The organism is Mycobacteriales bacterium, from assembly GCA_035995165.1.
In the GTDB taxonomy this organism is placed as follows: domain Bacteria; phylum Actinomycetota; class Actinomycetes; order Mycobacteriales; family CADCTP01; genus CADCTP01.
In genome coordinates, this window is sequence record DASYKU010000013.1 from 1 (window position 1) to 46,600 (window position 46,600).

Sequence of the window (46,600 nt, forward strand, 5' to 3'; positions counted from 1 at the left end):
GTGGCGGCGACGGCGGTGTCGTCGTCGTTGCCGGGGAGCGAGCTGGAGGCGGCGGGGGAGTTCGCGCGGGGGCTCGGGGTGCGGTGGGAGACGCCGCGCACGGACGAGATGAGTCGCGACGGGTATCGGGCCAACGCGGGCGACCGGTGCTTCTTCTGCAAGGCCGAGTTGATCGACGTGCTGATGCCGCTGGCCTTGTCATCGGGCCTTGCGTACGTGGCCACCGGGACGAATGCCGACGACCTCAAGGCCGGGTTCCGGCCCGGGATCAGGGCCGCGGCCGAGCGGGGCGCGGTCACGCCGCTGGCCGGTCTGACCAAGGCCGAGATCCGGGCCGCGTCCCGGGCCATGGGCCTGGTGACCTGGGACAAGCCGGCCGCGGCCTGCCTGTCCAGCCGGATCGCGTACGGGGTGCAGGTCACGCCGGCGCGGCTGGCCCGGGTCGAGCGGGCCGAGGCGGCGCTGCGGGCGGCGCTGGCCGACGCCGGGCTGCCGGTGCGGGACCTGCGCGTACGCGACCTCGGCGCCGACGGTGCCCGGGTCGAGGTCGACCGGGCGCTGGTCCCGGCGCTGGCCGACCGGCCCGACCTGCTGGCCGCGGTCGACGGGTTCGGCGCGGTCACGCTCGACCCGCTGGGTTTTCGGTCCGGCTCGATGAACTCGGCTCTCGACGAACGATTCCGCTGAGCCACCGGCGCGTCGTCGGCGAGCCGGTGCGCACCGTCGTCGTCCGGTCACCAGGAGCCAAACCGGCTGGGGGACGCCCCGACCGGGCGACTAGCCTGGAGCCACGATGCGCCGACGGCGGCGCGCTGCGACGGAGGACTGAGAGCTCGTGCCGATCGGCAAGGTGAAGTGGTTCAGCTCGGAGAAGGGCTTCGGCTTCCTCGCCCGGGACGACGGCGACGACGTGTTCGTGCACCGCGACGCGCTGCCGGACGGCGTGACCGAGCTGAAGCCGGGTTCCCGCGTCGAGTTCGGCGTGGCCCAGGGTCGGCGCGGCGAGCAGGCCCTGTCCGTCCGGGTCCTGGACCCGATCCCGTCGCTGGTCAAGGCCCAGCGCAAGACGCCGGACGAGCTGGCGACCATCGTCGAGGACCTGATCAAGCTGCTGGACGGGATGTCGGACGCGCTGCACCGCGGGCGGCATCCGGACCGGGCCGCGTCCCGCAAGGTCGGCACCGTGCTCCGCGCCGTCGCCGACGACCTCGAAGCCTGAGGCTCAACGGCCTCCGGCCGGCCCGGCCGGAGGATCCGGCTGGGACGGGACGACCGGGCGGGGGCCGGGAAGCGGGTCGGACCGGGCGGCCGGGGCCGGGGCGGAAGCCGGTCAGGCCAGGGCGGCCGGGATCCGGGTCAGGGCGGCGAGGGCGGCCGGGAGGTCCCAGGCCGAGCGGTCCCGCCGGCCGACCAGGTTGCTGATCCCGCGCAGCTCCAGGAACGGCAGCCCGTGCGCCCGGGCGGCGGCGAGCACGCCGGCCCCCTCCATCCCCTCGGCCGCCGGGTCGTACGCGGCGACGAGCTCCTTGGCCCGCTCGGCCGTCCCGGTCACGGTCGAGACCGTGACGATCGGCCCGGCCGCCACCGGGGTCCGGGCCGCGACCCGCGCGACCAGCGCCTCGTCCAGCCAGGTGGTGGCGGCACCGAGGCCGAGCGCGTCGATCGGCAGGAAGCCCTCGGGGGAGTCCGCGCCGAGGTCGGCGTGCACCACCCGGTCGGCCAGCACCAGGTCGCCGACCGCGGCCCGGCGGCCGTACGCGGCCCCGATGCCGGCGCTCACGACCAGGTCGTAGCGGTGCAGGGCCAGCAGCGTGCCGGCGCAGGCGGCGGCCTGGGCCGGTCCCACCCCGCCCGGCACCGCGGTGATCCCGTTCTTGCGCAGCCCCTCGTACGGCCCGAGCCGGACGGCCCGGCCTCCGGTCGCGACGGCGGCGGCCTCGGTAGCGACCGCGGTGACGACCAGCGTGGTCATGTCGCGGGGCGGGCGCGGCGCAGCAGCGGCCGGCGCCGGCCGAGCAGGGTGAGCGTGAAGGCGAGGACGAGCACGCCTGCTGCCACGGCGAAACCGAGTGTTCCGTTCGATGGCAGCGCGATCCCGAGACCGCCGCCGATCACCCAGGCCAGCTGCAACAGCGTCTCGGACCGGGCGAACGCCGAAGCCCGCAGCTGCCCCGGTACCTCGCGCTGGATGATCGCGTCCAGGCAGAGCTTGCCCAGCGCGTTCGCGATGCCGGCCGCGGCGACGACGAGCAGCGCGGTGCCGAGCCCGAACGACAGCGCCGATATCACCGCGATCCCCGCCACCCCGCCGATCGAGCCGAGCAGCACCGGGTCGGGGTGCTTCAGCGGCATCCGGGCGCCGAGCGCGGTGCCGATCACGGCACCGCCGGAGGCCGCCGCGACCAGGCCGCCGAGCGCGAGCGCCGCCTCCGTACCCGTCTCGGTGGACTGGATCCAGAAGGCCAGGAACAGCGTGAGGAACCCGGACAGGCCGCGCAGCGCCGCCCCGGACCGCAGCGCGGTCACCACGTGCGGGCCGAGCGAGAGGCCGGACTTGGTGACGATCGGGCCGGTCGCGGTCAGCGCGGCCGGCGACACCGGCTCCTCGCCCTCGGCCGAGTCGACCGCGGGCGGCAGCCGCAGCGAGAGCACGGCGGCGCCGAGGCAGAACACCGCGGTGATCCGCAGCGCCAGCGGGTAGCTGCCGGAGAGGTTGATGATGCCGGCCAGCAGGCCGGCGCCGATCGCGGCCGCGGCCAGCCCGAACATCGACATCCGCGCGTTGGCGGAGACGAGCGTCAGGCCCTTCGGCAGCACCCGCGGCAGGCAGGCCCCCTTGAGCACCGCATACGCCTTGGACAGCACGAGCGCGCCGAACGCGGCCGGGTAGAGCGCGAAGCCGTTGGTGAACTGGGCCGCCATCACCCAGGCCAGTACGCCCCGGCCGAGCGCGGTCGCGGCCAGCGCCCAGCGCCGGCCCCGCTGCAGCCGGTCCAGGGCCGGGCCGATGAACGGCGCGACCACCGCGAACGGCGCCATCGTCACCAGCAGGTAGAGCGCGACCTGGGTGCGCTGCTCGCTGCGGGCGGCGGAGAAGAAGATCGTGCCGGCCAGGCAGACCGTGATCATCGCGTCCGCGGTGTAGTGGGCCGCGTGCGCCCAGATCAGCCGGGTCAGCCCGGACTCGTCGGCGCCGCCGGCCCGGCTGGCCTCGTTGATCCGGCGGGTACCGGCGCCGATCAGGTACCGGGTACGGGCGGCCGCCACCCGGGTCACCGTCAGCTTCTTCGGCACGTGCTGTCGCGGGGCGCCGTCCTCAGGGCCGTCCGGGGTGCCCCCGGTCGGCGTGGTCGGGTCGGCGCTCACCCCCTCATCCTGCCTCACCACCCCGACCGGATTCGCTGTTCGGGGTGGGTGTTTGGCACGATGGTGTGGTGCCGACCACCACTGCAGCCCGGCCCGACGCGACCCTGACCGCCGCCGTCGACATCGCCGCGGCCGCGGCGCGGGCCGAGGGTGGCGACGGCGTCGGCGAGCACCTCGGCAGCCGCCCCGAGGTCGACCGGGTGATGACGCACTTCTTCGCCGCCTCGGTCCCCGGCTACACCGGCTGGCGCTGGGCCGTGACCGTGGCCCGGGCGTCCCGGTCCAAGACCGTCACCGTGGACGAGGTCGTGCTGCTGCCCGGCGAGGGCTCCCTGCTGCCGCCGGAGTGGGTGCCGTGGTCGCAGCGGCTGCGTCCGGGCGACCTCGGCGTCGGCGACCTGCTGCCGACGACCGCGGACGACGACCGGCTGGCCCCGGCGTACCTGCTCTCCGACGATCCGGCGGTCGAGTCGGTCGCCTTCGAGCTCGGCCTCGGCCGGGTCCGGGTGATGTCGGCGCTGGGGCGCGACGACGCCGCCGAGCGCTGGTACGCGGGGGAGGGCGGCCCGGACACCCCGATGGCCGCGAACGCCCCGGGCCGCTGTGGCACCTGCGGTTTCTACCTGCAGATCGAGGGCTCGATGCGGGCCGTGTTCGGGGTCTGCGGCAACGCGATGTCGCCCCGGGACGCCTCGGTCGTCTCCGCCGACGCCGGCTGCGGCGCGCACTCCGAGGCCGCGGTCGAGCCGCCCGCGTCCACCCCGTTCCCGGCCCCCGCGTACGACGACGGTGTCGACATCGAACGTGTCTGACCCGTTCGGCACCGGTCCCATCCGGGACCGGGTACTGGCGGCCTGGACGGCGTCCCCGGCCCGGTTCCGGGAGGACGCGAACGCCGAGCAGGACCTGACCCACGGGGCGTACCGGGACCGGTTGCTGGTCGAGCTGGCCCAGAACGCGGCCGACGCCGCGACCCGGTCGCATGTGGACGGACGGTTGCGACTGTCGCTCGTGGACGGTGCGCTGGCCGCGGCCAACACCGGCACGCCGCTGGACCCGGCCGGGGTGGAGGCGCTGGCGACGCTGCGGGCCTCGGCCAAGCGGGACGGCGGCAGCGTCGGGCGGTTCGGGGTCGGGTTCGCGGCCGTGCTCACCGTGACCGACGCACCGTCGGTGCGCTCGACCACCGGCGGGGTGCGGTTCTCGGCCGACGAGACCCGGGCCGTGGTCGCCGCGGTGCCGGCGCTGGCGGCCGAGCTGGACCGGCGCGGCGGGCAGGTGCCGGTGCTGCGGCTGCCCTGGCCGGACGCGGCGTTGCCGCCGGGGGACTGGGACACCGAGGTCCGGCTGCCGCTGCGGGCGGACGCGGTCGAGGCCGTCCGGGCCGCGCTGTCCGAACTGGACCCGGTGCTGCTGCTCGCGCTGCCGGCGCTGCGCTCGATCGACGCCGGCGGCCGCCTCCTCACCCGCGCTGACGTCGGCGGTCGCACCGGGTCCGTGCTGCGGGAGGTGGCGCTCTCCGACGGGGACCGTACCGCTCGGTGGATGGTGCGGGCGGTGGACGGGGTGCTGGCCGCGGACCTGCTGGCCGGTCGCCCGGCCGAGGAGCGGGACCGTCCGGAGTGGACGGTCAGCTGGGCCGTCCCGGTCGACGCGGACGGGCGACCGGTGCCGCCGGCGACCCGGCGCGTCGTGCACGCGCCGACGCCGACGGACGAGCCGCTGTCGGTGCCGGCCGTGCTGCTCGGCACGTTCCCGCTCGGCTCCGACCGGCGGCACGTCACCCCGGGGCCGGTCACCGACGTGCTCGTCCGCGCGGCCGCGGTGGCCTATGCCGAGCTGGTCGCGGCGCTGCCGGCGGACCCGGCGCTGCTCGCGCTGGTGCCGCGGCCCCAACTGGCCGCGGCCGAGCTGGACGCCGCCGTCTCCGCCGCCGTTCTCGACGCCCTGCGCACCACTGCCTGGCTCCCCCCGGTCGCCGCGGCGCCGTCCGACCCACTCGGGCCGGCCGACACGGTCGGGCGTCCCGGGCGGGACGGGGACGCCGCCCCGCTCGGGCCGGGCGACACGGCCGGGGATCCCGGGTGGGAGGCCGACCCGCTCGGGCCGGAGGCCGAGGTTCGGGGCCGCGACGGGGACTTCGGCTCGGACGGCGACCGCCGCCGCCCCGCGGACGCGCGGCGGGTGGTGCCGGGGGACGCGGCGGTCATCGACGCGGCATCGGCGGAGTTGGTCGACGCGCTGGCCGACCTGGTGCCGGGGCTGCTGCCGGCCGAGTGGTCCGGGCGTGGCCAGGCGGCCGCGCTGTCGGCCCTGGGCGTACGGCGGCTGAGCACCGCCGACGTGGTCGAGCTGGTGGCCGGGATCGAGCGCCCGCCGGCCTGGTGGCGGGCGCTCTACGCCGCGCTCGCCGACCGTCCGGACCGCGAGTCGCTGGCCGCGCTGCCCGTCCCGCTCGCCGACGGCCGCACCGTCACCGGCGGCCGGGGCGTACTGCTCCCGGACGCCGACCTGCCGGCCGAGGCGGCCGCCACGCTGGGGCTGCGGATCGTGCATCCGGAGGCCGCGCACCCGCTGCTGGAACGCCTCGGCGCGACCCCGGCCACCGCCCGCGGCCTGCTCGCCGACGAGCGGGTCCTCGCCGCCGTGGCCGAGTCGTACGACGAGGAGGACCCGGCCCCGGTCGCCGCGGCCGTGCTGGCCCTGGTCCGCGGCGCCGGTCTGGAGCCGGGGGACGTCCCGGAACTGGCCGAGCTGGCCCTGGAGGCCGAGGACGGCGAGTGGTACCCGGCCGGCGAGCTGCTGCTGCCCGGCTCCCCGCTGGCCCGGGTCGTCGCCGCGGACGCCCCGTTCGAGACGGTCGGCGCGGCCATGGTCGCGGAGTGGGGTCCGGGCGTGCTGGCCGCGACCGGGGTCCTGCGGACGTTCGCGGTGCTGTCCAGCGGTGAGCTCGACGTCGACCCGGATGCCGCCGACCACGACCTCGACGGCGAGGCCGAGTGGATGGAGGCGCTGCTGGACCGGCTGCCGCCGCAGCGGGTGCCACCCCGGCTGACCGCGTTCGCCGCCGTCCGCGACCTCGACCTCGTCGAGGACTGGGACGGTGCCCGGGCCCTGCTGGCCGGCACCGGTCCCACGGCGGACGTCCAGCTCGGCGACGGTACGCACGTCCGGACACCGTCGTACACCACCTGGTGGCTCAGTACCCACCGGACGCTCCGCGGGCGCCGTCCGGACCAGCTCCGGGCCCCGTCCGCGACCGACCTCGAGGGCCTGTACGAGCCGGCCGACGCGGACCCGGACACGCTGGAGCTCTACGGCGTCCCGCGGTCGATCGAGGACGTGCTGGCCGACCCCGACCGCGCGCTCGACCTGCTCCACCGGCTCGGCGACCCGGCCCTGACCGTCCCCGCCGCCACCCTCCGCACCGTGTACGCCCGCCTCGCGCTGGTGCTGGAGGACAACGCCGAGCCGCCGGACCGGGTCCGGGTCGCGCCGGACCGGACCGTGCCGCGGGAGGAGGCGGTGGTCCTGGACCTGCCGTACCTGCTGCCGCTGCTCGGGCGGAACCGGGTCCCGGTGCCGGCCGGCGAGGCGACCGGGCCGGTGGCCGACCTGCTGGACCTGCCGCTGGCCGGCGAGCTGCTCGGCCCGCGTACGCCGGCCGGCCGTCCGGTCCGGACCACGACCTGGGCCGAGGTCCCGGGGGCGGAGCTGGCCGCCGCCCGCTGCGGCGCCCCGGTCCCGGCCGCCACCGTCGTGGTCCATGACGGCCTGACCGTCGACGGCACGCCGGTCGCCTGGTGGCCCGACGGGGACACCGACCACACCGATGGCAGTCCCGCCGCGCTGGGCCGGGCGCTGGCCTGGCGGCTCGGCGCCTGGCCGGCCCGCGCCGCCGCCGCCGAGGCCCTGACCGACCCCGGCGACGCCGCCCTCGCCCTCGAGGACGCCGTCAGCTAGAGCTAGCCTGGCCCGGTGCCCGAGCCGCTGCGTCCCGCGCCGCCTCCGCTGGAGGTGGACACGTTCACGGTCGTGCTGATCGGCATGGGCCTGTGGGTGCTGGCCTTCCTGGCCCTGCTGCCGTTCCGGGACGGGCACGGGGTCTGGCTGCAGAGCTGCGCGGTCGGCTTCGGGCTCGGTTTCCTCGGGCTGCTGATGACCCGCAACCGGCGGCACCGCCGTACCGGGACGCAGGTCAGGTGGGGACCGGCGGAATCGTAAGGTATGCTAACGATGTGGTGAGGTCAGCGACGATCGACACCGCGCTGGCCAGCTCTCTGAGGTTGTCCGTGGTCCGGCTGAACCGCCGGCTCCGCGGCCAGCGCGCCGACACGTCGGTGACCCTCACCCAGCTGGCGGCGCTGTCGACGCTGAAGGGATACGGGGCGCTCACCCCGGGCGAACTGGCGGCGCACGAGAAGGTGACGCCGCCCTCGATGACGCGCGTGCTCGCGGTGCTGGAGGAACGCGGGCTGGTCCTGCGTCGCCCGCACCCGACCGACGGCCGGCAGGCGCTGGTCGAGCTGACCGACACCGGGCGCGAGCTGCTGCACGGGGAGGTCCGGGCCCGCGAGGCCTGGCTCGCCCGCCGGCTGGCCGAGCTGTCCGACGGGGACCGCGAGGTGCTCCGGGCAGCCACCGCCGTGATCGAGAAACTGGTGGCCTCCGAGTAGGGGCCGGGCAACACCGCGCGAGGCGCGGGGGAAGCAGAGGGTGCACGTGACCGCCGCGTCCGCGGGGATGTTCCGGAGCCTCCGGGTTCGCAACTACCGGCTCTACGCCAGCGGGCAGGTGATCTCCCTCACCGGCACCTGGATGCAGCGGGTCGCCCAGGACTGGTTGATCCTCGAGCTCTCCGGCAACTCCGGCACCGCGATCGGCATCGTGCTGGCCCTGCAGTTCGGCCCGACCCTGCTGTTCTCGCTCTGGGGCGGCGTCCTCGCCGACCGGTACGACAAGCGCAAGATCCTCTTCTTCACCCAGAGCGTGATGATCGCTCAGGCCGCGGTGCTGGGCGTGCTCGACGTCAGCGGCCACGTCCAGCTCTGGCACGTCTACCTGCTCGCTCTCGTGCTCGGCATCACCAGCTCGCTGGACGTCCCGGTGCGGCAGTCGTTCGTGGTCGAGATGGTCGGCGGCACCGACCTGCCCAACGCGGTCAGCCTGAACTCGGTCACGTTCAACACGGCCCGGATCGTCGGGCCCGCGCTGGCCGGCGTGCTCATCGCCGTGGTCGGCACCGGCTGGGTGTTCCTCGGCAACTCGATCTTCACGATCGCGGTGATCGTCGTGCTGGCCGCGATGCGGCCCTCGGAGCTGTTCCGCTCGCCACCGACCGGCCGGTCACCGGGCCAGCTGGTCGAGGGCCTGCGGTACGTCAAGGGCCGCTCCGACCTGATCCTGCCGATGGTGCTGGTCTTCGTGGTCGGCACCTTCGGGCTGAACTTCCCGGTCACGATGGCGCTGATGGCCAAGGAGGTCTTCGGCCGCGGGGCCGCCGGCTACGGCCTGTTCACCACCGCGATCGCGGTCGGCTCGCTCGGCGGCGCGCTCGTCTCGACCCGGCGTACGACCACGCCGCGCGCCCGGCTGCTGCTGGCCTCCTGCTTCGCGTTCGGGGCGATCGAGGCCGTGGTCGGGCTGGCCCCGACGTACTGGTCGGCGGTCGTGCTGCTGCTGCCGATGGGCGCGGCCACGCTGACGTTCACGATCGCGGCCAACTCGGCCGTGCAGCTGGGCAGCGACCCGGCGTTCCGGGGCCGGGTGATGGCGCTCTACCTGATGTGCTTCATGGGCGGTACGCCGATCGGGGCCCCGCTGGTCGGCCTGATCTCCGACGCCTTCGGCCCCCGGGCCGGCGTGGTCAACTCCGGGGTGATCTGCGCCGTCGCCGCCGCGGTCGCCGCCGTGGTGACCGCCCGGCGGCGCGGAACGACGCTGACCGCGCAGGTCGGCGCGCTGCCGCACCCGCACCTGCGGCACCACCGCCCGGCCCTGGTCCCGGTCGGCGGCCGGCCCGAGGCGGTCACTCCGATGGCCGAGCCGGCGGTCGCGATCGAGGTCGCCGCGCCGGCCGGGACGATCGAGGACGCGGCCCTGCTGGAGGCCGCCACCGCAGATCATCGACGAGCCAGCTGAATCGAGGAACTGGCGACCTTGAAGGCAGACGTTTACCTTCGGAAGATGGGGTCACCGACCTCCCTCACAGCAGGCATCCTCGAGCTGAGCGCGGCCGCGGTCTTCCCGGTGGTGCTCATCTGGATTGCGCTGCGCCTCGGCGCCATCTTCCGGTTCACGGTCCGGGTGCTCCGCTTCCTGCGGATCGTGCCCAAGCCGAAGCCCGAGCCGCCCGCGCCGCGGGTGCCGCTGGAGAAGCTCACCGCCGACCTCTGCCGGCTCTCGACCGCGATCCGGGACGTGCCGCCCGAGGCGTCGCGGGCGCGCAAGCACGGCCTGCTCCTGGCGTACGACGACGTGCTGGGGAAGGCCGCGCTGGCGCTGGAGGTGCCGCACGTGCTGACCGAGCTGTCGCTCGGCATGGACCGGGACCTGGAGCGGATGCGGGTCGAGGGCACGCTGCGGGACGGCGGTCTGCGGTTCGGTCCTGTCCGCAGGCGCCAGGACATGCCCTGAACCAACGGCTGTTCGCGGCGGTCGTGCCGCCGCCGTCCGCGCTGGACCATCTCGGCGGGGCGCTGCGCCGGCTCCGGGACCGGCCCGGCGGGCCGCGCTGGGCCGGTCGCGAGACCCAGCACGTGACGCTCGCCTTCTTCGGTGAGGTGCCGGACGACCACGTCCCGGTGCTGACGGACGCGTTGTCCGACGCGCTGGGGGTGGTCGACGTGCATCTGCGGCTGGCCGGGGCCGGCACGTTCCCGGAGAAGGGCGACCCGCGGGTGCTCTGGGTCGGGGTCGACGGCGACGTCGAGAAGCTGGCCGCGCTCGCCGCCGCCGCGGCCGGGGCCGGGCGGGCGGCGGGGATCCCGATCGAGCGGCGGCCGTACCGGCCGCACGTGACCGTGGGCCGCTGGGCCGGCTCGGCCCGCGGCGACCGGAGGATCGCCGGGGCGCTGGGCAACTACGCCGGGCCGCACTTCACCGCGGGCGAGATCGTGCTGATGCGCAGCCACCACGGCTCGTCCCCCCACTACGAGACCGTCTCCAGCTGGCGCTGAGCGACATGAGCAAGGCGGGGCGCCGGGCGACGCGGTGGGGACGTACCACCCGACGCCCCGCTGACCACCCTGTCTACCAGGCGTGGTGAACCCGCGCAGGCGGTCGTTCCTACTACCAGGCGTAGTGCTCGGGCGCGGTCCTGTAGCCCGGGAAGATCTCGTCCAGCCGGTCCAGGACCTTGTCCTCCAGGTGCACCTCGAGCGCGTGCTGGGTGCCGTCGAGCTGCTCCATGGTGCGCGGGCCGATGATCGGGCCGGTGACCGCGGGCCGGGTCAGCAGCCAGGCCAGCGCCACGTCGGCCGGCTCCTCGCCGAGCTCCTCACACAGGTCCTCGTACGCGCCGATGGCCTCCTTGTGCGCCTCCAGCGTCTCCTTGGCCCGGCCGGTCGTACGCCGGCTGCCCTCCCGCTCCTTGCGCAGCACGCCGCCGAGCAGGCCGCCGTGCAGCGGGCTCCACGGGATGACGCCCAGCCCGTACGCCTGGGCCGCCGGCAGGACCTCCAGCTCCACCTCGCGGGTGAGCAGGTTGTAGATGGACTGCTCGGAGACCAGCCCGTAGGAGTGGCGGCGGAGGGCGGCCTCGTTGGCCTGGGCGATGTTCCAGCCGGCGAAGTTGGACGAGCCGACGTAGAGGATCTTGCCCTGCTGGACCAGGGTGTCCATGGCCTGCCAGATCTCGTCCCAGGGCGTTTCCCGGTCGACGTGGTGCATCTGGTAGAGGTCGATGTGGTCGGTCTGCAGGCGGGCGAGCGAGGCGTCGCAGGCGCGGCGGATGTTCAGCGCCGAGAGCTTGTCGTTGTTGGGCCACTTCTCGCCCATGTTGCCGTTCATCTTGGTGGCCAGGACGGTCTTGTCCCGGCGGTCGCCACCGAGGGCGAACCAGTTGCCGATGATCTCCTCGGTCCGGCCGCGGTTCTCGCCCCAGCCGTACACGTTGGCGGTGTCGAAGAAGTTGATGCCGTACTCGTGGGCCTTGTCCATGATCGCGTGCGATGTCGGCTCGTCAGTCTCCGGCCCGAAGTTCATCGTGCCGAGCACGAGCCGCGACACGCGCAGCCCCGTCCGTCCGAGATAGGTGTACTCCATACCTTCACCTTTCCCCCCGTTAGCAAAGCTAACAACGTGACGAGGTCGTCGTTCGCAGCGCGGTGCCGCCGCCCGGGGTTGGTGTCCTGAGGAACCCGTACCACCGGGCGCGGTAGCTACCACTCCCAGTGGTACCGGTTCCGGCGGACTGCCACGCCGGCGGGTGCTGGCTCCCCAGCAGGTGCGCCCCGATGGGCTCGGCGTGCCGACGACCGCTGTGGTGTCACTGGCCCGAGAAGCCCGCGTACAGCCTCGTCGGCGGGAACCGACCGGTCCTGACCCGGAGCGATTCGCCGGGTCGCTAGTGGACGGGGTCGGGGGCGCCTTCGGTGAGGTGGCCGTCGTGCATCGAGAGGACGCGATCGGCGTAGCCCCACGTCTCGGGGTTGTGGGTGGCGATCAGGCAGGACCCGCCGTGCCGGAGCAGGTCGCGGAACTCGGCGAAGATCGCGTCGGTCCAGCCGGCGTCCTGGTGCGCGGTCGGCTCGTCGGCCAGCAGCAGCGTCGGCCCCAGCAGCAGCGCCCGGGACGCCGCGCAGCGCTGCTGCTCGCCGAGCGAGGTCTGCTTCGGGTACCGCGCGGCCAGGTGTGCGATGCCGAGGCCGGTCATCAGCTCGGTCGCCCGCGGCCGCAGCTCGGCCAGCCGGCCGGTGAGCCGGGCCGGCAGCAGGATGTTCTCCTCCACGGTCAGGTCGTCGAGCAGCCCGAGCGCCTGCGGCACGATCGCCAGCCGCCGCCAGGGCAGCCGGTCCGGCGAGCTCACGGCCAGCTCCGACGTCCAGTCCAGGGTGCCGTCGTCCGGCTGCTCCCACCCGCAGAGCACGTTGAGCAGGGTCGACTTGCCCGAGCCGGACGGCCCGACCAGCGCGATCAGCTCACCCGGGTGCAGCGTCAGCGACACCCCGCGCAGGGCGTGCACCTGCTCGTCCCCACGCCTGTACGACTTCTCCAGGCCGTGCGCGTCGACCACCGCGGTGCCTACCACGCCGCCCTCCGTTCGCCTCGTCGGTCGCTCCATTCCGCGGGCAACCGTGGGGCGATCAACCGCCCGGGGGCCCTGCGATGCTCACTCCCTCGTCGGCTCACCACGACTCGACCACCTCTCCGTGTTCCAGCCGCAGCAGGTGGTCCGTCGAGCGCACCACCCGCGGGTCGTGCGAGGACAGCAGGAACGCCACGCCCTCGGCGCGCAGGTCGTGCACGGCCTCCAGCACCCGGTCCGCGGACGCCGAGTCCAGCTCCGCGGTGGGCTCGTCGGCGACCACGATCGCGGGCCGGCCGATCACGGCGCAGGCGAAGGACAGCCGCTGCTGCTCGCCGCCGGACAGCTGCACCGGCAGGTGCTCGGCCCGGTCGGTCAGCCCGAGCACGGCCAGCAGCCGGTCGATCTCGCCCTCGTCCGGCCGCAGCCCGCGCAGCCTCGCGGCCAGCCGGACCTGCTCGGCGCCGCGGAGGTACTCGACCAGGTTGTCGACCGGGTTCTGGAAGACGTAGCCGACCGCGGTCCGGCGCAGCGCCCGCCGCTTGCGCACGCTCAGCTCGGCGATCTCCCGGCCGCCGACCCGGACCGAGCCCGAGGTCGGCCGGTCCACGCAGGCCAGGATCCGCAGCAGCGAGGACTTCCCCGACCCGGACGGCCCGACGATCGTGCTGACCCGACCGGCCGGGAACTCCTTGTCGATCCCCTTCAGCGCCTGGACCTCTTCGTCCTCGATCACGTACGTCTTGCGTACGTCCCGGACGGCGGCCGCCGGTTCCGCGGCCGTGGCGAGCGGGCCACCCCAGTCGGAGTCGCCCCAGTCGTCGATCCCGTAGGACTCAGGAGCCAAGGCGGAGCACCTCCGAGACGTCGGCGCGGTCGGCCGACCGCTGCGCGTACAGCGCGGCCAGCACGACGACCACCGCGACGGCCAGCGCCGAACCGGCGATGGCCGGCACCGGGACGGTGAGCAACGGGCCCGGTGGCCGGCTGGGGTCGATGTCGAGCCGGCGGAAGACCATGAGCACGGCGGCCCAGGCCAGCCCGGCCCCGATCACCCAGGCCAGCCCGAGCAGGACGCCGAGCTCGGCCAGCAGCGAGCGCAGGTGGGTGGCCCGGGTCAGGCCCATCCGCTTGCCCAGCGCGTACGAGGCCGAGCGGGAGCGTTGCCGGGTCTCCAGGTAGAGCAGCAGCCCGCCGATCGCGACCAGGCCGACGAGCGCGGCCAGCGCGGACAGGTAGTCGAAGGTCCAGGAGATGCCGAGGAAGTTGGCCACCTCGAAGACCGTGTCCTGCGAGGTGACCAGGTAGATCCGGGCGTTCTGGGCGGAGACCGCGGCCCGGGCCGCGTCCGGCGAGCCGTCCCGGCTCCAGACCTCGTTGAGCTGACCGGCGAACTTGTCCACGGGGCCGAGCCGGGACCGGTCCACGACGAGCATCGGGCCGGGGATGCGCCGGCCGGGGAAGAGGTGCGCGTGCGCGGTGGTGACCGCGTCGATCTTCGTCGTACCCAACCCGAGCTGGAACGTGGCCGGGAAGTCCGGGCCGTCCTCGACGATCGCGACCGCCGGGACCCGGCCGTCCGCGGCCGGCGCCCGCAGCTTCGCCATCAGCGTGCCCAGCGAGTCCTCGGCGAACCGCCGGTCCCAGTACGCGGTGGCCGGGAACGAGTCCGGGTCGATCGCCAGCACGGTCACGTCGGTGGGCTGGCCGTCGACCTTGCCGTACAGATAGCGGAAGACGACCGTGCCGACGGCGTCGGTGGCGGGGGTGCGTTCGATCGGGTCGACGGTCTGCACCGCGACCGTGCTGCCGTTGATCAGCCCGGCCTTGGAGTCCAGCGTGTACTGGGAGGTGCCGGTGAGGGTGGCGGCGTAGACGAGCACCGCGATCGGCGTGCTCGCCGCGGCCAGCAGCACCACGCTGACCACCCGGGAGGCGGTGACCCGGCGGGTGGCCAGGTACCAGCCCGGGCTCAGCCGGGTCGCGGTCCGGCCCAGCCGCGGCAGCAGCGCCGCCAGCAGCCGGACCAGCAGCACCGCCGAGCCGACCAGGAACAACAGCGGGAACGCGACCACGAGCAGGTTGATCTGGGCGATGCCGCCGTCGACGGTGACCGCGTCCTCGCGGCGCAGCTGCAGCCAGCAGCCGAGCGCGGCCCCGAGCAGCAGCAGCTCCCAGGGCACCAGCGCGACCCAGCCCCGGCGGGCCCCGACCGGCCGCTCGGTCGCGGCCCGGCTGCGCAGCCCGGCCACCAGGGCCAGCAGCGCCAGCCCGCCGGCGAGCGCGACCAGCGCGGTCAGCCCGGCCTGCCAGGGTGCGGCCGCGTCCAGCAGCGGGCTCGGCCCGAGCAGCGCGACCAGCCACCGGGCCAGCACCCAGCCCAGCACGGTGCCGACGATCGCCGGCAGCGCCAGCTCCAGCACGGCCTTGAGCGCCAGCGCGGACGGCCCGACCCCGCGCGAGGACAGCAGCCGCACCTCCCGCGCCCGCCGATCCGCCCAGTACGACCCGGCGGCGCCGACCAGCAGCAGCGCCAGCAGCGAGCCGCCGAGCGCGATCGGCAGCACCGGTCCGCGCAGACCCTGCCGGGTGAGCTCGGTCCGGTCCACGAACTGCGGCATCTGCCCGGACCCGGACGTGCGCTGGGCCAGCGCGGCCGGCTCGGGCAGGCTCAGCGCCCGGTACGCCGCCTGCTGCTGGGCCGCGATCGCCTTGCCCTGGGTGAGCGTGATGTCGGTGGTGTCGGCCGGGGCGATCCAGCTGTCCGTGCTGGAGCCGCGGTAGCTGTCCCGGATCGAGGTGAAGGTGGCCGCGTCGGTGGTGATGACCATCGGCGGCGGCGTGGAGTCGCCGCCGTAGCTGGGATTGAGGAACAGGCTCGTGTACGAGCACCAGTACGGCCGGACGGCCTCCTGGTCCAGGTTGCGGTAGATGCCGACCACCCGGATCGAGGTCTGCCCGCCCGCGCCGGCGCCGCCGGCCGAGACCGTGATCCGGGAGCCGACCTTCGCGCTCAGCTGGGTCGCCATCCCGGCCTGCAGCCAGACCCCGGAGCCGCTCAGCGTCCGCCCGACCGGCGTGATCTGCGCCGTGGCGCCGTCCCGGTAGAACAGCCGGCCGCCGGCGCTCTCCACCCCGATCCCGAACTGCGGGCTCTGGTCGGACACCCGCAGCCGCGACGGCGAGGCCAGCCCGGCCCCGGCCATCGCCGTGCGGACGTCGGCGTCGGCGAGCTTCCGCGCGCCCTCGCGCTGGTCGGTCGTGTCGGACACGACCCGGCTCGACTGCACGGTCGGGTAGCCGGCGTCCGCGCACTGCGCGACCAGCAGCCGGCGCAGCGACTCCGAGGACGCCGAGGACAGGAACAACGCGGCCGAGGAGCTGGCGCAGGCCAGGATCGCCGCCGCCCCCAGCACGGCCAGGATCACCGCGGGCTGCCGGAACGGCAGGAACGGTGCCCGGGTCCACGGCGGCAGCAGGATGACGCCGCCCCCGGTACGCCGGCCGGGCGCGCGGGTCAGCGGCGGTGCGGTCCCGCCGGGGCGCGGCGGGTCGGCGATCGTGTCCGCCGGACCGGTCCTCGGCGCCTCCAACGTCGTCCGCACGGATCTCACGGTAGGGGGTGGGAGCGGCCGTACAGGGGGTTCCGTGACGGAATCGTGAGGCGGGGCGGCCGTTCGGAGTGGGCTGGATAGCCTCACCGGGTGCAGGACGCGAGTCGACGGGGGAGTGAGCATCGCAGGACTGCCCGCGGTGGCATCCCGGGACCACCGCCCGAGGAGCGGGTCCGGAGACGACCCATGCATACGGTGACCGACCCGGGTGATCCACGGATCGCCGACTTCCGCGATCTCACCTCCGCCGACCGCCGGCCCGACCTCCCGGGCGGCCGCGGGCTGGTGATCGCCGAGGGCGTGCCGGTGGTCCGGCGGCTGCTCGACTCGCCGTACCGGCCGCGGGCCGTGCTGGGCGTCGCGGCCCGGCTGGCCGACCTGGACCCGGACCTCCGTGGGCTGCCGGTGCCGGTCTACGCCACCACCGCGGACGTGCTGGCGCGCACGGTCGGCTTCAACCTCAACCGGGGCGTGCTCGCCTCGGCCGACCGCGCGCCCGAGCCGGCGCTGGCGCCGCTGCTGGCCGCCGCCCGCCGGCTGCTCGTCCTGGAGGGCGTCAACGACCACGAGAACCTCGGCTCGCTGTTCCGCAACGCGGCCGGCCTCGGGGTCGACGCGGTGCTGCTCGGGCCGCGCTGCGCCGACCCGCTCTACCGCCGGTCGGTACGGGTCTCGATGGGGCACGTGCTGCGGGTGCCGTTCGTGCACGTGCCGACCTGGGCCGCGCTGCGCTCGGCGCTCGCGGGGTTCACGGTGCTCGCGCTGGCGCCGCACCCGCCGTCCGTACCGCTGTCCACTGTGGACCCCTCGACGCCCCGGCTGGCGTTGCTGCTCGGGGCCGAGGGGCCGGGCCTGAGCGAGGAGGCGCTGGCCGCGGCGGACGGGCGGGTGCGGATCCCGATGGCGGACGGCGTCGACTCCCTGAACGTGGCCACCGCCGCCGCCATCGCGATCCACCAGCTGCGGCTCCCGCAAGCCAACCGGCGAAACGACCAAGAAACCAGTTTAGACGAGTGAGTCCCGCCAGGCCCGGTGCAGGCCGGCGAACCGGCCCTCGCCGCCGACCAGTTCGTCCGGCGAGCCGTCCTCGACGATCCGGCCGGCCTCCATCACCAGCACCCGGTCCGCGATCTCCACCGTGGACAGCCGGTGCGCGATGATCAGCGAGGTCCGCTCGGTCAGGATCGTGCGCAGCGCCCGCTGCACGGCCCGCTCGCTCGGCACGTCCAGCGACGAGGTCGCCTCGTCCAGGATCAGCACGGCCGGGTCGGCCAGGAACGCCCGGGCGAACGCGACCAGCTGCCGCTGCCCGGCCGAGAGCCGGCCACCGCGCTTGCGGACGTCCGTGTCGTACCCCTCCGGCAGCGCGCTGATGAACTCGTCCGCGCCGATGGCCCGGGCGGCCGCGACGATCTGCTCCCGGGTCGCCTCGGGCCGCCCGAAGGCGATGTTGTCGGCGACCGAGCCGGAGAACAGGAAGTTCTCCTGCGTCACCAGCACCACCGAGCGGCGCAGGTCCGACTCGGACAGCTGCCGCAGGTCGATCCCGTCCAGCAGCACCTGGCCGGCGAGCGGGTCGTAGAAGCGGGACAGCAGCCGGGCCACCGTGGTCTTGCCGGCCCCGGTCGCGCCGACCAGCGCGACCGTCTGGCCGGCCGGGATCGTCACGTCCAGGTTCGGCAGCACGACCGTGTCCCGGTAGCCGAAGCGCAGGGCCCGGAACGCGACCTCGCCGTGGGCGTCCGGCAGCGGCGTCGGGTCGGCCGGCTCGGGCACCGACGGCTGCTCCTCCAGCACCCCGGACAGCTTCTCCAGCGCCGCGCTGGCCGACTGGAAGGAGTTGAAGAACACCGCGATGTCCTGCATCGGGTCGAAGAACCGGCGCAGGTAGAGCAGGAACGCGGTGAGCACGCCGACCTGCATGTCGCCGTCGAGGACCCGGTGGCCGCCGTAGAACAGGACGGTCACGGTGGCGATCGTGGCCAGGATCGCCACTCCCGGCACGAACAGTGCCATCAGCCGGAACGAGGTCGCGTTCGAGGCCCGGACGTCGTCGTTCAGCTGCTCGAAGATCTGCCCATTGCGGGGCTCCCGGCGGAACGCCTGCACCGCCCGGATCCCGGCCAGGGACTCCACGAACTGCACGATCAGGGCCGAGTTCGTTTCCCGCGTCCGCCGGTACGCGGCGAAGGAGCGGCTCCGGAACCAGCGCGAGAGCACGTACAGCGGCAGGAACGTGGCCAGCGTGACCAGCGCCAGCGGCAGGTCCAGCACCATCAGGATGATGCCGATCGAGACCACCGAGAGCAGCGCGGTGACCAGCCCGTCCAGGCCCTCGTCGAGCAGCTCGTTGAGCGCGTCCACGTCCGAGGTGAGCCGGGCGATCACCCGGCCCGAGGTGTAGCGCTCGTGGAAGGCCGGCGAGAGCCGCTGCACGTGGTCGAACAGCCGCCGGCGCAGGTCCAGCAGCACGGCCTGCCCGATCCGGCCCGCGCGCAGCAGGAACAGGGCGCGCAGCAAGGCGTCCGCGACGGCCGCGAGCAGCAGCACGCCGCCGACGGTGAGCAGCGGGCGCCAGTCGCCGTTCCTCAGCGCCGGGATGCCCCGGTCGATGCCGACGCCCACCAACCACGGGCCCACCATCGCGGCGCCGTTCTGCAGCAGCACCAGCACGAGCACGACCCACAGCGCCTTGCGGTGCGGGCGCAGCAGGCTGCCCAGCAGCCGCCGGCTGCGGGCCCGCAGCACGATGCTGATCTTCTCCGGCAGCTCGTCGACGTCCTCGGCGGCGACGCCCCGCCAGTCCTTGTCCTCGATCGCTCCCGTCGCGTTCTCCACCGCGGTCACGTCCCCACCTCCTCCAGGTCGGACTCCTGAGCCAGCAGGTCCCGGTACGCGGGGACCTCCGCGAGCAGCTCCGAGTGGGTGCCGACCGCGGCCAGGGTGCCGTCGATCAGCAGCGCCACCCGGTCGGCGAGCAGCACGGTCGAGGCCCGGTGGGCCACGACCAGCGCCGTGGTGCCGCTCAGCACGCGGCGCAGCGCCTGCTCGACCAGCGCCTCGGTGTGCACGTCCAGCGCCGACAGCGGGTCGTCCAGCACCAGCACCCGCGGCCGCCCGAGCACCGCCCGGGCCAGCGCCAGCCGCTGCCGCTGGCCGCCGGAGAGGGTCAGCCCCTGCTCGCCGAGGCGGGTGTCCAGGCCCCAGGGCAGGTCGTACACGAACTCGGCCTGGGCGACCCGCAGCGCCTCCTCGACCTCCGCGTCGGTCGCGTCGGGGCGGCCGAAGGTGAGGTTCTCCCGGGCGCTGACCGAGAACAGCGTCGGCTCCTCGAACGCGACCGCGACAGCCTGGCGCAGCTGCGCCAGCGGGATGTCCCGGACGTCGGTGTCGTCGAGCAGCACCCGGCCCGCGGTCACGTCGTACAGGCGGGGGATGAGGGCGGTGAGCGTGGTCTTGCCCGAGCCGGTGGCGCCGACCAGCGCGACCGTCTCGCCCGGGGCGATGTCCAGCGTCACGTCGTGCAGCACGTCGTGGTCGCCGCCGGGGTAGCGGAAGCCGACGCCGTCCAGCCGCAGCCGCCCGGAGACCGCCCGCATCGGCTGCACGCCGGGGCGGTCGAGCACGGCGGACGGCGTGTCGAGCACCTCGTACACTCGCTCGGCCGCGGTCTCGGCCTCCTGGGCCTGCGCGGTCAGCCAGCCCAGCGAGTCGATCGGCCACTGCAGCATCAGGAACAGCGAGACGAACGCGACCAGCCCGCCCAGGCTCAGCTGACCGTTCGCGACCGCGATGCCGCCGCCGAGCGTCACCAGCGCGAGCACGATCTGGGGGAAGATCTCGAGCACGGCCCAGAAGTAGGCCAGCACCCGGACCTTCTCCAGCTGGACCTCGCGCAGCTCCTTGGCCTGGTTCATGAACCGGCCCAGCACCAGCTTCCGGCGGCCGAACGAGCGGATCGTGCCGATGCCGCCGGCCGACTCCTCGACGCTCGTGGTCAGCTCGCCGCCGAGGTCCTGGGCCCGGCGGGAGATTGTCGAGTAGCGGACCTCGAAGTGCCGCGTGGTGATCACCAGCGGGACCGCGAAGACGACCACCACGAGCGCCAGCGGCCAGTACGAGAAGAACAGCAGGATCCCGACCACCACGCAGACGGTCGAGTTCACCACCAGGAAGACCAGCGCGAAGCCGAGGAACCGGCGGATCGTGGACAGGTCCTCGGTCGCCCGGGACAGCAGCTGCCCGGACTGCCAGCGGTCGTGGAACGAGACCGGCAGACCCTGCAGGTGTCCGTACAGGTCGCGGCGGATGTCGGTCTCGACCCCGAGCGCGGCCTTGCTCATCACCCAGCGGCGGACCAGAACGGCCAGCGCCTCCAGCGCGCCGAGCAGCAGGGCCAGTCCGGACAGGGGCAGCAGCGCGCCGCGGTCATGGGTCCGGATCGCGTCGTCGACGACCCGCTGCGCGATCAGCGGGACCGCCGCGGGGGCGAGCTCGGAGGCCAGCGCGGCGGCGGTCATGGCGAGGAAACCGGCGCGATACGGCTTCGCGTACGTCCCCGTGCGCCGGAGCGAGGTATAGGTCGTTCGGCGCTGGGACACGATGACTGACGTTAACCGTCGCGGGCGCGAGTATCACCTGAGTTTCTGGACTCAGTGCTTTCGTCGGACCCCGAGCAGGATGTCGTCCCAGGACGGGACCGTGGCCCGGCGGGCGCGGTCGTCATCGGCGGACGGGCCGACGGGCAGCGGGATCGTGCCGCCGCCGGCGGCGATCCGCCGTACGTCCTCGTCGTCTGTCGGCGTCTCCGTCCGCGTCTCGGCCGGCGTCTCCGTCCGCGTCTCGGCCGGTGTCTCGGCCGTCCGGCCGGTACGGATGCCGTCGCCCCGCCGGATCGGCCGCCGCTCCTCAGCCGGGTTCGCCACACGGCCCGGGCTCCCGTTCCGGGTCGGGCTCCCGTTCCGGGTCGGGCGCCCGTTCCGGGTCGGGCTCTCGGCCACCGGGCCTTCGGCGCGGGCAGCGCTGCCGGTCGTCGGGCTCTCGGCGCGGGCAGCGCTGCTGGCCGTCGGGCTCTCGCTGCCGGCCGGTTGGTCGCGGGTGCCGTCGGCGGACCGATCCGGGCGAGCGCCGCCGGTGGGGCGCCGCTCGGCGGTGGTCCGGGTACGCGTCGCCGCGCGGGCGGCGGCGACCTGGGTCGGGCCGGCCCGGCGATCGGAGCCGGGGCGAGCGGCGCCGGCGCGGATCTCGTCCAGGCTCGGCCGACCGCTCCGCTCAGCCGTCCCGGCGGGCGTCTGCTGCGACTCGGTCGAGGTCCGGACCGTCTCCGGCCGTGCGTCCGGAGCGCTCTCGGCCGAAGTGTCCAGTGCGGTGTTGCCGACCGACACGGTTGGAGGGGAACTGTCCGCCGGCGCCGTGCGCGAGGACGCGGCGCCACCGATCGGGGCGGACCCACCGCCGGCGTCGGCCCGATCGGCGAGGGCTTGCTTGCCCTCGTCCCGTCCGGTCGCGTCCTGTCCCCGTCGCTCGCCGAGCCGTCCGCGACCGGCGTCGGCCCGGCCGGTACCGGCGTCGGCGTCGGCCCGGCCACCACCGGCGTCGGCCCGGCCGCGACCGGCGTCGGCCCGTCCACCACCGGTGTCGGCCCGTCCACCACCGGTGTCGGCCCGGCCGCGACCGGCGTCGGCCCGGTCCGAACCGGCGTCGGAGCGCTCGGTCCGGTGGTCAGCGACCGGCGGGAGGTGGTTGGGCTCGGGGCCGCGGCGCCGCGTCGGCCCGTCGGCCGCCCGTGCCGCGACCGCCAGCGGCGTCACCGCGGTGATCGTGCGCGCGTGGAACTCCTTCGCGCTCAGCTGCTCGGCCGCCGGGTCCTCCGGCAGCAGCGCCCGCCGGGCCAGGTCGAGGCTCCAGTTCGCCTCGTGGCCCCGGTCGCTGTGCCGCCACGCCAGCCGTACGGCCCAGCGCCCGTCCTCGCGCCGCCAGGCGTCCCACTGCAGCGTGCTCGCGTCCGTACCGCGGCTGATCAGCCGTTCCTCGACCAGGTCGCCGAGCTCCTGGGGCGCCGGCGGCCGGATCGCGGTGGTCCGGGCCTGCGCGGCGACGCGGTCCCGCTCCTGCAGCACCGCGTACGCGAACCGCAGCACCCGGTCCAGCGGCATCCCCGACGCGGCCGCGACCTGCTCGGCCGACTCGCCGCCCCGGACGCGCACCTGGATCTCGCGCGGCCGCAGCGGGTTGTCCATCTCGATCTCGATCTGGCCGAGCCGGGTCAGGTCACCGCGGCAGGCTGCCCGGACCCGCTCGTCGACGGGCAGTCGGTAGGACTCCCCGGTCGGGCTTTCCAGCAACAGGCTGGCGCCGTCCTCGGCGAGCCCGACGAATCGCAGCTGTCGCAATTCCCCCGCCTCCGGCTCGTCGAGAATCGTCGTAGCTCAAGGCTAGGGTCCGTACGGAGCCCCGTCCGGCTCCGACACGCCCGTTCAGCCGAGCCGGACCTCCGCGGCCGCGACCTCGCCCGGGACCGGGATCCGGCGCAGCACCCGGCCGTCCACCGTGATGATCTCCAGCGCCACCACGGTGTGCGCGGGCGCGTCCGGACTGCCCTGGAGCCCGTCGTCGGCCCAGCGGACCCGGACCAGCGCGGCGTCGCCGGACCAGCCGACGATCGTGCCGAGGCCCTCCAGCGGTGTCAGGAACGCGCCGGTGCGGGCGTCCATGATCTCCTGCCCCGCGCCCGTCGGCCGGTCCGCGAGGAACCGCCGCCGGTCCGGGGACACGGCCCACCAGTCCGGCGCGATGACCGCGTCCGGCGCCCCCCACCGGGTCGCCGGGCGACCGGTGAGGTCGTAGAACTGCACGCCGCCGTTCGTCCGGACGAGGCCGAGCTCGCGCCCGTCGGCGGACCAGGACAGGTCGCAGTCCGAGCACCGCTCCGGGATCGTGAACGTGGCCTCCGTGCGACCGGTCGCCGCGTTCACCACCCCGGCCCGGACGACGTCCTCGCCCTTGCGGATCGAGGAGTAGGCCAGCCGGGTCCCGTCCGGCGACCACCGCGGCAGCGGCGCGGCCACGGTCTGCACCGCGGGGTCGAGCCAGCGCACCGCGGTCAGACCGTCCCGCAGCAGCGCGCCCCGGTCGGCGACCCCGAACGTCGACGGGTAGCCGGGGCTGCCCTCGACGCCGCCGGAGCGGACCACGACCCGGCGGCCGTCCGGGCTCGGCGACAGGTCCGGGACGCCGATCCGTACGTACCGGGAGGTGGCCGGGTCGCGCAGCAGGCTGTACGCGGTGAACGGGTCCGGGCCGATCCCGGTGAACGCCGCGACCACCGGCCCGGCGGAGGTGGGCGCGGGCGTCGCGGGCGGCCCGGCCCGGTCCGGCCGCAGCGCTACCGGGACGGCCACGGCCAGCGCGGTGATCGCGACCACCGCGGCGACGGCCGCGACGAGCCGGCGGCGGTGATCCCGGCGGGCCCGGGCCAGCGCGGACCCGGCCAGGTCGGCCGGTGGCGGTACGTCGCCGAGCTCGCGCAGCGCGGTCCGGAGCAGGTCGTGGTTCATCGCGTCGCCTCCTCGACCAGTTCGGGACAGGTGCTGCGCAGCCGGGCCAGGGCCCGGGAGGCGGTGCTGCGCACGGTGCCGACGGAGACGTCCAGCGCGGCCGCGACCTCGGCCTCGGGCAGGTCGTCGACGTAGCGCAGCACGATCACGGCCCGCTGCCGGACGGTCAGCGTGCGCAGCGCCGCGGCCAGCGAGAGCCGGAGGTCGGTGCTGGCGGCGTGGTCACCGGGAGCGACCGTCTCCGGGACCCCGAAGACCTCGCGCCCGCGTCGCCGCCAGCGTCCGACCTGCTCGTGGTAGAGCGCCTTGCGCACGTACGGGTCCGGCGGCCCGTCGATGCGCGACCACCGCAGCGCGACCTTGGCCAGCACGGTCTGCAGCAGGTCCTCGGCCGCCTCCCGCTGCCCGGTCAGCAGGTACGCCGACCGGAACAGCGCGCCCGCGCGGGCCGCGACGAACTCCCGGAACTCCCGTTCCGCCTCCGCGTCCATCACATCCGGACAGACGCGGCGAGGCGGCCGGACTATGCGAGCTTGTCGAGGACGAAGTCGATGCAGGCGGTCAAGGCCTCGACGTCGTCCGGGTCGACGGCCGGGAACATGCCGATCCGCAGCTGGTTGCGGCCCAGCTTCCGGTACGGCTCGGTGTCCACGATCCCGTTCGCCCGCAGCACCTTCGCCACCGCGGCGGCGTCGACCGAGTCGGCGAAGTCGATCGTGCCGACCACCAGCGAGCGCAGCGCCGGGTCGGTGACGAACGGCGTCGCGTACGGCGACTTCTCGGCCCAGGTGTAGAGCCGGTTCGAGGAGTCGGTGGTCCGCCCCACGGCCCAGTCCAGCCCGCCGTTGCCGTTGATCCACTCGATCTGGTCGGCCAGCAGCCAGAGCGTCGCCACCGCCGGGGTGTTGTACGTCTGGTCCTTGGCCGAGTTGTCCAGCGCGGTCGCCAGGTCCAGCGACGGCGGGATCCACCGGTCGCTGCCGGCGAGCTGCGCCACCCGCTCCCGCGCGGCCGGCGAGAACAGGCCCAGCCAGAGCCCGCCGTCGGAGCCGAAGTTCTTCTGCGGCGCGAAGTAGTAGACGTCGGCCTGGCTGACGTCGACGGGCAGCCCGCCGGCGCCCGAGGTGGCGTCGACGAGCACGAGCGCGCCCGCGTCCGTCCCGGTCGGACGGACGACCGAGGTCATCACGCCGGTGGAGGTCTCGTTGTGCGGCCAGGCGTACGCGTCCACGCCGGGCTCGGGCCGCACCGACGGCGCGCTGCCGGCGTCGGCCTTGACCAGCACCGGCTCGCCGAGGAACGGCGCGCCGGTGGTCACGTCGGCGAACTTCGAGCCGAACTCACCGAACGCGAGGTGCTCGGACCGCTCCCGCACCAGCCCGTACGCCGCGGCGTCCCAGAACGCGGTCGCCCCGCCGTTGCCCAGCACGACCTCGTACCCGTCCGGCGCGGAGAACAGCGCGGACAGCCCGGTCCGGACGCGGTGCACGAGGTCCTTGACCGGAGCCTGCCGGTGCGACGTGCCCATCACCGCGGCACCCGCGCCGGCCAGCGCGGCCAGGGCCTCCGGGCGCACCTTGGAGGGCCCGCAGCCGAACCGGCCGTCACGGGGCTTGAGGTCGTCGGGCAGCTGGATCCGAGGAGCTGAGGTCACCCCTCCATGGTGCGGCTAGTCCTTCTCGGTCTTGTACTCGGGGGGCATCTCGGCCCAGCCCTCGACGTCCTCGGGCTTGCGCGGGCCGGGGCCCAGGTAGCGGGCCGAGGGCCGGATGAGCTTGTTCAGCCGCTTCTGCTCCATGATGTGCGCGCTCCACCCGGCCGTGCGCGCGCAGGTGAACATCGACGTGAACATGTGCGGTGGGACTTCCGCGAAGTCCAGCACCACCGCGGACCAGAACTCCACGTTCGTCCGGAGTGGACGGTCGGGGTAGCGGGCGGTGAGCTCCTCGATCGCGGCCTTCTCCAGCGCCTCGGCGACCTCGACCCGGCGGGAGCCGAGCTCCTGGGCCGTGCGCCGCAGCGTGCGGGCGCGGGGGTCCTCGGCCCGGTAGACCCGGTGCCCGAAGCCCATCAGCCGCTCCTTGCGGTCCAGCAGGCCCTTGACGTAGCCGACGGCGTCGCCGGACTTCTCGACGTCGTCGAGCATCTTCAGCACCCGCGAGGGCGCGCCGCCGTGCAGTGGGCCGGACAGGGCCCCGATCGCGGCCGAGATCGCGGCCGCCCCGTCGGCCCCGGTGGAGGCGACGATCCGGGCGGTGAACGTGGACGCGTTCAGCCCGTGCTCGGCGGCCGAGACGAAGTACGCGTCGACAGCCTTGATGTGGGCCGGGTCGGGCTCGCCCCGCCAGCGGATCATGAACCGCTCGACGATCGTCTTGGCCTGGTCGATCCGCTTCTGCGGTACGGCCGGCAGGCCGAGGCCGCGGGCGGACTGGGCCACGAACGACATCGCGGTGACCGAGATCCGGGCCAGGTCCTCGCGGGCCTGCTCGTCGTCGATGTCGGTGAACTGCCCGAGCCCCCAGTACGGCGCCATCATCGCGATCGCGCTCTGCACGTCGACCCGGATGTCGCCGGAGTGCACCGGGATCGGGAACGGCTCGGCCGGCGGCAGGCCGGGGTTGAACTCGCCGTCGACGAGCAGGCCCCAGACGTTGCCGAACGCGACCCGGCCGACGAGGTCCTCGATGTCCACGCCGCGGTAGCGCAGCGCGTTGCCCTCCTTGTCCGGCTCGGCGATCTCGGTCTCGAAGGCGACGACGCCCTCCAGCCCGGGCTTGAAGTCCTCCGGCATCGGGTGTCTCCCAGCGTCTCGACGGGTGCGGTCGCGATCGCCTGTCATCTTGCCCACCCGCAGTGCCGTTGACGACACCGGTGCGCGTCGGCGCGTCCTGAGGAGGAAAATCGGGGGGTGCCCGAACTCAGCTCGCTGACCAGCGTGCGCCGGTCGTACGGTCGCGGATCCCTGTCCGAGGAGGGGCTGGCGGCGGACTGGGTGACGCAGTTCACCCGCTGGTTCGCCGAGGCCTCGGCGTCCGATCTCGTCCTCGAGCCGAACGCGATGGTGGTGGCGACAGCCGCACCGTCCGGGCAGCCGTCGGTCCGGACCGTCCTGCTGCGCGGGTTCGATGCGGACGGGCTCGTGTTCTTCACCAACTACGACTCCCGCAAGGGCCGGGAGCTGACCGCGAACCCGCAGGTCGCGCTCGTGTTCTCGTGGGTGCCGCTGGAGCGTCAGGTGATCGTGACCGGGACCGCAGCGCGGGTGTCCGCGGCCGAGTCGGCGGCCTACTTCCACTCCCGACCGCGGGACAGCCAGGTCGCGTCCGCGTCCAGCGCGCAGTCCTCGGTGGTCGCGTCCCGGGCCGTGCTCGAATCGGCCGCCGCCGCGCTGGCCGAACGCTATCCGGACGAGGTGCCGGCCCCGGCGAACTGGGGCGGGTTCCGGGTCACGCCGGACTCGGTCGAGTTCTGGCAGGGCCGGCCGGCCCGGTTGCACGACCGGCTGCGGTTCCGGCTGGCCGCGCCACCGGCGGACTGGGTCGTCGAGCGGCTGTCCCCGTGAGCGGTCGGCTGCGTCGGATCGCGATCGACACCGGGCCGCTGCGCCACCACGACTACCGCCGGCTGTTCATCGGGCAGGGCGTGTCATTCGTCGGGTTCCAGGTCACCGCCGTCGCCGTCCCGGTGCAGGTGTACGCGATCACCGCGTCCTCGTTCTGGGTCGGCATCCTCGGCCTGGTCGGGCTGGTGCCGCTGATCGTGTTCGGGCTCTGGGGCGGCGCGGTCGCCGACGCGGTCGACCGGCGCAAGCTGCTGCTGATCTCGGCCACGCTGACCTGGTTCGCCACACTCGGGCTGCTGGCCCAGGCGGTGTCCGGGATGGACTCCCTGCCGATCATCCTGGTGCTGGTCGGGATCCAGTCGGCCGCGTTCGCGGTCGCCTCGCCGACCCGCAACGCGATCCTGCCCCGGCTGCTGGACCGCGCCGAGGTGCCGGCGGCGAACACGCTGAACTTCACCGTCACCAACGTCGGCACCGTCGCCGGGCCATTGCTGGCCGGTGTGGTCATCGCCCGCTTCGGCGGGTTCGCCGTGGCGTACGCGACCGACGCCGTCCTGTTCACCGTCGCGCTGTACGCCGCGCTCCGGTTGCCGCCGCTGCCGCCGCTGGCCGGGGCCGCGCACCTGGCCAAGCCCGGGCTGCGGTCGGTGATCGACGGGCTGCGGTTCATCGTGCAGCGGCCGGTGCTGCTCATGTCGTTCGGGATGGACATCCTGGCGATGGTGTTCGCGATGCCGCGGGCGCTGTTCCCGGAGGTGGCCGAGACCCGGTTCGGCGGGCCGTCCGCGGTCGGGTGGCTGTTCGCGGCGATCTCGATCGGGGCCGTGGTCGGCGGGCTGTCCTCGGGCTGGATCGGCCGGGTCAAGCGCCAGGGCGTGGCGCTGACCTGCGCGATCATCGGCTGGGGGACCGCGGTGGCGCTGGCCGGGCTCGGCAAGACGCTCTGGATCACGGTCGCGCTGCTCGCGGTGGCCGGCGCCGCCGACCTGGTCTCGGCCGTGCTCCGGCAGACGATCCTGCAGGTGTACGCGCCGGACGAGATGCGCGGCCGGTTGCAGGGCGTGTTCGTGGTGGTGGTCGCGGGCGGCCCGCGGCTGGGCGACCTGCGGGCGGGGGCGACCGCGGCGGTGGCCGGGGCGACGTTCTCCTGGGTCGCGGGCGGGATCGCCTCGGTCGTACTGGTGATCGTCGCGGCCGCGCTGGTGCCGGCATTCCGGCACTACGACGCCTCGATCGCCCAGGCCAGCACGCCGGACCCCGAGGACCCCCTGGTCGGCGAGACCGAGCCATCGATGCCTCCCGTCACCGCCGACGAGGCCGCCCTCCGCGCCCCGTCCGACCGCTGACGCCTACCCTCCCCCGCCGGCTCGTTCGCCGCGTGGGACCTGTCCCTGCCCAATCCCGCGTCGCGGCCTGGAGGCCGCTCCTCAGGCGAGGGCGTTGGCGCCGATGCGGAGGTCGGCGACGAGCGCGTCGTAGGCCGCTTGGCGTCCTGCTTCGGGGACCCGCAGGACCGAGGACGGGTGCGCCGTCGCCATGATCCAGGCGGAGTTGACCGCGGCATCCTCGGGCTCGTCGAACAGGGATCCCTCCCCGCCGAGCCCACCGGGCGGGTCGAGCGGCACGAGCTGACCGCGCTGCTTGGTGATCCGGAAGGACGGCCCGAACATCGCCTTGGCCGCGGTCGCGCCGAGGCAGATCACCAGCTCGGGGTCAACCAGCGCGAGCTCGGCGTCGAGCCAGGGCCGGCAGGCCGCGACGTGCTCGGGCCCGGGCGTCTCGTGCAGCCGCCGCTTGCCGTTCAGGGTGAACCGGAAGTGCTTGACCGCGTTCGTCACGTACGTCTGGCCGCGGTCGATGCCCGCTTCCTCCAGTGCCCGGTCGAGCAGCCGCCCGGCCGGTCCGACGAACGGCTCGCCCTTGCGGTCCTCGACGTCGCCCGGCACCTCGCCGATGAAGAACACGCGCGCGTCGGCCGGCCCTTTGCCGAAGACGGTCTGGGTGGCCGGCTCCCACAGCGGGCACGCGTGGCAGTGCGACGCCGCTTCCCGCACCCCGTCGAGGCCGACGCCGGCGGGCGGCACCGCGACTTCGAACTCCGTGGTCGCCATGTCCGAGCATTCTTCCCCACTGCAGCGCGCCAAACGCCGAGGGTCAGTTCTGGTAGACCCAGGGCCGCTTGCCCGTCGCGTACGGCCCCATCGCGGGGACGACGATCCGCCCGTTGACCGGGTCGACGTAGCGCGGCTTGCCGTCCGCGGTCGGCCCGGTGAACGGCACCGGGGGCTTCCCGGACGGCGAGATGCCGAGCGTCGACGTGTCCGCCGGCGGCGTCGACGGAATGTACGGGTTCTGGGAGACGGGCTGGGTGACGATGCTCGGCGCCGGCGTCCCGTCGGCGTAGTCCCAGGGCTGCTTGCCGATCGCCCACGGACCTGGTCGCGGTTTCACGATCTTGCCGTTGGCCGGGTCCACGTACGGCCGGGGCTGGCCGGCCGGGATCGGACCGGTGAGCGGCACCGGCTCCCGCCCGGACGGCGCGGTGCCGACCTGGCCGGGCGTGGTGGAGATCTGGCCCGGTACGCCCGCGGGCGTCGGCGGCGCGGTCGGCACGTCCGCCTTCGCGGCCGCCGCCTCCAGCGCGGTCTTGCAGGTCCGCCCGGCGGTGTCCCGCCCGCTCTCGGCGTTGGTGATGCCGGTCTTGCCGTTGTTCATCTTGGTCTGCGCATCGGCGTTGTCGCAGGAGGTCGTCTGGTAGAGGTGCCAGCCGGCCCGACCGGTGGTGATCGCGGTGGCGCAGTCCTCCTTGTAGACACCGAGGTGCTGCTGCCAGGTGTTCAGCGCCGTGGCGGCGTCGTCGTGCATGTCGGCCAACCCGCGTACGGCCGGCGTGAGCCGCCCCTTGAGCTCGGTGAACGCCTGGGCCGCGGGACCGGTCCAGAAGTCGGCGACGTTCATCCCGCCGAGGTCGCCGGCGATGCTGCCGAGCGCGCCGCCGGCCGTGTCGAGGCCCTTTCCGTAGGCCTGGATCGCGGCCGGGTCACCCCAGACGTAGTTGTCGGTCTGCGCCGTCTCCCACTGCTGCAGCTCCGGAAGCGCGAAGCACTGATCCCGCCCGCTCACAGGTAGTCCTCCTCGTCCTCGGCCGCCTCGTCCTTGTCCTGGGCCCGCTTGCGGTGCACGGCCCAGGCCGCGGCACCGGCCGCCCCCAGCACGCCGACCGGCGCCACCGCGGCGGCGACCGGAAGGCCGTTGGCGCCGGCGACCGCGGCCGTGCCACCGCCGGTGGCCTCGCCGCCGACGCCTACCGTGCCCGATCCGGAACCGACCGTGCCGCCGCCGGTGATGGCGGACGGGTCGACCGGTGTGCTGGCGGCCGTGTCCGGGACGGGGCCGCCGACGGAACCCCCGCCGCCGACGGACCCGCTCCCGCCCCCGATCGGGGACCCGGCGTCAGCGCCGGTCCCCGGGTCCACGCCGCCCGAACCGGACAGGTCCGAGCCGCCGCCTCCGAAATCGGTCCCGGTGCTGTCGGCACCGATCACGCCGACCGGCGTGCTCGGCGCGACGTCCGTGGGCGCCATCGGCGTCCCGGCCGAATCCATCGATCCGCCGCCGGTGAGCCCGCCTGTGTCGGTCGGGTAGGTGGATCCGATCGTGCTGTCGCCCGGGTGCGTCGCCGTGCCCGTGACATCCGTCGGGTAGCTGCTCCCGCCCGTCGGGTCGCCCGGGTGGGTCGCCGGGCCGCCGGGGTAGCTGCTCGCTCCGGTCGGGTCGCCGGGGTGGGTCGCCCCGCCGGTCGGGTCTCCGGGGACGGTGCCGCCGGTCGTGTCGCCCGGGTGGATGGTGCCGCCCGGGCTCATCGACGCGTCCGGGTTGCCACCCTTCTCGACCGAGTCGGGGATGCCGTCGTTGTCGGAGTCGGTGTCCTGGTAGTCGGGCGTCCCGTCGCCGTCGGTGTCGACCGGGCTCGTCGGATCGCCGGGGCCCGTCGGGTCCGCAGGATTCGCCGGGTCGCCAGGGCTCGTCGGGTCACCACCGGGCGTCGTCCCGGTCCCGGAGCCGGTCGGGTCGCCCGGACTGGTCGGGTCGCCGGGCGACGTCATGCCGCCCTCCTGCGAGTCCGGGATCCCGTCGTTGTCGGAATCGGTGTCCTGGTAGTCCGGGGTGCCGTCGCCGTCGGTGTCCGTCGGCTTGGTCGGGTCCCCGGGTGAGGTCGGGTCCCCGGGCTTCGTGGGATCGCCCGGCTCCGTCGGGTCGCCGGAATTGGTGGGGTCGTTCGGATCCTTGGGGCCGCCGGGGTGCCACTCCTGGTCGTCCCCGGGGGACCTGGGGTCGCCGGGAGCCGTGGGCGGCGGCGCGACCGGAGTGGCCGACGCGGACCCGCCGGGGGAGCTGGAGCCTCCACCGGACCCGCCGGCACCCGCTCCGCCGCCGCCACCGCCGCCACCGCCGCCACCACCACCGGGCGACTGCCCGCCGGGCGTGGACCCGTCCGGGTTGTCGGCAGCGTCCTTGCGGGCCTGCTCCTCGGTCCAGCCGTACTCCTTGGCCGCCGCGAACACGCCCTTGGAGAGCTGATCCAGCAACCGCCCGATCTCGGGCTTCTTGCGGGACCACTTGGTCTTGACCGTGCCGACGCCGCTCTCGATGTCCCAGCTACCGAGATCCTCGCCCTCAGCCTGGGAACTGACGGTGATTCCGTCGTACTGTCCCTTGAGCTGGTAGAGCTTGGTCGCCAGCGACTTGAGCTGGTCGGGATCGGTGACGAACCCGTTCCCCATGCGTACCGTCCCTCCAGCCGGAGCCCGAACGGGGTGGAGCATACGCCCGACATCTGCAGTATGTCCAAAGCATCCGGATTAGGCCGTCTTTCCCGGGTGTGGGGTCCATCCGGATGGGGGGAGGATGCCAGCACAGCCGCCCGTCCAGAGAGGAAAGCATGCTGGAAGTCGACGGTCTGACCAAGCGGTACGGCGACAAGGTCGCCCTGCGCAACCTGTCCTTCTCCGTCCGTCCCGGAGAGGTCTACGGGTTCGTCGGTGCCAACGGCGCCGGCAAGACGACGGCGATGCGGATCATGCTCGGCGTGCTGGCCGCGGACGCCGGAGCGGTGCGCTGGCAGGGCGCCCCGGTGACCTTCGAGACCCGGCGGCGGTTCGGCTACATGCCCGAGGAGCGCGGCCTCTACCCGAAGATGCGGGTCGTCGAGCACCTGGTCTACCTGGCCCGGCTGCACGGCCTCGACGCGCCGGCCGCGACCCGCGCCGCCGAGGACCTGACCGAGCGGCTCGGCGTCGCCGAGCGCCGCAATGACGCCATCGAGAAGCTCTCGCTCGGCAACCAGCAGCGCGTGCAGCTCGCCGCCGCGCTCGTGCACTCGCCCGAGGTGCTGGTGCTGGACGAGCCGTTCTCCGGGCTCGACCCGGTCGGCGTGGATGCCCTGGCGGGGGTCCTGCTGGAGCGGGCCCGCGGCGGGGTGCCGGTCGTGTTCTCCTCCCATCAGCTCGACCTCGTCGAGCGACTGTGCGACTCGGTCGGCATCATCAACGCCGGCCAGATGGTCGCCACCGGCACCGTCGACCAGCTGCGCGCCCAGGAGGGCCGCCGGCAGTTGGTCGTCGTGGTCCCGGGCGCGTCCGCGGCCTGGGCCGCGGCGCTGCCCGGCGTGACCGTGGTCAGCGAGCGGCGGGGTGAGGTCGTGCTCGATCTCGCCGACGGCGTCGACGACCAGCAGGTGCTGGCGGCGGCGACCCGGGCCGGCCGGGTCGAGCACTTCAGCTGGCGGCAGCCCACCTTGACCGAGCTGTTCCGGGAGGCAGTGTCCGAGCCCGCCCCGGACGCGAGCGAACCGGTCCAGGACCGGCAGGAGGCGGCGGTATGAGCGGGCGCGAGCGGGGTGCACCTCGAGGCATGGTGCCGCTGGTCCTGCGGCGGGAGATCAGCACCCGGATCCGGGAGCGCAGCTTCCTCATCTCGACGGCGATCACGCTGCTCATCGTCGCGGCGGTCGTCGTCATCCCGACGTTGTTCGACCCCGATGACAACGACGTGACCGTCGGCCTGGTCGGCAACTCCTCGACGGTCCGGCCCGCGCTCGAGCAGGCGGTGACCGTGCAGGGCGCGACCCTGACGATCACGCAGTACCCGGACGAGGCCGCCGGCCGGGCGGCGGTCGACGGCGGCGACGCCGACGCCGTCTTCCTCGGCACCGACCGGGTGCTGGTCGACAAGAAGCTGTCGGGCACGACCGAGCAGGTCGTACAGACCGCGTACCGCCAGGCGGCGGGGGCGGCCCGGCTCACCGCCGCCGGTCTCGACGCCGCCGCGGTCACGCAGGCTCTCGACGTGCCACCGCTCGCGGTGACCGCCCTGAACCCGCCCGACCCGGACTCCGACTCCCGCCGCAGCGCCGCGTTCTTCGGCGTGCTGCTGCTCTACTTCCAGCTCATCGGCTACGGCGTCTGGGTGGCGCTCGGCGTGGTCGAGGAGAAGTCCAGCCGGGTGGTGGAGCTGTTGCTGGCCACGCTGCGCCCGTGGCAGCTGCTCACCGGCAAGGTGATCGGCATCGGCCTGCTCGGGCTGGGTCAGCTGGTGCTCACCGGGCTGGTGGGCATCGTGGCCGCGCTCGGGACCGGCGCGGTGGACGTCCCGTCCGGCATCGCGGGTGTCGCCGGCCAGGTGCTGATCTGGTTCCTGCTCGGCTTCGCCTTCTACGCCTGCCTGTACGCGGCGCTCGCCTCCCTGGTGTCCCGGCAGGAGGAGGTCCAGAACGTCACCGCGCCACTGTCGATCCTGCTGGTCGGCAGCTTCTTCCTGGCGATCACCGCGCTCAACAGCCCCGACAGCGGGCTGGCGCGGGTGACGTCGATCCTGCCGCCGTTCTCCACGATGGTGATGCCGATCCGCTGGGCCGCGGGTGACGTGCCGTTCTGGCAGGTCGGGGTCTCGATGCTGCTCATGGCCGTCGTGGTCGTGCTGCTCATCCGCCTCGCCGGCCGGATCTACGCCGGGGCGGTGCTCCGCAGCGGGCCGCGGGTCCGCATCCGCGAGGCGCTGGCGGCCGGCCGTGGCCGCGATCGCGCGACGACGGGAGTCTGAGGACCGCACGTCACACGTCCCGCCGGTCGAGCACGAACAGGGCCACGCCGAGGAAGGCGGCGAGCCAGCCGGCGAGCACGAGCGCCGCCAGCCAGGTGCTGAGCTGGTCCGGGGAGTCGGCCAGCGGGGGCAGCGTGAGGCTGTCCGAGGCGGCTCCCGGCAGGTACTTCTGGCCGTGGTCCTCCCACCAGTGCGGGAGGAAGGGTGCCAGCACGTACGGGCCGAACAGCAGTCCGAGCAGCGCGGCCACCGAGCCGGCCGCGCTGCGGAGCACGAAGGTGAGCGCCACGCCGATCACCGGGAACAGCGGCGCCCCGGCGGCGACGCCGACGATGATCCGCAGGATCCGGCCGGTGCTCGCGGTCGGCAGGTCATAGCCGGCGAACATGATCCGGGCCACCAGCACCATCCCGGCCACCGCGACCAGCGTCGCCACGAAGGTCACCGCCGCGACCACCACGATCTTCGCCAGCAGCACCCGCTCCCGGCGGGGCGTCGCCGTGAAGGTCAGCGCAGCCATGCGGGACGAATACTCCGAGGACACCGCGGTGACGCCGAGGACGGAGAACAGCGTCCCGGTCAGGATCGTGCCGATCAGCGAGGTCTCCACCGGGCTGAACGAGGCGCGCTCCGCCGCCGGCCACTCCTGCCAGGTGGCGAGCACGGCCCAGCCGAGCAGCGCGGTCGACCCGATACCGAGCACGGTGCCGAGCAGGAGCGTCACGCGGACCGAGCGCAGCGAGGCGAACTTCGTCCACTCCGACGCGAGCGTCGCCCCGAGACCGGGCGGAGACCCGAAGTCGGCCCGGGACCCGGACGCAGCGCGTACGTCGACGTCGGTGCTCATGACTTCGCTCCCGTCTCGACCAGGTCGAGGAAGGCCGCCTCGAGAGTGCCCCGCAGCGGCGTCAGCTCGTGCAGCGTGATGCCAGCCGCCGCCGCGGCGTCGCCGACCTCGGCCGCGGTCAGTCCGCTCACCTCGATCGCGCCGTCCGGCTGGGATCGGATCCGGCCGCCGGCGGCGGCGAGGACGGGGTCGAGCCGGCCGGCCTCGGGCGAGATGACCCGAACCCGGCCACCGCCGTGTCGCCTGGTCAGCTCGGCCAGCGGGGTGTCGGCCATCAGCCGCCCGTCGCCGATCACGAGCACGTGGTCGGCGGTCTCCTCCATCTCGGCCATCAGGTGGCTGGAGACCAGGACGGTCCGCCCCTCGGCGGCCAGCGTCCGCAACAGCACCCGCACCTGCCGGATCCCGTCCGGGTCCAGCCCGTTGACCGGCTCGTCGAGCAGCAACGTCCCGGGCTCGCCGAGCAGCGCCGCCGCCAGGCCCAGCCGTTGCGACATGCCGAGGGAGAACCCACGGACCTTCCGGTCGGCTGCCTCGGTCAGCCCGACCAGGTCGAGGACCTCGTCCACGCGTCGCAGCGGGATCCCGCCGGCCCGGGCCAGCCAGGTCAGGTGCCGCCGGGCCGTCCGGTTGCCGTGCACCGCCTTCGCGTCGAGCAGCGCGCCGACCTCCCGCAACGGCGCCGCCAGCTCCCGGTACGGCTTGCCGTGCACCGTCGCGTACCCGCTCGTCGGCCGGTCGAGGCCGAGGATCAGCCGCATCGTCGTCGACTTGCCCGACCCGTTCGGACCGAGGAAGCCGGTCACCAGCCCGGGCCGGACGTCAAAGCTCACCCGGTCGACGGCCATGGTCTCGCCGTACCGCTTGGACACGTTGCGGACCTCGATCACGACGGTCCTCCGTCGGGTCGCCGGTGAGATGCGGGTTCGTCGTCGATCACGGAGACGACGCTAGGAGCGGACGGGTCTCCGCACATCCGACGTGAGGACCGTCCTGGACCTCCTCCGTAGGAAGGAGGAAGGAGGTCAGACCGTCCGGGGCCGGACCAGCCCGACGTCGTACGCCAGCACGACCGCCTGCACCCGGTCCCGCAACCCGAACTTGCGCAGCACCGCCGAGACGTGCGACTTCACCGTCGTCTCGCTCAACGACAGCCGCGCCGCGATCTCCGCGTTGGACAGCGCCGACGCGACCAGCCGCAGCACCTCCCGCTCCCGCTCGGTGAGCCGGTCGAGCTCGGCCGGCGACGCGGAGGAGCCGGCGGAGCCCGGGGAGCCGGGGGAGCCGGAGGAGGAGGCCGACGCACCGGCCATCATCCGGTCCAGCAACCGCCGCGTCACCGACGGCGCGAGCAGCGCGTCGCCGGCGGCCACCACCCGGACCGCGTCGACCAGGTCGCCCGGCCGCGCGTCCTTGAGCAGGAAGCCGCTCGCACCCGCCCGCAGCGCCGCGAACACCGAGTCGTCGGCGTCGTACGTCGTGAGGACGACGATCCGGGTGCTGCTCCCGGAGGAGACGATCCGCCGCGTCGCCTCCAGCCCGTCCATCACCGGCATCCGGATGTCCATCAGCACGACGTCGGGTCGCAGGTCGGCGGCCAGCGCCACGGCTTCCTGCCCGTCCGCCGCCTCACCGACGACCGACAGGTCGGGACGGGCGTCGAGGATCATCCGGAAGCCGCCGCGGACCAGCGCCTGATCGTCCGCGAGGAGGACCCGTACGGTCACCGCGCCGCCTCCAGCGGCAGTCGCGCCCGGACCCGGAAGCCGCCGTCGGGCATCGGCCCGGCGTCCAGCGTGCCGCCGAGCATCGCCGCCCGCTCCCGCATCCCGGCCAGCCCCCGACCCGGTCCGGAGCCGGCATCGGAAGGCGCGGTCCCGTCGTCGGACACGTCCAGCTCCAGGTCCCCGCCGACGGTCCGGATCGTGACCGACGCGCGAGTCGCCCGGGCGTGCCGCAGCGTGTTCGTCAACGCCTCCTGCACGATCCGGTACGCCGACAGGTCCACCCCCGCCGGCAGATCCAGTCCGGCTGCTCCCTCGCGATGCACCGCGACCTCCAACCCCGCCTCCTGCAGGGGAGCGGTGAGCTCGGCCAGTCGCCCGAGCCCCGGCCGCGGCGCCGATACCGCGCCCAGCAGCTGCCGCAGCTCGCCCAGGGCCTCCCGCCCGGCGGCCTCGATCGAGCGCAGCGCCGTCCGGGCCTGGTCCGGACGGCTGTCGAAGACGTCGTCCGCGGCCGCCGCCTGGACCACGATCACCGACACGCTGTGTGCGATCACGTCGTGGAGCTCGCGGGCGATGCGGGCCTGCTCCTCGCCGACCGCTCGCCGGGACGCCTCGAGGATGGCCTGCCGCCGGCTCCGTACGGCCTCGCCCAGCGCCCAGATCGCCACTGCGACGGCCATCGCGAACCAGACGTCCTCCAGCACCGAGTCGAGCAGCGCCACCGCGGTCAGCCCCAGTACGGCGGCCAGCCCCGGCAAGGACAGCCGCGGCGGCCGGACCACCGTCAGCGACCACATCGCCACCAGCGCCCCGACCGGGAAGACCGCGTACGGCGCGAGCAGCTGGAGGACCAGCCCGAGGACCAGCGTCGCCAGCATCACCCGCACCGGCTCGGGCCGTCGCCAGATCAGCACGGCGCCGGACCCCACCGCGCACACCACCCCGAGCAGCGTCAGCCAGGACCCGTGGTCCTGACCCGGATCGATGATCAGCGCCGTCTGATAGATCCCGACCGCGGCCGGGATGGCCACGTCGAGGACGCGGCGCACAGATCCGGCAAAGCGCGAGGGCACGCCCGGATTATCGGCGCACCTTCTCGTACCGGGCCAGCGCCTCCTCGCGCTCTGCCGCGTGATCGACCATGCGGTCCGGATAGCCGTCAGGAGGTCCGCCCGGCAGATCCCACGGTTCGTGCACGGCGGCGCCCTCGACCGACCGCAGCTCCGGCACGTACCGGCGGACGTAGTTCCCGGAGGGGTCGAACTTCCGTCCCTGCGTGATCGGGTTGAACACCCGGTAGAACGGCGAGGCGTCCGTGCCGCAGCCGGCGACCCACTGCCAGCCGTGGTTGTTCGAGGCGAGATCCCCGTCCACGAGGTGGTTCAGGAACTCCCGCGCGCCCAGCCCCCAGTCCAGGTGCAGGTCCTTGACCAGGAACGACGCGACGATCATGCGGACCCGGTTGTGCACCCAGGCCTCCGCCCGCAGCTGCCGCATGCCCGCGTCGACGATCGGGTAGCCGGTCCGTCCCTCGGCCCAGGCCGCGAACCGGTCCCGGTCCGAGTCCACCTCCATCCGCGTGTACGCCTTGTTCAGGCACTCGCGGGCGGTGCGCGGCTCCTGCCAGAGCACGTCGGCGTAGAACTCCCGCCAGGCCAGCTCCTTGCGGAAGGTCTCCGTCCCCGTCCCGGTACGCCCGGACAGGTCTGCCAGCAGCGTGCGCGGATGCACCGCGCCGTACTTCAGGTAGACCGAGAGGCGACTCGTCGACGGCTTGTCCGGCCGGTTGCGCCCGTCCGAGTAGTCCCGCAGCGCCGACTCGCGGAAGTCCTCCCAGCGCTGCAGCGCCGCCGCCTCGCCCGCGTCCGGCAGCGTGAGCCCGGGCGGCAGGTCGGGATCCTTCGGGATCCCGGTCGAGTCCACCCCGGTCAGCCAGCGGACCTCGGCCTTGGCCGAGTCGGCCGGGGCGCGCCAGCCGTGCCGCATCCAGGCCCGGAAGAACGGCGTGTAGACCCGGAACGGCGTGTCGTCGTCCTTGCGCACCCGCCCCGGCGCGACCGCGTACGGCGAGCCGGTCCGGACCAGCTCGACCCCGTCCGGCAGCGCCTTCTCGACCCTCGCGTCCCGCTCCCGCCCGTACGGGCCGAAGTCGGCGGCGACGTGCACGGACGACGCCTCGACCTCGCGGGCCACCCGCGGCACCACGTTCTCCGGCTTGCCCCGCAGCACCACCAGCCGGTCGCCGAGCGCGTCGTCCAGCTCCCGCAGCGAGCGGTAGAGGAAGGCCAGCCGGGGAGCGCCGCTGGGCTTGCGCAGCGCGTCGTCGAGCACGAACAACGGGAGCACGCCGCCGTCGGCCGACTCGGAGAGGGCCGCGAGCAACGCCGGGTTGTCGCCGATCCGCAGGTCCCGCCGGAACCACAACACGCTGGTCACCGCCGTGACCCTAGGGCGGGATCGCGGCCGGCGCCTGTCGAGGGAACCCGGGGCCCGTCCCGTACGTCCGACGACACATGGTGACGGCCCGACTCCGTGCCCAACTCGTCCTGCTGACCGCGGGCGGGGCGATCCTCCTGTCCGCCTGCGGGAACGCGACCCCGCAATCAGGCGCCGCGCCCGCCCCGGCGAGCCCCACCAGCGCCACGCCGCCGTTCTCGGTCCCGCCCACGGTTCCGTCCGGAGGGGGTGGGGTGCAGCCCGGCCCCACCGGCATCCCGATCGGCACCGGCAAGCCCGTCGTGATCGACGGCATCATCGAGACCGGCGTCGAGCCCGGCTGCAAGGTGCTCAACGCCGGCAACACCCGATACCTCGTCCTGACCAGCAAGGACGTGCCGATGGGCGTGCCCGTCCGGGTCGAGGGAGTGCTCCAGCCCGGGGTTTTGAGCACCTGCCAGCAGGGGACGCCACTGCGGGTGACTAGCGTGAAGCGTCGCTGACCGGCGGCGAGAGCAGCCATAGACCGAGGGAGACGGACTCATGAGCGTGGATCCGGGCTCGATGGAATCGGGGAGCGACCCGCAGGACGCTCTCATGGATCCCGACGAGGAGACGACCCTCGAGGACAACGAGACCTTCGACGACATCGACGAGGGCGACGACTCGACGGACCCCAAGTCCTCCATCTACGACACGAGCTGGGTCCCGGACGACCGCCCCAGCCACCGCACCGACTTCGGCAACACCCTCTCCGAGATGCGCGACGGCGAGTCGCTGGACCAGCATCTGGCCGAGGAGGAGCCGGACGTGCTGGAGCGCGAGCTCGGTGACCCGGTCGACCAGATCGACCCGCCCCGCGGCGAGCTCATCGACACCGACGAGACCACCGACGGCCGCGCCGCCACCGCCGCGGACCTCGAGGACCCCGAGGCCGACCGGCTGGTCGAGGAGGAGGACGGCGACACCGAGGTGCCGACCGCGGACTTCGACGAGCAGGAGCCGCGCGCCGGCCGGCTGGTCGAGCCGGACGAGGGCCTGGAGTCGGACACCGAGAAGGACATGATCGCGTACGACGCGGGCATCTCCGGGGCCGGCGCCTCCGCCGAGGAGGCCGCCGTCCACATCACCGACGAGCCGTAACGGCTAGCGGCCCGGCCGCGGCACCTCCAGCGCCACGTGCAGCTGGTAGCGGTCGGCCCGGTACGTCGAGACCGCGAACTCGACCGGACGATCGCCGACGAACGACCGGCGCTGCAGCAGCAGGACCGCGGCGGCGCCGGCCGGCAGGTCCAGCAGGGCCGCGTCGGTCGGGTCGGCGATGCCGGCCTCGATGGTCTGCTCGCCGCGATCCAGCAGCACGCCGTACGTCGAGGCGAGCAGGTCGTACAGCGACCGGCCCGCCAGCGACTCCTCGGACAGGCCGGGCGCGACCGCGGCCGGGATGTGCGAGCGCTCGACCGCCATCGGGATCCCGTCGGCGGTCCGCAGCCGCTCGATGACGTGAACCTCGTCGCCGGGCGCGATCTGCAGCATCCGGGCCAGGTGCGCGCTGGCCTCGTCGGTCCGCCGGTCGAGGTCGCGGGAGCCGGGCTCCAGCCCGCGCGCCCGCATGTCCTCGGTGAACGAGGCCAGCCGCAGCGGCATCTCGATCTTCGGCCGGGCCACGAACGTGCCCTTGCCCTGCACCCGGTAGAGCCGGCCCTCGGAGACCAGGTGGTCCACCGACTGCCGGACGGTCATCCGGGACAGGCCGAAGCGCGCCGACAGCTCCCGCTCGGACGGGATCGACTGATCGGCATCCAGCTCGGTCTCGACCAGGTCCAGCAGGATCTCCCGAAGCTGCGAGTACTTCGGGACCGGGCTGTGGTGGTCGATCGTGACCTTTCCCGCGGTCTCTCCGGCGGCCATTGCGCCTTCTTCCTTCCCGCGGTTACAGTCGCCGCACTGGTATGGACCGGTCTAGTCCGGAAGTGGACCAGACCACAAAGCACAGTGTCAATGTTCCTGCCCGGGGGAGGTTCCCGTGCATGTGATCCGCGCGCCGCGTGTCGTTGCTGACAGCGTGCCGCTCGGACCAGCCTGCGTCGCCGTTTCCGACGGATCGGTGCTGGGCGTGGTCGCGGGCGACACGTACGGTGGCGTCTCGCCCGATCTGGACCTGCCCTCCGGCGTCCTCGTCCCCGGCCTCGTCGACCTGCAGATCAACGGCTGCTTCGGGGTCGACTTCGTCGCGGCCGGACCGGACGAATGGCGCGACGTGGCCCGGCGGCTGCCGGAGACCGGCGTCACCGCGTTCCTGCCGACGTTCATCACCGCGCCGGTCCCGGATCTGGTCGCCGCGCTGCGCCGGACCGCGGAGCTGCCCGACCTCGGCGGCGCCCGGGTGCTCGGCGTGCACGTCGAGGGACCGTTCCTGGCCCCGAACCGGCACGGCGCGCACGACCCGGACCTGCTGCGCGACCCCACCCCGGACGCGATCGACGCGCTGATCGAGGCGGCGCCCGGCCTGCTGCGGATGCTCACCCTCGCGCCCGAACGGCCCGGAGGCATGGCCGCGGTCCGGCGGCTGGCCGAGGCCGGCGTGCTGGTCAGCGTCGGGCACAGTGACGCCACCGCGGCCCAGGCCGAGGCGGCCGCGGACGCCGGCGCCCGGCTGGTCACCCACCTGTTCAACGCGATGCGCCCGCTGCACCACCGCGAACCCGGAGTGGTCGGGCAGGCTCTGGCCGACGAGCGGCTGACCTGCGGCCTGATCGCGGACCTGCACCACGTGGCCGCGCCGGTCTGCCGGCTCGCGTTCGCCGCCGCACCGGGACGGATCATGCTCGTCACCGACGCGGTCGCGGCCGCCGGGATGCCGCCGGGCACGTACGACCTGGGCGGTCAGCAGGTCTCGGTCGACCCACTGGGCCTGCCCCGGCGCGCGGACGGCACGATCGCCGGCTCCGGGCTGCGGCTGGACGCCGCGATCGCGAACGTCGTCGCCGCCGGGATCGACCTGCGCTCGGCGGTGGACGCGGCCACCCGGCTGCCGGCCGACATCATCGGCCGCCCCGACCTCGGCCGGATCGCCCCCGGCGCCACCGCCGACCTGGTCTGGCTCGGCGACGATCTGACCGCGCGGGCGACCTGGCTCGGCGGGCGGCTCGCGTACGGGCAGGTGCCGGGCGCGGTGGACGGCACCGCCGCACCGAGGCCCGCCGCCGCGCCGAGGCCGACCGCCGCGCCGAGGCCGGCCGCCGCGCCGAGGCCGGCCGGGTCGCCGACGCCGACCGGGTCGCCGATGCCGGCGGGAGCGCCGAGCCCGGCCGGGTCGTCGAGCTCGGCCGCCGAGCGCGCCGCCGCATCGAGCCCGGCCGCCGACCGGGTCGGGCCGTGACGGGTCCGGCCGTGACGGCTCAGCCCGCCGTCGGCACCACCCGGATGCTGGCCGAGATCCGGGAGCAGCCGGCGGCGCTGCGGCGCACCCTGGACGCGCTCCTCCCGCTGGAGCCGGCCGTGGCCGCGCTGGCCGCCCGGACCAGGCAGGTGCTGTTCATCGCCCGCGGCTCCTCCGACGCCGCCGCGCTCTACGGCCGCTACCTCTGCGAGGTCGGCGCCGGCCGGCTGGCCACCCCGGCCTCGCCCTCCGTCGCCACCCGCTACCGCCGCCGGCTCGACCTCGACGGCGTGCTCGCGGTCGCCCTCTCGCAGTCCGGCCGGACCGAGGAGATCGTCGAGACGCTGGCCTGGGCGGCCGACTGCGGCGCGGCCACGGTCGCGGTCACCAACGACGGCGGCAGCCCGCTCGCGGCCGCGGCCGAGCTCGCGCTGGTGACCGAGGCCGGCCCGGAGTACGCGGTGCCGGCCACCAAGTCGTACACGACCCAGCTGGCGGCCTTGGTCGTGCTGGCCCTCGGGCTCGGCGCCGATCCCGCGTTGCGGGACGAGGCCGCGAGAATCCCCGATGCGGTGGCGGAATCCCTCGAATCCGATGTGGACCCACTGGTCGACGCGCTGTCCGATGTGGACGGACTGGTGGTGTCCGGCCGCGGATTCGCCGCCTCCACCGCCTGGGAGCTCTCGCTGAAGGTTCGCGAGACATGCTCGATCGACGCAAGTGGACTGTCCTATGCGGACCTGCTCCACGGCCCGATCGCGGTCGCCGGACCGCGGACGCCGGCCCTGCTGGTCGCGGCCGGCGACGGTCCCGTGCTCGACGGCGTGCTCGCGCTCGCGGACCGGTTGCACGCCGCCGGCGTCCCCGTGTACGCAGTCGGCGGCGGGCCGGAGCTGGCCGCGCGGGCCGACGTCGCCCTGCCCGGCCCGGATCTGTCCGAGCGGCTCGCCCCGCTCGCGCTGGTCGTACCGGGTCAGCGGGCGGTGGAGGCGCTGGCCCGCCGGCTCGGGCTCGACCCGGACGCGCCCGGCGGCTTGAAGAAGGTGACCCAGACCGACGAGAGGCCGGCATGACCACTTCCGTGCACGTGGACTCGCCCACCGAGGGCCGCAACCCCGCCACCGGGGACATCGACCGGCTGCCGACCGCGGACGTCGTACGGCTGATCCTCGCCGAGGACGCCACCGTGCCCGCCGCGGTGGCCGGGGCCCTGCCGGAGCTGGCCCAGGCCGTCGACCTGCTGGTGGCCGTGCTGCGGGGCGGCGGGCGGGTGCACCTCGCCGGCGCCGGCACGTCGGGGCGGCTGGCCGCACTCGACGCCGACGAGATCATCCCGACGTACGGGCTGGAGCCCGGACGCTGGACCGCCCACGTGGCTGCGTACGACGGCGTGGTCGACGGGGAGGACGACACGGTCGCCGGCGCGGAGATCGGGGCGCTGGCCGGTCCGGGCGACGTGCTGGTCGGGGTCACCGCGAGCGGTCGCACACCGTTCGCCATCGCTGCGCTCCGTAGAGCACGCGAACGCGGTGCACGCACAGTGTTGCTCTCCGGAAACCCCTCTGCCGCCGCAGGGTCCGAAGTGGACGTCCACGTCGCGATCCGGACCGGACCGGAGGCGGTGACCGGCTCGACCCGCCTGAAGGCCGGTACCGCACAGAAACTGGCCCTCAACGCGCTGTCCACCGCGACAATGGTCCGTTGTGGACGGACCTGGTCCAACCTCATGGTCGGCGCGGTGGCGACCAACTCGAAGCTGCGGGGCCGCATCGCTGCCGCGCTGGTCGCCGCGACCGGCGAGGACGCCGATGTGTGCGCGGAGGCGGTCGAAAAGGCCGATGGGGACGGCAGAGTGGCGCTTCTCACCCTCCTCAGTGGAGTGTCCATTCCGGTTGCACGGAGTGTTCTTGCTGGCACCGGTGGTCACTTGCGGGAGGCGCTCGACCTGGTTGCGACCCGGGATCCTGCTCCGAACGGGTGAAGTCTGTCCCGGATACGCGTCACGGTGGGTCAGACGTCCTTGACTCCGTCTGTACAGGCCGTAGTCTTCACGCGGCTTACCGGCCGTCTGTCACCCACTAGGGGGTGACACCGGGAAGTCACCGCCTAATCACGGCGCGGAAACACTCGAAGCCGTGAGCCGGGGACCCACTTCTTCCCCTGGGGTGAATCGGCACGACCGCCCGCTCGCGGACGGCCTGCCGTAGGGCGCCTTCCACGCCCGAACCCGTCAGCTAACCCGGTCGGTGGAACTGGAAGACAAGGAGTGCCGCCTCGGTGGCAGTACCGAGACCGTATTCCCGCCTGTCCCGATCCCTTTCTGTTGCTGGTGCGGTGGCCCTGATGGTGGGGTTCTTCGCGACCAGTGGCCAGGCGGCCCCCGGCGCGACCACCCCCTCCGCGCCGACCACCGCCGCACAGGCGATGGCCCAGCTGAAGGCGTTCAACGAGCAGTTCGAGAAGGTCACGGAGCAGTTCAACGACGCTCGGATCCTGCTCGGGAAGCGCACGGCCCAGTCCAAGGCCGCCGCGGCGAAGGCGACGGCCGCCGCCAAGACGGTTTCGGCGTTCCGGGGCCGGATCAAGCAGCTGGTGGCGTCCGAGTCGCGCTCGGACCCGTTCGGGACGTTCGGGGCGATGCTGTCCAGCAGCTCGCCGGGTGACTTCGTCTCCCAGGCGAGCATCATCGACGTCGTGTCGAGCCGCCGCGCGGCGGTACTCACCGAGGCGACCAAGGCAAGCACCGCGGCTGCGAAGGCGGCCGGCGATGCCAAGGCGGCCCAGGCCGCGGCGGCGAAGCTGACCGCCAGCCTGGCCGCGAAGCGGACCGACCTGGCCAAGCGCTCGGCGCAGAGCCAGACGATGTTCAACAAGCTGACCGCGTCGGAGAAGCAGACGTTCCTCGACTCGCCACCGGCGGCCGATCGGGCCTCCCGGGACGAGTCGCGGACGCCGCCGGCCAGCAGTGGTCCGACCGTGAACGTGCCGGCCAGCGGCGGCGCGGCGACCGCGATCGCGGTGGCCCGCTCGAAGCTCGGCAGCCCGTACGTCTGGGCCGCCTCGGGACCGTCCACTTTCGACTGCTCGGGTCTGACCATGTACGCCTGGGCTGCGGCGGGGGTCTCGCTCCCGCACTCCTCCCAGCTGCAGTTCAGCACCGGCCGGCAGGTGTCGGCCTCCTCGCTCCAGCCCGGTGACCTCGTCTTCTACGGGTCCCCGATCCATCACGTGGCGCTGTACGTGGGCGGTGGACAGGTCATCCACGCTCCGCAGACCGGCGACGTCGTGCGGTACGCGAGCGTGGACATGATGCCGATCAGCGGGGCCATCCGGCCCTAGCCAGCTCCACCGTCCACAAAGGACGGGTACGTCCAGCGAGGGTCCGGCCGCGGTGCGCCGGGCCCTCGCAGTACGTCCGACCCCAGGCGTTCGGACCGGCGACGGATCGGGTAGGTCGAGCGGCATGACCGAGCCGGAGGACCAGGACCTGCCCGCGATCACGGAGGCGATGACCGCGGTGGGTGCCGCCCGGACCGCCGAGGAGGCGCTGCGCCAGGCCGCGCACGCCAGCTGGTCCGGCGTCAGCACCGCCGCCGACGTCTACACCGTCTTCGGCGCCGTCGGCTACTCGCTGGAGATCATCCCGGACCTGCTCGACCAGCTCACCGCCTGGCTGGAGAAGCACCAGGATGGCCTGGACGTCTCCGACACCGAGACCAGCGTCGCCGCCCGCCTGGCGGACGTCCGGGCCGATGTCAC

43 protein-coding genes and 1 riboswitch are annotated in these 46,600 nt (G+C 74.2%); of the genes, 21 read left to right on the top strand and 22 right to left on the bottom strand.

Going from position 1 to position 46,600, the window contains the following annotated elements; genetic code table 11:
• Positions 1 to 687 (top strand): TIGR00268 family protein (locus VGP36_02225; protein HEV7653539.1); only part of this gene is annotated, 687 nt, incomplete at its 5' end.
• A gap of 148 nt (positions 688 to 835) precedes the next feature.
• Positions 836 to 1,219, top strand: coding sequence for a cold-shock protein (locus VGP36_02230; protein HEV7653540.1), 384 nt, complete (start codon positions 836 to 838; stop codon positions 1,217 to 1,219).
• Between the two features lie 111 nt (positions 1,220 to 1,330).
• Here the strand turns inward: VGP36_02230 and mqnB are convergent, their stop codons facing one another.
• Positions 1,331 to 1,972, bottom strand: coding sequence for a futalosine hydrolase (gene mqnB, locus VGP36_02235; protein HEV7653541.1), 642 nt, complete (start codon positions 1,970 to 1,972; stop codon positions 1,331 to 1,333).
• A complete protein-coding gene (locus VGP36_02240) occupies positions 1,969 to 3,366 on the bottom strand; it encodes an MFS transporter (protein HEV7653542.1) in 1,398 nt (465 codons plus the stop codon). The genes mqnB and VGP36_02240 overlap by 4 nt, the downstream gene beginning before the upstream one ends.
• Positions 3,367 to 3,434: 68 nt before the next feature.
• Here VGP36_02240 and VGP36_02245 point away from each other — a divergent pair, with 68 nt between their 5' ends.
• Genes VGP36_02245 through thpR form a run of 7 tightly spaced genes read left to right on the top strand, consistent with a single transcriptional unit; the run spans position 3,435 to position 10,544 of the window.
• On the top strand, positions 3,435 to 4,178 hold the full coding sequence (locus VGP36_02245; protein ID HEV7653543.1) for a DUF3027 domain-containing protein: 744 nt from the start codon (positions 3,435 to 3,437) through the stop codon (positions 4,176 to 4,178).
• The gene (locus VGP36_02250; protein ID HEV7653544.1) at positions 4,171 to 7,329 is read left to right on the top strand and encodes a hypothetical protein; all 3,159 of its coding nucleotides are present in this window, start codon (positions 4,171 to 4,173) and stop codon (positions 7,327 to 7,329) included. The genes VGP36_02245 and VGP36_02250 overlap by 8 nt, the downstream gene beginning before the upstream one ends.
• 15 nt (positions 7,330 to 7,344) lie before the next feature.
• Entirely contained in the window at positions 7,345 to 7,590 is a 246-nt protein-coding gene (locus VGP36_02255; GenBank protein HEV7653545.1) for a DUF2530 domain-containing protein, read from the top strand.
• Positions 7,591 to 7,604: 14 nt separating this feature from the next.
• The gene (locus VGP36_02260) at positions 7,605 to 8,042 is read left to right on the top strand and encodes a MarR family transcriptional regulator (GenBank protein HEV7653546.1); all 438 of its coding nucleotides are present in this window, start codon (positions 7,605 to 7,607) and stop codon (positions 8,040 to 8,042) included.
• A gap of 46 nt (positions 8,043 to 8,088) precedes the next feature.
• Positions 8,089 to 9,507 carry an MFS transporter gene (locus VGP36_02265; GenBank protein ID HEV7653547.1) on the top strand — a complete coding sequence of 473 codons (1,419 nt, stop codon included), beginning with the start codon at positions 8,089 to 8,091 and terminating at the stop codon, positions 9,505 to 9,507.
• Positions 9,508 to 9,552: 45 nt separating this feature from the next.
• Positions 9,553 to 10,002, top strand: coding sequence for a hypothetical protein (locus VGP36_02270; GenBank protein ID HEV7653548.1), 450 nt, complete (start codon positions 9,553 to 9,555; stop codon positions 10,000 to 10,002).
• A gap of 8 nt (positions 10,003 to 10,010) precedes the next feature.
• Positions 10,011 to 10,544: an RNA 2',3'-cyclic phosphodiesterase gene (thpR, locus tag VGP36_02275; GenBank protein HEV7653549.1), complete on the top strand. Its 534-nt coding sequence runs from the start codon at positions 10,011 to 10,013 to the stop codon at positions 10,542 to 10,544.
• A 112-nt stretch (positions 10,545 to 10,656) separates the two neighbouring features.
• Here thpR and VGP36_02280 read toward each other — a convergent pair whose 3' ends face one another.
• The 4 genes from VGP36_02280 to VGP36_02295 all read right to left on the bottom strand — a co-directional run bounded on the left by VGP36_02280 (position 10,657) and on the right by VGP36_02295 (position 16,218).
• Positions 10,657 to 11,631 carry an aldo/keto reductase gene (locus VGP36_02280; GenBank protein ID HEV7653550.1) on the bottom strand — a complete coding sequence of 325 codons (975 nt, stop codon included), beginning with the start codon at positions 11,629 to 11,631 and terminating at the stop codon, positions 10,657 to 10,659.
• A 301-nt stretch (positions 11,632 to 11,932) separates the two neighbouring features.
• The gene (locus VGP36_02285; protein ID HEV7653551.1) at positions 11,933 to 12,616 is read right to left on the bottom strand and encodes an ATP-binding cassette domain-containing protein; all 684 of its coding nucleotides are present in this window, start codon (positions 12,614 to 12,616) and stop codon (positions 11,933 to 11,935) included.
• A gap of 97 nt (positions 12,617 to 12,713) precedes the next feature.
• Positions 12,714 to 13,460, bottom strand: a complete 747-nt coding sequence (locus VGP36_02290) for an ABC transporter ATP-binding protein (protein ID HEV7653552.1) — start codon at positions 13,458 to 13,460, stop codon at positions 12,714 to 12,716.
• The gene (locus tag VGP36_02295; protein HEV7653553.1) at positions 13,450 to 16,218 is read right to left on the bottom strand and encodes an FtsX-like permease family protein; all 2,769 of its coding nucleotides are present in this window, start codon (positions 16,216 to 16,218) and stop codon (positions 13,450 to 13,452) included. Before VGP36_02295 ends, VGP36_02290 begins: the two co-directional genes overlap by 11 nt.
• 195 nt (positions 16,219 to 16,413) lie before the next feature.
• Between VGP36_02295 and VGP36_02300 the strand changes: the two genes are divergently transcribed.
• Positions 16,414 to 17,244, top strand: a complete 831-nt coding sequence (locus VGP36_02300) for an RNA methyltransferase (protein ID HEV7653554.1) — start codon at positions 16,414 to 16,416, stop codon at positions 17,242 to 17,244.
• Here the strand turns inward: VGP36_02300 and VGP36_02305 are convergent.
• From VGP36_02305 to VGP36_02335, 7 genes are all read right to left on the bottom strand, one after another.
• On the bottom strand, positions 17,233 to 19,074 hold the full coding sequence (locus VGP36_02305; GenBank protein ID HEV7653555.1) for an ABC transporter ATP-binding protein: 1,842 nt from the start codon (positions 19,072 to 19,074) through the stop codon (positions 17,233 to 17,235). The genes VGP36_02300 and VGP36_02305 overlap by 12 nt on opposite strands.
• Positions 19,071 to 20,828, bottom strand: a complete 1,758-nt coding sequence (locus tag VGP36_02310) for an ABC transporter ATP-binding protein (protein HEV7653556.1) — start codon at positions 20,826 to 20,828, stop codon at positions 19,071 to 19,073. The genes VGP36_02305 and VGP36_02310 overlap by 4 nt, the downstream gene beginning before the upstream one ends.
• A 51-nt stretch (positions 20,829 to 20,879) precedes the next feature.
• Positions 20,880 to 22,619 carry a septation protein SepH gene (sepH, locus tag VGP36_02315; GenBank protein HEV7653557.1) on the bottom strand — a complete coding sequence of 580 codons (1,740 nt, stop codon included), beginning with the start codon at positions 22,617 to 22,619 and terminating at the stop codon, positions 20,880 to 20,882.
• Positions 22,620 to 22,703: 84 nt separating this feature from the next.
• On the bottom strand, positions 22,704 to 23,783 hold the full coding sequence (locus VGP36_02320; GenBank protein ID HEV7653558.1) for a hypothetical protein: 1,080 nt from the start codon (positions 23,781 to 23,783) through the stop codon (positions 22,704 to 22,706).
• Complete coding sequence (locus VGP36_02325; GenBank protein ID HEV7653559.1) at positions 23,780 to 24,274, bottom strand: SigE family RNA polymerase sigma factor; 495 nt, start codon at positions 24,272 to 24,274, stop codon at positions 23,780 to 23,782. The genes VGP36_02320 and VGP36_02325 overlap by 4 nt, the downstream gene beginning before the upstream one ends.
• A 32-nt stretch (positions 24,275 to 24,306) precedes the next feature.
• Positions 24,307 to 25,437 carry a phosphoserine transaminase gene (gene serC / locus VGP36_02330; protein ID HEV7653560.1) on the bottom strand — a complete coding sequence of 377 codons (1,131 nt, stop codon included), beginning with the start codon at positions 25,435 to 25,437 and terminating at the stop codon, positions 24,307 to 24,309.
• Between the two features lie 15 nt (positions 25,438 to 25,452).
• Positions 25,453 to 26,577, bottom strand: a complete 1,125-nt coding sequence (locus VGP36_02335; protein HEV7653561.1) for a citrate synthase 2 — start codon at positions 26,575 to 26,577, stop codon at positions 25,453 to 25,455.
• A gap of 117 nt (positions 26,578 to 26,694) precedes the next feature.
• Between VGP36_02335 and pdxH the strand changes: the two genes are divergently transcribed.
• The gene (gene pdxH, locus VGP36_02340; protein HEV7653562.1) at positions 26,695 to 27,348 is read left to right on the top strand and encodes a pyridoxamine 5'-phosphate oxidase; all 654 of its coding nucleotides are present in this window, start codon (positions 26,695 to 26,697) and stop codon (positions 27,346 to 27,348) included.
• Complete coding sequence (locus VGP36_02345) at positions 27,345 to 28,694, top strand: MFS transporter (protein ID HEV7653563.1); 1,350 nt, start codon at positions 27,345 to 27,347, stop codon at positions 28,692 to 28,694. The genes pdxH and VGP36_02345 overlap by 4 nt, the downstream gene beginning before the upstream one ends.
• An 81-nt stretch (positions 28,695 to 28,775) precedes the next feature.
• Here VGP36_02345 and VGP36_02350 read toward each other — a convergent pair whose 3' ends face one another.
• The 3 genes from VGP36_02350 to VGP36_02360 are packed head-to-tail and all read right to left on the bottom strand — an operon-like array spanning position 28,776 to position 32,132.
• Entirely contained in the window at positions 28,776 to 29,459 is a 684-nt protein-coding gene (locus VGP36_02350) for a UdgX family uracil-DNA binding protein (GenBank protein HEV7653564.1), read from the bottom strand.
• A 43-nt stretch (positions 29,460 to 29,502) separates the two neighbouring features.
• The gene (locus VGP36_02355) at positions 29,503 to 30,471 is read right to left on the bottom strand and encodes a hypothetical protein (GenBank protein ID HEV7653565.1); all 969 of its coding nucleotides are present in this window, start codon (positions 30,469 to 30,471) and stop codon (positions 29,503 to 29,505) included.
• On the bottom strand, positions 30,468 to 32,132 hold the full coding sequence (locus VGP36_02360; protein HEV7653566.1) for a hypothetical protein: 1,665 nt from the start codon (positions 32,130 to 32,132) through the stop codon (positions 30,468 to 30,470). Before VGP36_02360 ends, VGP36_02355 begins: the two co-directional genes overlap by 4 nt.
• A gap of 158 nt (positions 32,133 to 32,290) precedes the next feature.
• On the opposite strand from VGP36_02360, the gene VGP36_02365 reads away from it, so the two are divergent.
• The gene (locus VGP36_02365; GenBank protein HEV7653567.1) at positions 32,291 to 33,232 is read left to right on the top strand and encodes an ATP-binding cassette domain-containing protein; all 942 of its coding nucleotides are present in this window, start codon (positions 32,291 to 32,293) and stop codon (positions 33,230 to 33,232) included.
• A gap of 29 nt (positions 33,233 to 33,261) precedes the next feature.
• Positions 33,262 to 34,449, top strand: a complete 1,188-nt coding sequence (locus VGP36_02370; GenBank protein HEV7653568.1) for an ABC transporter permease — start codon at positions 33,262 to 33,264, stop codon at positions 34,447 to 34,449.
• A gap of 10 nt (positions 34,450 to 34,459) precedes the next feature.
• Here the strand turns inward: VGP36_02370 and VGP36_02375 are convergent, their stop codons facing one another.
• The 5 genes from VGP36_02375 to VGP36_02395 form a co-directional block, all read right to left on the bottom strand.
• A complete protein-coding gene (locus tag VGP36_02375; GenBank protein HEV7653569.1) occupies positions 34,460 to 35,296 on the bottom strand; it encodes an ABC transporter permease subunit in 837 nt (278 codons plus the stop codon).
• On the bottom strand, positions 35,293 to 36,186 hold the full coding sequence (locus tag VGP36_02380) for an ATP-binding cassette domain-containing protein (protein HEV7653570.1): 894 nt from the start codon (positions 36,184 to 36,186) through the stop codon (positions 35,293 to 35,295). The genes VGP36_02375 and VGP36_02380 overlap by 4 nt, the downstream gene beginning before the upstream one ends.
• A gap of 135 nt (positions 36,187 to 36,321) precedes the next feature.
• Positions 36,322 to 37,023 carry a response regulator transcription factor gene (locus VGP36_02385; GenBank protein HEV7653571.1) on the bottom strand — a complete coding sequence of 234 codons (702 nt, stop codon included), beginning with the start codon at positions 37,021 to 37,023 and terminating at the stop codon, positions 36,322 to 36,324.
• A complete protein-coding gene (locus VGP36_02390; protein HEV7653572.1) occupies positions 37,020 to 38,072 on the bottom strand; it encodes a sensor histidine kinase in 1,053 nt (350 codons plus the stop codon). The genes VGP36_02385 and VGP36_02390 overlap by 4 nt, the downstream gene beginning before the upstream one ends.
• A 31-nt stretch (positions 38,073 to 38,103) precedes the next feature.
• Positions 38,104 to 39,459: a deoxyribodipyrimidine photo-lyase gene (locus VGP36_02395; GenBank protein HEV7653573.1), complete on the bottom strand. Its 1,356-nt coding sequence runs from the start codon at positions 39,457 to 39,459 to the stop codon at positions 38,104 to 38,106.
• A 254-nt stretch (positions 39,460 to 39,713) separates the two neighbouring features.
• On the opposite strand from VGP36_02395, the gene VGP36_02400 reads away from it, so the two are divergent.
• Together VGP36_02400 and VGP36_02405 are read left to right on the top strand one after the other, a co-directional pair.
• A complete protein-coding gene (locus VGP36_02400; GenBank protein HEV7653574.1) occupies positions 39,714 to 39,962 on the top strand; it encodes a hypothetical protein in 249 nt (82 codons plus the stop codon).
• A 40-nt stretch (positions 39,963 to 40,002) separates the two neighbouring features.
• Positions 40,003 to 40,602: a DUF5709 domain-containing protein gene (locus VGP36_02405; protein ID HEV7653575.1), complete on the top strand. Its 600-nt coding sequence runs from the start codon at positions 40,003 to 40,005 to the stop codon at positions 40,600 to 40,602.
• A gap of 3 nt (positions 40,603 to 40,605) precedes the next feature.
• Here VGP36_02405 and VGP36_02410 read toward each other — a convergent pair whose 3' ends face one another.
• On the bottom strand, positions 40,606 to 41,370 hold the full coding sequence (locus VGP36_02410; protein ID HEV7653576.1) for a GntR family transcriptional regulator: 765 nt from the start codon (positions 41,368 to 41,370) through the stop codon (positions 40,606 to 40,608).
• A gap of 154 nt (positions 41,371 to 41,524) precedes the next feature.
• Here VGP36_02410 and nagA point away from each other — a divergent pair, with 154 nt between their 5' ends.
• The 5 genes from nagA to VGP36_02435 form a co-directional block, all read left to right on the top strand.
• Entirely contained in the window at positions 41,525 to 42,841 is a 1,317-nt protein-coding gene (gene nagA / locus VGP36_02415) for an N-acetylglucosamine-6-phosphate deacetylase (protein HEV7653577.1), read from the top strand.
• 11 nt (positions 42,842 to 42,852) lie between these two features.
• Complete coding sequence (locus tag VGP36_02420; GenBank protein ID HEV7653578.1) at positions 42,853 to 43,914, top strand: SIS domain-containing protein; 1,062 nt, start codon at positions 42,853 to 42,855, stop codon at positions 43,912 to 43,914.
• A complete protein-coding gene (locus VGP36_02425; protein ID HEV7653579.1) occupies positions 43,911 to 44,822 on the top strand; it encodes an N-acetylmuramic acid 6-phosphate etherase in 912 nt (303 codons plus the stop codon). Before VGP36_02420 ends, VGP36_02425 begins: the two co-directional genes overlap by 4 nt.
• 112 nt (positions 44,823 to 44,934) lie before the next feature.
• Positions 44,935 to 45,105, top strand: a riboswitch (cyclic di-AMP (ydaO/yuaA leader).
• 79 nt (positions 45,106 to 45,184) lie between these two features.
• Entirely contained in the window at positions 45,185 to 46,180 is a 996-nt protein-coding gene (locus VGP36_02430) for a C40 family peptidase (GenBank protein HEV7653580.1), read from the top strand.
• A gap of 124 nt (positions 46,181 to 46,304) precedes the next feature.
• The coding region (locus tag VGP36_02435) for a hypothetical protein (protein ID HEV7653581.1) at positions 46,305 to 46,600 on the top strand (296 nt) is incomplete at its 3' end.

Excerpts from the sequence above, each read along its gene's own strand:
- mqnB (HEV7653541.1), bottom strand. The coding sequence starts at position 1,972 with ATGACCACGCTGGTCGTCACCGCGGTCGCTACCGAGGCCGCCGCCGTC.
- VGP36_02270 (HEV7653548.1), top strand. The coding sequence starts at position 9,553 with ATGGGGTCACCGACCTCCCTCACAGCAGGCATCCTCGAGCTGAGCGCG.
- VGP36_02280 (HEV7653550.1), bottom strand. The coding sequence starts at position 11,631 with ATGGAGTACACCTATCTCGGACGGACGGGGCTGCGCGTGTCGCGGCTC.
- VGP36_02300 (HEV7653554.1), top strand. The coding sequence starts at position 16,414 with ATGCATACGGTGACCGACCCGGGTGATCCACGGATCGCCGACTTCCGC.
- VGP36_02320 (HEV7653558.1), bottom strand. The coding sequence starts at position 23,783 with ATGAACCACGACCTGCTCCGGACCGCGCTGCGCGAGCTCGGCGACGTA.
- VGP36_02325 (HEV7653559.1), bottom strand. The coding sequence starts at position 24,274 with ATGGACGCGGAGGCGGAACGGGAGTTCCGGGAGTTCGTCGCGGCCCGC.
- VGP36_02335 (HEV7653561.1), bottom strand. The coding sequence starts at position 26,577 with ATGCCGGAGGACTTCAAGCCCGGGCTGGAGGGCGTCGTCGCCTTCGAG.
- VGP36_02350 (HEV7653564.1), bottom strand. The coding sequence starts at position 29,459 with ATGGCGACCACGGAGTTCGAAGTCGCGGTGCCGCCCGCCGGCGTCGGC.
- VGP36_02360 (HEV7653566.1), bottom strand. The coding sequence starts at position 32,132 with ATGGGGAACGGGTTCGTCACCGATCCCGACCAGCTCAAGTCGCTGGCG.
- VGP36_02365 (HEV7653567.1), top strand. The coding sequence starts at position 32,291 with ATGCTGGAAGTCGACGGTCTGACCAAGCGGTACGGCGACAAGGTCGCC.
- VGP36_02370 (HEV7653568.1), top strand. The coding sequence starts at position 33,262 with ATGGTGCCGCTGGTCCTGCGGCGGGAGATCAGCACCCGGATCCGGGAG.
- VGP36_02375 (HEV7653569.1), bottom strand. The coding sequence starts at position 35,296 with ATGAGCACCGACGTCGACGTACGCGCTGCGTCCGGGTCCCGGGCCGAC.
- VGP36_02405 (HEV7653575.1), top strand. The coding sequence starts at position 40,003 with ATGAGCGTGGATCCGGGCTCGATGGAATCGGGGAGCGACCCGCAGGAC.
- VGP36_02410 (HEV7653576.1), bottom strand. The coding sequence starts at position 41,370 with ATGGCCGCCGGAGAGACCGCGGGAAAGGTCACGATCGACCACCACAGC.
- VGP36_02425 (HEV7653579.1), top strand. The coding sequence starts at position 43,911 with ATGACCACTTCCGTGCACGTGGACTCGCCCACCGAGGGCCGCAACCCC.
- VGP36_02430 (HEV7653580.1), top strand. The coding sequence starts at position 45,185 with ATGGTGGGGTTCTTCGCGACCAGTGGCCAGGCGGCCCCCGGCGCGACC.